Annotated in this window: 54 protein-coding genes, 1 tRNA gene and 2 pseudogenes (1 of these 57 running past the window's edge); 18 read left to right on the forward strand and 39 right to left on the reverse strand. The window is 56.3% G+C overall.

Translation table 11 applies throughout. The features are described 5' to 3' along the window. Positions 1–111: 111 nt before the first annotated feature. Positions 112–429: pseudogene (gene tnpA, locus D1841_RS04590) on the forward strand (IS200/IS605 family transposase); the annotation flags it as partial. A gap of 57 nt (positions 430–486) precedes the next feature. On the opposite strand, the gene D1841_RS04595 reads toward tnpA, so the two are convergent. After that, positions 487–1872, reverse strand: coding sequence for a sodium-dependent transporter (locus tag D1841_RS04595; RefSeq protein ID WP_160641486.1), 1386 nt, complete (start codon positions 1870–1872; stop codon positions 487–489). A 230-nt stretch (positions 1873–2102) separates the two neighbouring features. Between D1841_RS04595 and D1841_RS04600 the strand changes: the two genes are divergently transcribed. The 3 genes from D1841_RS04600 (at position 2103) to D1841_RS04610 (ending at position 4819) form a co-directional block, all read left to right on the forward strand. Beyond that, positions 2103–2360 (forward strand): IreB family regulatory phosphoprotein, encoded by a 258-nt coding sequence (locus tag D1841_RS04600; RefSeq protein ID WP_160641487.1) that lies wholly within the window; start codon positions 2103–2105, stop codon positions 2358–2360. A 59-nt stretch (positions 2361–2419) separates the two neighbouring features. Next, positions 2420–2710, forward strand: a complete 291-nt coding sequence (locus D1841_RS04605; RefSeq protein ID WP_160641488.1) for a hypothetical protein — start codon at positions 2420–2422, stop codon at positions 2708–2710. 309 nt (positions 2711–3019) lie between these two features. Beyond that, positions 3020–4819 carry an S-layer homology domain-containing protein gene (locus tag D1841_RS04610; RefSeq protein WP_160641489.1) on the forward strand — a complete coding sequence of 600 codons (1800 nt, stop codon included), beginning with the start codon at positions 3020–3022 and terminating at the stop codon, positions 4817–4819. Between the two features lie 204 nt (positions 4820–5023). Here D1841_RS04610 and D1841_RS04615 read toward each other — a convergent pair whose 3' ends face one another. The 6 genes from D1841_RS04615 to D1841_RS04640 all read right to left on the reverse strand — a co-directional run bounded on the left by D1841_RS04615 (position 5024) and on the right by D1841_RS04640 (position 12475). After that, the gene (locus D1841_RS04615) at positions 5024–6232 is read right to left on the reverse strand and encodes an aspartate kinase (RefSeq protein ID WP_160641490.1); all 1209 of its coding nucleotides are present in this window, start codon (positions 6230–6232) and stop codon (positions 5024–5026) included. 93 nt (positions 6233–6325) lie between these two features. Next, a complete protein-coding gene (locus D1841_RS04620; RefSeq protein ID WP_160641491.1) occupies positions 6326–7003 on the reverse strand; it encodes a hypothetical protein in 678 nt (225 codons plus the stop codon). A gap of 96 nt (positions 7004–7099) precedes the next feature. Then, positions 7100–7996 (reverse strand): homoserine kinase, encoded by an 897-nt coding sequence (gene thrB / locus D1841_RS04625; protein WP_160641492.1) that lies wholly within the window; start codon positions 7994–7996, stop codon positions 7100–7102. A 16-nt stretch (positions 7997–8012) separates the two neighbouring features. Next, the gene (locus tag D1841_RS04630) at positions 8013–9260 is read right to left on the reverse strand and encodes a homoserine dehydrogenase (protein WP_160641493.1); all 1248 of its coding nucleotides are present in this window, start codon (positions 9258–9260) and stop codon (positions 8013–8015) included. Between the two features lie 99 nt (positions 9261–9359). Continuing rightward, positions 9360–9800 carry an ACT domain-containing protein gene (locus D1841_RS04635; RefSeq protein WP_160641494.1) on the reverse strand — a complete coding sequence of 147 codons (441 nt, stop codon included), beginning with the start codon at positions 9798–9800 and terminating at the stop codon, positions 9360–9362. Positions 9801–9946: 146 nt separating this feature from the next. Continuing rightward, positions 9947–12475 (reverse strand): transglycosylase domain-containing protein, encoded by a 2529-nt coding sequence (locus D1841_RS04640; RefSeq protein ID WP_160641495.1) that lies wholly within the window; start codon positions 12473–12475, stop codon positions 9947–9949. A gap of 88 nt (positions 12476–12563) precedes the next feature. Here D1841_RS04640 and D1841_RS04645 point away from each other — a divergent pair, with 88 nt between their 5' ends. Next, on the forward strand, positions 12564–12983 hold the full coding sequence (locus D1841_RS04645; protein WP_166554231.1) for a hypothetical protein: 420 nt from the start codon (positions 12564–12566) through the stop codon (positions 12981–12983). Positions 12984–13037: 54 nt separating this feature from the next. Here the strand turns inward: D1841_RS04645 and pyk are convergent, their stop codons facing one another. Together pyk and D1841_RS04655 are read right to left on the reverse strand one after the other, a co-directional pair. Beyond that, entirely contained in the window at positions 13038–14786 is a 1749-nt protein-coding gene (gene pyk, locus D1841_RS04650; RefSeq protein WP_201751172.1) for a pyruvate kinase, read from the reverse strand. 474 nt (positions 14787–15260) lie between these two features. Continuing rightward, entirely contained in the window at positions 15261–15485 is a 225-nt protein-coding gene (locus D1841_RS04655) for a DUF378 domain-containing protein (protein WP_334464276.1), read from the reverse strand. Between the two features lie 414 nt (positions 15486–15899). Here D1841_RS04655 and D1841_RS04660 point away from each other — a divergent pair, with 414 nt between their 5' ends. Together D1841_RS04660 and D1841_RS04665 are read left to right on the forward strand one after the other, a co-directional pair. Beyond that, on the forward strand, positions 15900–16346 hold the full coding sequence (locus D1841_RS04660) for a hypothetical protein (RefSeq protein ID WP_160641497.1): 447 nt from the start codon (positions 15900–15902) through the stop codon (positions 16344–16346). 25 nt (positions 16347–16371) lie between these two features. Then, positions 16372–17001: a CpXC domain-containing protein gene (locus tag D1841_RS04665; protein ID WP_160641498.1), complete on the forward strand. Its 630-nt coding sequence runs from the start codon at positions 16372–16374 to the stop codon at positions 16999–17001. Between the two features lie 70 nt (positions 17002–17071). On the opposite strand, the gene D1841_RS04670 is transcribed toward D1841_RS04665, so the two are convergent. Further along, a complete protein-coding gene (locus D1841_RS04670) occupies positions 17072–17983 on the reverse strand; it encodes a sugar phosphate isomerase/epimerase (protein WP_160641499.1) in 912 nt (303 codons plus the stop codon). A 62-nt stretch (positions 17984–18045) separates the two neighbouring features. Next, the gene (locus tag D1841_RS04675; protein WP_160641500.1) at positions 18046–18522 is read right to left on the reverse strand and encodes a GNAT family N-acetyltransferase; all 477 of its coding nucleotides are present in this window, start codon (positions 18520–18522) and stop codon (positions 18046–18048) included. 284 nt (positions 18523–18806) lie between these two features. Here D1841_RS04675 and rd point away from each other — a divergent pair, with 284 nt between their 5' ends. After that, a complete protein-coding gene (gene rd / locus D1841_RS18965) occupies positions 18807–18962 on the forward strand; it encodes a rubredoxin (RefSeq protein ID WP_334464272.1) in 156 nt (51 codons plus the stop codon). 52 nt (positions 18963–19014) lie between these two features. Here the strand turns inward: rd and sigE are convergent, their stop codons facing one another. Together sigE and D1841_RS04690 are read right to left on the reverse strand one after the other, a co-directional pair. After that, positions 19015–19707, reverse strand: a complete 693-nt coding sequence (sigE, locus tag D1841_RS04685; RefSeq protein ID WP_160641521.1) for an RNA polymerase sporulation sigma factor SigE — start codon at positions 19705–19707, stop codon at positions 19015–19017. 67 nt (positions 19708–19774) lie between these two features. Further along, entirely contained in the window at positions 19775–20614 is an 840-nt protein-coding gene (locus tag D1841_RS04690; RefSeq protein ID WP_160641502.1) for a sigma-E processing peptidase SpoIIGA, read from the reverse strand. A 460-nt stretch (positions 20615–21074) separates the two neighbouring features. On the opposite strand from D1841_RS04690, the gene spo0A reads away from it, so the two are divergent. Next, positions 21075–21839 carry a sporulation transcription factor Spo0A gene (gene spo0A / locus D1841_RS04695; protein WP_160641503.1) on the forward strand — a complete coding sequence of 255 codons (765 nt, stop codon included), beginning with the start codon at positions 21075–21077 and terminating at the stop codon, positions 21837–21839. A 373-nt stretch (positions 21840–22212) separates the two neighbouring features. On the opposite strand, the gene D1841_RS04700 is transcribed toward spo0A, so the two are convergent. Continuing rightward, positions 22213–22737, reverse strand: a complete 525-nt coding sequence (locus tag D1841_RS04700; RefSeq protein ID WP_160641504.1) for a peptidylprolyl isomerase — start codon at positions 22735–22737, stop codon at positions 22213–22215. Between the two features lie 394 nt (positions 22738–23131). Between D1841_RS04700 and D1841_RS04705 the strand changes: the two genes are divergently transcribed. Further along, the gene (locus tag D1841_RS04705; RefSeq protein ID WP_160641522.1) at positions 23132–23890 is read left to right on the forward strand and encodes an exodeoxyribonuclease III; all 759 of its coding nucleotides are present in this window, start codon (positions 23132–23134) and stop codon (positions 23888–23890) included. A 92-nt stretch (positions 23891–23982) separates the two neighbouring features. Here the strand turns inward: D1841_RS04705 and D1841_RS04710 are convergent, their stop codons facing one another. The 13 genes and pseudogenes from D1841_RS04710 to D1841_RS04770 form a co-directional block, all read right to left on the reverse strand. Continuing rightward, positions 23983–24825 (reverse strand): deoxyribonuclease IV, encoded by an 843-nt coding sequence (locus D1841_RS04710; RefSeq protein ID WP_160641505.1) that lies wholly within the window; start codon positions 24823–24825, stop codon positions 23983–23985. Continuing rightward, the gene (locus D1841_RS04715; RefSeq protein ID WP_160641506.1) at positions 24819–25172 is read right to left on the reverse strand and encodes an MmcQ/YjbR family DNA-binding protein; all 354 of its coding nucleotides are present in this window, start codon (positions 25170–25172) and stop codon (positions 24819–24821) included. The genes D1841_RS04710 and D1841_RS04715 overlap by 7 nt, the downstream gene beginning before the upstream one ends. After that, positions 25169–25699 carry an NUDIX hydrolase gene (locus tag D1841_RS04720; protein WP_160641507.1) on the reverse strand — a complete coding sequence of 177 codons (531 nt, stop codon included), beginning with the start codon at positions 25697–25699 and terminating at the stop codon, positions 25169–25171. Before D1841_RS04720 ends, D1841_RS04715 begins: the two co-directional genes overlap by 4 nt. 9 nt (positions 25700–25708) lie before the next feature. Next, positions 25709–26224 carry an NUDIX domain-containing protein gene (locus tag D1841_RS04725; protein WP_160641508.1) on the reverse strand — a complete coding sequence of 172 codons (516 nt, stop codon included), beginning with the start codon at positions 26222–26224 and terminating at the stop codon, positions 25709–25711. Between the two features lie 5 nt (positions 26225–26229). Beyond that, complete coding sequence (locus D1841_RS04730; protein ID WP_161879892.1) at positions 26230–27288, reverse strand: Gfo/Idh/MocA family protein; 1059 nt, start codon at positions 27286–27288, stop codon at positions 26230–26232. A gap of 41 nt (positions 27289–27329) precedes the next feature. Continuing rightward, positions 27330–28538, reverse strand: a complete 1209-nt coding sequence (pepT, locus tag D1841_RS04735; protein ID WP_166554232.1) for a peptidase T — start codon at positions 28536–28538, stop codon at positions 27330–27332. Positions 28539–28586: 48 nt separating this feature from the next. Next, positions 28587–29045 (reverse strand): annotated as a pseudogene (locus D1841_RS19735) (GNAT family N-acetyltransferase); the annotation flags it as partial. Continuing rightward, a complete protein-coding gene (locus D1841_RS04745; RefSeq protein WP_160641511.1) occupies positions 29042–29908 on the reverse strand; it encodes a sugar phosphate isomerase/epimerase in 867 nt (288 codons plus the stop codon). The pseudogene D1841_RS19735 and the gene D1841_RS04745, both read right to left, overlap by 4 nt. Before the next feature lie 96 nt (positions 29909–30004). Further along, positions 30005–30481: a hypothetical protein gene (locus tag D1841_RS04750; protein ID WP_160641512.1), complete on the reverse strand. Its 477-nt coding sequence runs from the start codon at positions 30479–30481 to the stop codon at positions 30005–30007. A 12-nt stretch (positions 30482–30493) separates the two neighbouring features. Next, the gene (locus tag D1841_RS04755) at positions 30494–31570 is read right to left on the reverse strand and encodes a 6-phosphofructokinase (protein WP_160641513.1); all 1077 of its coding nucleotides are present in this window, start codon (positions 31568–31570) and stop codon (positions 30494–30496) included. A gap of 25 nt (positions 31571–31595) precedes the next feature. Beyond that, positions 31596–32117, reverse strand: coding sequence for a hypothetical protein (locus D1841_RS04760; RefSeq protein ID WP_160641514.1), 522 nt, complete (start codon positions 32115–32117; stop codon positions 31596–31598). Positions 32118–32241: 124 nt separating this feature from the next. Continuing rightward, positions 32242–34362: an RNA degradosome polyphosphate kinase gene (locus D1841_RS04765; RefSeq protein ID WP_160641515.1), complete on the reverse strand. Its 2121-nt coding sequence runs from the start codon at positions 34360–34362 to the stop codon at positions 32242–32244. A 41-nt stretch (positions 34363–34403) separates the two neighbouring features. Beyond that, positions 34404–35948, reverse strand: a complete 1545-nt coding sequence (locus D1841_RS04770; protein WP_160641516.1) for a hypothetical protein — start codon at positions 35946–35948, stop codon at positions 34404–34406. Positions 35949–36162: 214 nt separating this feature from the next. Here D1841_RS04770 and D1841_RS04775 point away from each other — a divergent pair. The 7 genes from D1841_RS04775 (at position 36163) to mgtE (ending at position 41259) form a co-directional block, all read left to right on the forward strand. Further along, positions 36163–36249, forward strand: a tRNA-Ser gene (locus tag D1841_RS04775). A gap of 62 nt (positions 36250–36311) precedes the next feature. Beyond that, complete coding sequence (locus D1841_RS04780; RefSeq protein WP_161879891.1) at positions 36312–36794, forward strand: 8-oxo-dGTP diphosphatase; 483 nt, start codon at positions 36312–36314, stop codon at positions 36792–36794. A gap of 12 nt (positions 36795–36806) precedes the next feature. Then, positions 36807–37268 carry an 8-oxo-dGTP diphosphatase gene (locus D1841_RS04785; RefSeq protein ID WP_161879890.1) on the forward strand — a complete coding sequence of 154 codons (462 nt, stop codon included), beginning with the start codon at positions 36807–36809 and terminating at the stop codon, positions 37266–37268. A 10-nt stretch (positions 37269–37278) separates the two neighbouring features. Beyond that, a complete protein-coding gene (locus tag D1841_RS04790; protein WP_160641524.1) occupies positions 37279–37731 on the forward strand; it encodes an 8-oxo-dGTP diphosphatase in 453 nt (150 codons plus the stop codon). 13 nt (positions 37732–37744) lie between these two features. Further along, positions 37745–38197 carry an 8-oxo-dGTP diphosphatase gene (locus tag D1841_RS04795; protein ID WP_160641525.1) on the forward strand — a complete coding sequence of 151 codons (453 nt, stop codon included), beginning with the start codon at positions 37745–37747 and terminating at the stop codon, positions 38195–38197. A 25-nt stretch (positions 38198–38222) separates the two neighbouring features. Beyond that, positions 38223–39614, forward strand: a complete 1392-nt coding sequence (gene asnS, locus D1841_RS04800; protein WP_160641526.1) for an asparagine--tRNA ligase — start codon at positions 38223–38225, stop codon at positions 39612–39614. A 310-nt stretch (positions 39615–39924) separates the two neighbouring features. Beyond that, entirely contained in the window at positions 39925–41259 is a 1335-nt protein-coding gene (mgtE, locus tag D1841_RS04805) for a magnesium transporter (protein WP_160641527.1), read from the forward strand. Positions 41260–41322: 63 nt separating this feature from the next. On the opposite strand, the gene D1841_RS04810 is transcribed toward mgtE, so the two are convergent. The 10 genes from D1841_RS04810 to D1841_RS04855 all read right to left on the reverse strand — a co-directional run bounded on the left by D1841_RS04810 (position 41323) and on the right by D1841_RS04855 (position 55416). Then, entirely contained in the window at positions 41323–43941 is a 2619-nt protein-coding gene (locus D1841_RS04810; RefSeq protein WP_160641528.1) for a response regulator, read from the reverse strand. Next, a complete protein-coding gene (locus D1841_RS04815) occupies positions 43938–44300 on the reverse strand; it encodes an Hpt domain-containing protein (RefSeq protein WP_160641529.1) in 363 nt (120 codons plus the stop codon). The genes D1841_RS04810 and D1841_RS04815 overlap by 4 nt, the downstream gene beginning before the upstream one ends. 119 nt (positions 44301–44419) lie before the next feature. Then, complete coding sequence (locus tag D1841_RS04820) at positions 44420–46531, reverse strand: diguanylate cyclase (protein WP_160641530.1); 2112 nt, start codon at positions 46529–46531, stop codon at positions 44420–44422. 389 nt (positions 46532–46920) lie between these two features. After that, positions 46921–47754, reverse strand: a complete 834-nt coding sequence (gene rhaD / locus D1841_RS04825; RefSeq protein ID WP_160641531.1) for a rhamnulose-1-phosphate aldolase — start codon at positions 47752–47754, stop codon at positions 46921–46923. An 8-nt stretch (positions 47755–47762) separates the two neighbouring features. Then, complete coding sequence (locus tag D1841_RS04830; protein WP_160641532.1) at positions 47763–49010, reverse strand: L-rhamnose isomerase; 1248 nt, start codon at positions 49008–49010, stop codon at positions 47763–47765. Then, a complete protein-coding gene (gene rhaB / locus D1841_RS04835) occupies positions 49007–50428 on the reverse strand; it encodes a rhamnulokinase (RefSeq protein WP_160641533.1) in 1422 nt (473 codons plus the stop codon). Before rhaB ends, D1841_RS04830 begins: the two co-directional genes overlap by 4 nt. Before the next feature lie 70 nt (positions 50429–50498). Next, the gene (locus tag D1841_RS04840; protein ID WP_160641534.1) at positions 50499–51473 is read right to left on the reverse strand and encodes an AraC family transcriptional regulator; all 975 of its coding nucleotides are present in this window, start codon (positions 51471–51473) and stop codon (positions 50499–50501) included. Between the two features lie 223 nt (positions 51474–51696). Next, positions 51697–52869, reverse strand: a complete 1173-nt coding sequence (locus D1841_RS04845) for a toxic anion resistance protein (protein WP_160641535.1) — start codon at positions 52867–52869, stop codon at positions 51697–51699. 131 nt (positions 52870–53000) lie between these two features. After that, positions 53001–54131, reverse strand: coding sequence for a 5-bromo-4-chloroindolyl phosphate hydrolysis family protein (locus tag D1841_RS04850; RefSeq protein WP_160641536.1), 1131 nt, complete (start codon positions 54129–54131; stop codon positions 53001–53003). A 361-nt stretch (positions 54132–54492) separates the two neighbouring features. Next, positions 54493–55416 (reverse strand): 1-phosphofructokinase family hexose kinase, encoded by a 924-nt coding sequence (locus D1841_RS04855; protein ID WP_160641537.1) that lies wholly within the window; start codon positions 55414–55416, stop codon positions 54493–54495. Positions 55417–55566: 150 nt separating this feature from the next. Between D1841_RS04855 and D1841_RS04860 the strand changes: the two genes are divergently transcribed. Continuing rightward, positions 55567–55824, forward strand: coding sequence for a hypothetical protein (locus D1841_RS04860; RefSeq protein WP_160641538.1), 258 nt, complete (start codon positions 55567–55569; stop codon positions 55822–55824). Positions 55825–55928: 104 nt separating this feature from the next. Here D1841_RS04860 and D1841_RS04865 read toward each other — a convergent pair whose 3' ends face one another. Together D1841_RS04865 and D1841_RS04870 are read right to left on the reverse strand one after the other, a co-directional pair. Beyond that, a complete protein-coding gene (locus D1841_RS04865; protein WP_160641539.1) occupies positions 55929–56651 on the reverse strand; it encodes a DNA alkylation repair protein in 723 nt (240 codons plus the stop codon). Positions 56652–56663: 12 nt separating this feature from the next. Further along, positions 56664–56783, reverse strand: partial view of a glycosyltransferase gene (locus D1841_RS04870; RefSeq protein WP_160641540.1) — the final stretch only. 1008 nt of this gene lie beyond the right edge of the window; 120 of the gene's 1128 nt are visible here — the last part of the coding sequence; its start codon lies off the right edge, out of view — the gene reads right to left on this strand; its stop codon occupies positions 56664–56666.

Genomic DNA, 56783 nt, shown 5'->3' on the forward strand with positions numbered 1-56783 from the left:
TTGGATACCCCCACAACAAACAGGCGCTATGCCCCTTGCCGGGAGCATAGCGCCTGTTTGTTGTCAGCAGCCCGTTTTACGGTCTGCGTGTAGTTCCTTGTAAAATGACCTAAATGGAATTGCAAATACCACATAGTATTTGCACCAAAGTACCGCAGGAAAGTATTCTACAAGGAGAAGAGAGGAGAGGTAGGAAAAATATTGAGAACCCTCTGTGAGTGGAAAAAGATAAAGATCGTAGAAGCGGAGGTGTGCCCGGATCACGTACATATGCTGGTGGAGATACCGCCGAAAGTATCGGTATCGAGCTTCATGGGGTACCTAAAGGGAAAGAGCAGCCTGATGATCTATGAGAAGTACCCGGAGTTGAAGTACAAGTATCGGAACCGGGAGTTCTGGTGCCGTGGGTACTACGTAGGTATCATAGGGCTTTGCCCGCATATGAAATACCCCCGGCGGAGCCGGGGGTATTTCATATGCGGGCTGTTATTTTTTACCGAACTGGTTCCAATATCCCATGATAAAGATGAACAGGACGATGACAGGCAGGATATACGTGACATAGAACCGCACGGCCCGGGGGAAGCGCATGCCTGTCCCTTCGTTGGCCTCGCGGAGGAAGTTTTCCCAGCCCCAGCCTCTTCTGGTGGTGCAGAACAGGACATAGAGCAGGGAACCTAGAGGCAGCAGGTTTTGGGACACCAGGAAATCTTCCAGGCCGGATATATCCATCCCCAGCACCGTAACGCCTGACCAGGCGTTGAAGCCCAGCACGCAGGGCATGGAAAGCAGCAGCACCCCGGCAAAGTTTATCAGCACAGCCTTGTCCCGGGACAGCTTCCAGCGATCCATGGTGAAGGAGATGATGTTCTCAAAAACGGCGATGACAGTGGATAGGGCGGCAAAGGACAAAAACAGGAAGAAGGCCCCGCCCCACAGCCTGCCTAAGGGCATGTGGTTAAAGATATTGGGCAGGGTGACGAAAACCAGGGAAGGCCCTTCCCCGGTGGATACGCCGAAAGCGGAACAGGCGGGGAAGATGATAAGCCCGGCGGTGAAGGCCACGCAGGTGTCTAAAAGGCTGATGCGCAGGGCTTCCCCGGTGAGGCGGTGCTCCTTGCCGATATAGCTGCCAAAGATGGCGATGGATCCCATGCCCAAAGACAGGGTGAAGAAAGCCTGCCCCATAGCGGCGAACACGGTTTCCCCCAGAATCCAGTTGCCCTCTGCGTCATAGACCAGGTTGTGGAAATTGGGCTGGAGATAGAACCGCAGGCCCTCTCCCGCGCCCTCCAGCAGGATGGAGTTGCCGGCCAGCACCACCATCAACGCCAGCAGGCATAACATCATAATTTTGTTTACCCGCTCCACGCCGTTGCGCAGGCCCTGCAGGCAGACGCCCATGCCGATGCATACCACTATCGCCATGTACAGCGTCATGATGACGGGCCGGCCCGTCAAGGCGGAGAACTGCTCTGCCACCCCTTGGGCGTCCAGGCCCGTGAAGCTGCCCTGCAGCATGCGGACAAAATATTGCAGAAGCCATCCGGCAATAACCGTATAAAACATCATCAGCAGGTAGTTCCCGGCAAAGCCGATATAGCTGTACCAGTGCCATTTTGTCCCCTTTGGCTCCAGCTTCTGGAAGGACAAAGCGATGCTCCGCTGGCTGGCCCGGCCTACAGAAAGCTCCATGACCATAACGGGCAGGCCCAGTATAGCCAAAAACACCAGGTACAGCAGGACAAAGGCCCCGCCGCCGTATTTGCCCGTGATATACGGGAACCGCCACACATTTCCCAGACCAATGGCACACCCCGCTGAGATGAGCACAAACCCAAGACGCGAGGAAAACGTTTCTCTTTTTTCCATCCTGACATACCCCTTTACCTTTTTTAGAAGCTGTTCCTGTCGGTACAGGTTCTTAAACTCCATGCTGCAATTAAATTGTAGCATATGAATTGTAGCATATTTCAAGCGCTTTGCCAAGAGGAAAACAGGGCTGGGCAGGGCTTTGGCGCAAAAAAAGCTTGCAATTGGGGGCAAAGTCCTGTACAATAAAGGAGAATATGAATTTGAGCCTTTGATTTGGAGGTGCTACCATGCCGGATGAGTTTTCCAACAATACCATCACCTTCTCCCTGGATCCTGTGCGGGAGGCGGACATGAAGCGCATTTTGCTTACGGTTTATGACGCCCTGAAAGAAAAGGGGTACAATCCCGTCAGCCAAATCGTGGGGTATCTGCTCAGCGAAGATCCCACTTACATCACCACCCACAACAACGCCCGCAGCCTTGTGCGCCGCATTGACCGCGACGAGCTTTTAAAGGCCATGGTGCGCTCGTATCTGGGAGAATGATCAGGGCTGCAGAACATCTGATATCATGTTAACTTTTATTTTGAGAAGGCGGTGATTATTTGAGCCAGCAGAAGCAAGGCTTCCCCACCTATAAGGGCAAGCCCCTGGTGCGCAGCGGCGACACCATTTATTACGGGAGTATGCGGGACAAATATGTGATTAAGATGGACGTGAAGTCCAAGAAAAAGGTGGGGGATCTGGAGGTGGCTGACAAGGTTATAGTACAGCTAATGTACACAGACCCTGAGATCCGCACCCGCAAGCAGATTGTGAAAACCAGCGAAAAGGACGGGCTGTATCTGGCGCTGGACATTGCAGACGCATGGCTTGCCCGCGCCCTGGCGGACTGAACCGCTATGGAACGGGCACAGGCGCAAAGGGAAGCTTAGTATGGCGGTTTGGCCTCGCTTAGCCGGGGCAGGCCGCCGTTTTTCTTTGCAGGTTTCTTTAATGGCGTTTGGGGAAAAAGCTTCCAAAAAAGTGAATACTCTGTGAATTCTTTCCTTTTCCCTTGCAAAACCATTGCAAATATGTTACAATGTAACCGTTTTGTAACTATTGTTTTCTCCTTATGCGGCGCTTGAGGAGTTCAAACAGAAAAACCGCGGGCGGGGCTTCCTGCTCCTCACCCCGCCTTTCATGATTGAGAGGGATCCTTTATGACAGGAATCAAACAAAAAGCAAATATTTTCCAGAAGCTTCTGTGCCTTCTGCTGGCAGCGGCAATGCTTGTTTCCCCGGCCTTTGTCCCAAAGGCCCGGGCCGCAGGTGCTGCCACAGGCATTGGCCTTGCGGAGCATGGCATTAAGGCCCATGCGGAGGGCTGGAAATATCAGTATGGCGGCAAGGGGGAGTATGTGGGCGGCACCCGGGTTTCTGACTGCGCCGGGCTTATTTACGCGTACTTTTCCGATATGGGTATGCGGGATCCGGCGGGCAACTGCACTGGCCACGTGAACCTCAGCAAGTTCCACGGCACCATCAGCGAGTGCCTGCCTAACATCCATGGCCTTTTGCTGACCATGCCGGAGTATAACGCGCCGGAAACCGGGATTTACTCCCACATCGGCATTTATATCGGCGGGGGCATGGCGACAGATAACAGCGATTATACCTATAACATGCGCAGGCTGCCGGTCAATGCCCCCGGGCGGGACTGGAACGCCTGGCACCTGCTGGACAACGGCCTGCTGTATCCCAGCAACGGCTGGTATGAGATGGATCAGAAAATGACCCACTATACAAGTTACCAGTATGACACAGATACGGTGATTGACGGCCTCACCATTAACAGCGAGGGCTACGCGGTAGACGAGGCAGGGGAATACCTGCCTGTGGATGAAACCATGCTGAGCAATGACTTTGTGCCTGCCTCTGTTGTGGCGGATCATCTGGCTACCCTTTACAGCGGCAAAGACAACACCCATGATCTGGTGTACGGCGTGCAGCCCGACCCGGATGACCCCGCCTATAACGGCATTATCACCGGGACAGGGGTAAACCTGCGGGCCGGGCCTACCACCCAGTCTTCTGCTGTGCGGGTGCTGCACAAGGGGGATCTGCTGAAGATAACCGGAGAAGTGGAGGGCATGGAAATCACAAGCGGCGGGAAAACCTCCTCCCTGTGGTATGCTGTTACCACTGCCACCGGAAAGAGCGGCTATGTTTGCAGCCTGTTTGTCTCCAAACGGAATGTTTCCGGCGGAGAGCTGGAGGCCCCTGTCATTGAAAGCGACGGCTATTCTGTTACAATCACCAGCAAAGACGAGGACGCCGACATCTATTACACCACTGACGGCACAGAGCCTACAGAGGACAGCACCCCTTACGTGGGGCCGGTCTATATGACAGGCTGCACCTATAAGGCTGTTGCCATAAAGGACGGGGCCGCAAGCCCTGCGGCCGTATCCACAGTGCTTTCCAACGGTACGGTTTTCACAGATTTCACCTATGCCGACTGGTATGCCGGGAACATCGACCAGGCTGTGACCTACGGGCTTTTCAAGGGCGTGGGGGAGAACAAATTTGAGCCGAACAGCAGGGTGCAGCGGGGGCAGTTTGTGCTGGTGCTGGCAAACCTTGCCGGGGTGAATTTGGATGCCTACAGCGGTGTTACCTCCTTTGCCGATGTAAGCCCCAGCGCATATTATGCTAAGGCTGTGCAGTGGGCCAGCGAGACAGGTATTACCAATGGGGACGGCACTGGGTTCCGCCCCACAGATTCTATCAGCCGACAGGAAATGTGCGTGTTGATTTACCGCTTCCTGGGCCTGCGGCCTGTGGACATATACGCCTCCTTTGCAGATGATGGAAAGATAGCCTCCTGGGCAAAAGACGCGGTTTATACCTGCCGGGGGGCCGGCATTATCAACGGCGTGGGGGATAACCAGTTTGACCCCTTAGGCACTGCCACCCGCGCCCAGGCCTGCGTGGTTGCGGTGAACTGCTATAACCAGTAAAGGGCATATGCTCCGGGTTTTAATAGAGATTTTTACATACAGAAAGGACGGGCGCTTTATGCGCCCGTCCTTTTGTGCTGTTTCAGGAATATCTAAGAACCTGTATTCACAGGAAAGCATAAAACACGAAAGTTTCGTCAACCTATTCAAAGGTTGCAGGGTTCTTAGGGACAGAGTCCCTAAGCCGCCAGAGGCATTGCGGCCTTAGCTTTCAAAGAATTTCTGGTGGATAGCCTCCACAGCCCGGTCGCTGTCGGATTTGTGAACCAGTACGGAAATCTTGATTTCGCTGGTGGAAATCATCTGAATGTTCACGCTGCGGCTGAAAAGGGCCTCGAACATTTCCGCCGCCACGCCGGGATGGCTTTCCATGCCCGCGCCCACAATGGACACCTTGGATACGTTGTCGTCCGCCACAATGCTGGAAGCGCCCCAGCGCTCGGTGTAGTCCTGCAGGAGGGTGAGGGTGTCCTCCATTTTGTTTTTCTCCACAGTAAAGCTGATGTCCTTGGTGCCGTTTCTGCCGATGGACTGCAGGATAATGTCTACATTTACGCCTTTTGAAGCCAGCTTGGAGAAGATTTTAAAGGCTAGGCCCGGCTTATCCGGCACGCCGATAATGGAGATGCGGGCAATGTTGTCATCCTTTGCCACACCGCTGATGAGCATTTTTTCCACGTTGCTTTCCTCCTTCACGATGGTGCCCCGGCTGCGTGTCAGGCTGGAAAGCACCTCAAGCTCAATATTGTATTTCTTCGCCATTTCCACAGAACGGTTGTGGAGCACCTGTGCCCCCAGGGTGGCAAGCTCCAGCATTTCGTCGTAGGAGATGCTGGGAAGCTTTACGGCGCCGGGAATTTTCCGGGGGTCAGCGGTATACACGCCGTCCACGTCTGTGAAAATCTGGCACAGGTCGGCGTGCATGGTGGCCGCAATAGCCACAGCGCTGGTGTCAGAGCCGCCCCGGCCCAGGGTGGTCATGTCCCCATAGCGGTTTATGCCCTGGAAGCCTGTCACCACCACAATGCGCCGCTTGTCGATTTCCTTCTTGATGCGGGCGGCGTCCACCTTCTTAATGCGGGCGTTGCCGTAATCGGAGGTGGTGTCGAACCCTGCCTGCCAGCCCAGAAGGGACACCACTGGGTATCCCATGCGCTCGATAGCCATGGCTAAAAGGGAAGCGGAAATCTGTTCCCCGGCGGAAAGGAGCATATCCATCTCCCGCTTGGAGGGCTTCTCGTTTATCTCCGCCGCCTTCTCGATGAAATCGTCGGTGGTGTCCCCCTGGGCAGAGACTACCACCACCACATCGTTGCCCTCTTTGTAGGCTGAGGTTACGATGTCCGCCACGTTGTTGATGCGTTCGGCGTCCCGGACGGAGGTGCCGCCGAACTTCTGCACGATGAGTGACATAGTCACACGCTCCTTCTTTCCTTATTGGGCTGCCGCCCAAACCTGCTTTAAGAAACTTTTTGAAAAAAGTTTCTTAAAAAACTTCAAAAACTTTTACGGCTCCGTCTGCAAATTCCCGGAGGAAGCGATGGGGTAATCCGGAACAGACTGCAAGTCCCCTGAAGAGGCTGTATAGTATTCATCCGGCAGCATCTCCAGGTTGCCGTCTGTTGCTGTTGGCGGGTTGAACCATGCGTCTGTATTGGTGGATTCGTATAAATCTGCCACCTGCTGCCGCAGCGCTGCTATAGCTTCCATCACGTCTTCCTCGCCCAGGGCGTGAACCCGGTCAAGGCACTGCTTTGGAGTGGTGTCCTCCTCCCATACGAAGGCCTTTTCATAATAGGGCTTTAGCTGTTCAAACAGCTCCCGGCAGGCCGCTTCCTCCGGGTGGGCGATATTGATCTGCGCCAGCATAGAGTAAGTCCCCATCAGCGTGGCAAGCTTGTTTTTTCCCGGTATTTCCCTGGTGTCATCCAGCATTTTATCTATGTTGCTCATGCCGGCCTGTTCATGCCACGCTTCCCAGTCAGCCTGGGTTTGGGGCAGCTTGTTAAAGTCCGGGGGAAAATAAGATGCTGTTTTCATATAGCTGCTGGTCCAAGCTTCTTCCCGTTGCTGCCTATCCAGGGCCTGCTTGCCCACAATGATGCCTGCTATCAGGCCTATGCAGGCCAGTACAATCACCCAGGGGAGCCATTTCTTCTTTTTTGTGTTTTCAGTTTTTTCCATTTCGTACCTCCTTTTGGCGTTTTTCGGATTCTGCTGTATCCTTCCGCCTAAACGGGAGCAGGCGCTTCCCGCGTCTTGGATGCAACGTTACGCTGCCTATTCAATGACAATTTTTGCTCCTTCCTTGGCGGCGCTGAGGATTTCCACCCGCCAGCCCTGGATGCCTTTATCCTCCAGGTGTTTTTTGCAGCTTTCCCCGAAGGCCGCGGCCTCCTGGGAATCCACCATGGCGATGATGGTAGGCCCGGCGCCGCTGACATAGGTGCCCAGGGAGCCTAATTCGTAGCTCATGCGGAACACGTTGTCGTAATTTTCAATAAGCCCGGAGCGGTAGGGCTGGTGGAGCCGATCCTGCACCGCCACTCTCAGGTTATGCAGTTCGCCGGAGAAAAGGGAGGCCGTCATCAGGCCGGAGCGGGAAAGGTTATACACCGCGTCCTCCCGGCTGTATTCCCTGGGCAGGGCGGCCCGGGCCTTTTCCGTTTTCAGCTCGAAGGGGGGGATCATCACCGCAAAGCGGATTTTGTCGGAAACGGGCACGCTTACGCTGTACACCCGCTCCCCTTCCATGGCAGAGGCCACCAGGCCGCCGGAAAGGGCAGGGCTGGTGTTGTCCGGGTGGCCTTCGATTTTAGCGGCCAGGTGGATTAAGTCGTTGTGGGACATGGGGTTGCCCATAAAGCGGTTGGCCCCTAAAATCCCGGCCACAATGCAGGCAGAGCTGCTGCCCAGGCCCCGGGCCAGGGGGATGTTGTTTTCCTGGATGATTTTCAGCCCCGGCAGCTTTTTGCCGCAAATTTCATACAGGTGCTTTGCTGCCCAGAAAATCAGGTTGGTGTCGTCGGTGGGCACCCTTACCCCGTCGGTGCAGGTGATGGAAAGCTCGTCAGATTCCTCCATCCACATCCGGTTCTGCATGGTCAGGGCAATGCCCAGGGAGTCGAAGCCTGCGCCCAGGTTGGCGCTGGTGGCGGGTACGTCAATGCGGATCACAAGAAGCCCTCCTTTTTTAATATGCAGAAAGTACAATGCGGCCCAGGAGGGACACGCCCTTTTGAGACAGGGCTTCTGCCTTCTGGTCAAAGTCCCGCTGGCTGAGGGCCTGCACTGTAAACCCGGCCTCGCCCTCGGCTTCCCCTTTGCGGATCAGGCGCTTAATATCCCCGAAAGCAGCCTCGGCGCAGGCAAAGGCGGCGTCGGACGTGCCCGGCCCCTGAATGTGGACAAAGAAATTCTGCCGCAGCTCCTCATAAGGCTCTACATAGCCGGGCTTTGCGTCCTCCCAGTACAGGTATTTGCGGGCCTTCATGTGCTTCACGCAGTCGATAACGTCTGCTACCACGGCGCTGGCAGTGGGGAGCTTGCCGGCCCCTTTGCCGTAAAACACCACGTCGCCTGTGGCGTCTCCCCGCACCAGGATGCCGTTAAACACATCGTCCACCCCGGAAAGCTGGCTTTCCCGGCTGATAAACATGGGGGCCACCTGGATGTGGATTCTGCCGTTTTCCAGGGCTTTCACTTCCCCAATCAGCTTGATAACCCCGCCCCAGGCCTCGGCATAGGCCACGTCCTCCAGGGTGACCTGGGAGATGCCCTCTGTATGTACCTGCTCCGGGTATACGTGGGAGCCAAAGGAAAGGGAAGCGAGAATGCAGATTTTCCGGCAGGCGTCTGCCCCTTCAATGTCGGCGGAGGGATCCCGCTCCGCGTAGCCCAGCTCTTGGGCCATGCGCAGGGCGTCTGCAAAGGCCATGCGCTCCCGGATCATTTTCGTCAGGATGAAGTTTGTGGTGCCGTTTAAAATGCCCGCGATTTCCGTTACCTCGTTTGCCGCCAGGCACTGGCTGATGGGCCGGATAATAGGGATGCCCCCGCCAACGCTTGCCTCAAACAGGAAGTTGAGGTTTTTCTCCTGGGCCAGCGCCAGCAGTTCCGCACCCTTTGCGGCCACCAGCTCTTTATTGGAGGTCACCACGCTTTTGCCATTTTCCAGGCAGGCCTTTACATAGGAGAAGGCTGGCTCCAGGCCACCCATCACCTCCACCACAATGCTTACCTCCGGATCTGCCAGGATGGCGCTGAAATCCTTTGTGAAAAGCTGGGAATAGGGCAGGCCGGGAAATTCCCGCAAATCCAGGATGTGCTTGAGTTCCACAGCCTCCTTGGCCCGGCGGGCAATGCTCTCCTCGTGGGTGCGCAGCACCTCCACTACGCCTGAACCTACCACGCCGTGCCCTAGTACCGCTATTTTCGCCATGTTGTTTCCCTTCCCTTTTCTATGTATTAGACGCGGCAGCCGCCCTTTTGGTAAGTGCTTTTTGAAAAAAAGCGGCTGCCGCTGAAAAAATGTTGCTTTTTATTGATCCAGCATACTGTCCAGGCGCACCACGCCTTCCACCTGCTTGAGGTTTTCCAGCAGCCGGGGGACAGCGCGATCCATCTGATCCGTATAAGCGGAGACGGAAACGAAAGCCCGCCCCTTTACCGGGATGTTCTGGTTCACTGTGAGAATATTGGCCCCTGACTCGTAAAACACCGTGAGAAAGCGCACCAGCACCCCAGGGCGGTCGCTTAAAAGGGCCTGCACTGTCAGGATGCCTGTGGCGCCCTGCCGGGTGTAGGGGAACACTGCGTCACGGTATTTATAATATACGCTGCGGGAAATGCCCGCCATGCGTACCGCCTCAGAGGTGCTGCCTGCCTTGCCGCTTTTCAGAAGGTCGTTTGCCTGCACCACCTTCTGGTATATTTCGGGCAGGGCTTTTTCTTCCACTACGAGATAAGAATCCTTTTCCATTGTTCACCTATAAAATACGATTGTCTTTTGTACATGAACAGTTTACCATAGCCAGAGAAAAATTGCAACCATTGTGTAAGCAAAAAAACTGCCGAAAGGCGCTGTGCCCTCCGGCAGTTTTTTGTTGTATTTTACGTGCCCTGGCTTTACGCGGCAGGCACGTTCGGCTCAAAGTCTGGAATAGAGGTGACCGGTGGCGGCTCGGGCGGGCTGGGCGGCTCCGAGGGGATAGGAGGCTCTGAGGGGAAGGACACAAAGGGATCGGAAGAAACAGGAGGCTCCGTATCGCTGCTGAAGGGAGGCTCTAAGCCGCTGCTGGACTCTCCGCCGCTGCTTTCTCCCGGCGAGGGGGAAACAGAAGGATCTGCCGAAGGAGATGTGCTGGGGCTGGCAGAGGGGGAGGCGCTTGGCCCGGCCGAGGGGGAAGCCGACGGCGAGGGAGAAGCCGCTTTGCCTGCAATGTGGTCAGAGCCGCCGTTGCAGGTGCGGGGGATGTTGTCTGGGGAATAATATCCCAGGGCTGTGTCGTAACAGCTTCCTCCGGCAATCAGCCCGCTGCTGCGGCAGAAGGTGCGCTGCACCACGTTTTCGCTGAGGACATACTGTTTGCCGGACCAGTCGTAATTGTCCAGCAGGTGCTGGATGACCGCCCGCCACAGCACCTTGGTGGTGGTGTCGTCCTCTAGCTGCACGCTGTATTCATAGCCGTTCCACACGCCTGCCACGCAGAAGGGGGTGCCGCCTACAAAGTACAGATCCTTAAAGCTGTCGGTGGTGCCGGTTTTGCCGAAAATATCTGTGGGCAGGCCGGAAAGGTAGTCGTAGGCTGTGCCGATGGAGGCATTGTAAATAGGCTCGTGGAGGAGCTTGTTCATAACAGTGGCGTTCTCCGGGGTCATCACCTGCTCGCCGGGGTTGTCCCGGTTATCCAGAATTACGTTGCCGTCATGATCTTTCACATAATAATACGTCATGGGCTTGCGGTATACGCCGCCGTTTGCGAACATGCAGAAGGCGGACGTCATGTCCCGCACGGTGACGCCATAGGTCTGGCCGCCGATAGCGCAAGCCACGCTGTTGCGGTCTTCCTCCACCAGGGTGGAGAAGTGCAGCTTGTCCACCAGCCATTCATAGCCCGCCTGGGGGGTGATGTCATAGGCAAGCCAGGCTGCCGGGGCGTTCTGGGACATGGCAATGGCCCTGTCCACGCACATATATTTCTGGTAGGTTTCGCTGAAGTTCTGGGGCCAGCCCCGGTTCCCGCTGCTGAACTCCGGGATGGGCTGATCCTTCAGCACGCTGCCATAGGTGATGGCCCCGCTTTCAATGCCCATGGCATAGGGCCACACTGCCTTGATGGCAGAGCCGGACTGCCGGGCGCTCTGGGTGGCGTTATTGAACAGGAGCAGGCCGTTTCTGGCCTCCCGGGCGCCGATAACCGCCATGACCTTGCCGGTGTAGGGATCCATCATAAAGAAGCCAAGCTGTACGGCAGGGTCGGCGGGGAGCATGTCTGTGTTTGTCAGGAACAGGTGCTCCATGTCCTGCTGCAGCTTCAAGTCCATGGCGCAGTGGATTTCCAGGCCAGAGTTATACATCATGCTCACAGCGTTTTCCCGGCTGTAGCCGTATTTCTCCATCAGGTCTGCCACCACATCTTCAAACATGACGTCAATATACCAGTTCCATTTCATCTGATCCTGGCTGGCCTCGTGTTCTTCGCTGGTGTCTGCCTGCTGGCCCCCGTCAAAGGTCATGGTTTCCAGCTCGGCTATAGCCTGATCATACTCGGCCTGGGTAATTTTCACCAGGCGGGGATCGGTAATTTCCCCCTTTTGCGAAAGCTCCAGCATACGGTCCAGCACGTCAACGCAGCGCTTTTTGGAGTCCTCCGGGAATATCTGGGGATTATACTGCCAGGGATACTGGGTGATGCCCGCTATCAGGGCGCACTCCGCCAGGGAGCAGTCCCCAATGGTTTTGCCGAAATAGGACAGGGCGGCGGCCTCCACGCCCTGGTTGGTTCCGCCATAGTTTACCAGGTTCAGATAGGCCTCCAGGATTTCTTCCTTAGTATACAGGTCGTCCTCCATGTTGAGGGCTGTGAAGATTTCCTTCACCTTCCGCAGGATGCTCACCTGCTTTTCGCCTGTGATGTTTTTAATAAGCTGCTGGGTCAGGGTGGAGCCGCCGCGGCCCGCGCCGCCGCCCACGCCCATCAGGCCCGCCACAGCGCCCAGGGTGCCCCGCCAGTCCACGCCCTTGTGCTCGTAGAAGCGGTGATCCTCAATGCATATCTGGGCGGTCTGCATAATGGGGGGGATATCCTTTAAAGGCATCCACACGCGGTTTTCATCCCGGTGCAACTCCTGATATTCATATTCTGTGCCGTCATCGTTTTGCAGGTAGATGTGGCTGGAATATTTCAGCGCCATGGCGGAGATGTTGGGAGGCTCCACGTCCTTGAAGCTGAGAATAAAGGAGGCCACAGACAGGAACACCAGAAGCCCTGTGATGAAGGCCACCCAGAAGATAGTTTTAATGGTTTTCCACACCATGCCGCCCATGGTGCGCACAGTGGCCCCGGCAGTTTGGGAAAACTCCCCCTCCACCCGCTGGGAGGGCGCTGGGACGATAGGGGTATTGTATTTGTTCAGGTCTTGGTTTTTTCGCACGATGTACCTCCTTTATGCCCCGGTATAAGGAAAGGGAAAACAGCCCATACTACATATAAGAATTTTTCCAGAACCGAGGTGACAAGTGATGGATGAAAGGCAGCTTAAAAACTATAAAAGATATACCCTTGTGCTGCTTCTGGTAACGACAGGCGCATTAGTAGTGTGCGCCGCCGCCTTTTCATTTAAACGGGCTGCCCAGGGGCAAAACGTGAAGCCCCAGGCAGTGGTTACAGAACATTATACCCCAAAGCAGGCGGCAAGTCAAGAAACCCCTGCCCCGGAAAAAGCCGCCGCGGCAGAGGAGGGCGCTCCCCGCATCCAGGAATACCATGTGGGCATCTATAAAGGCCGGGTGGGCGTGTTCCAGGCAGGGAAGGGAACCCCTGTCCTGCTAAGCGAAACCCTGGCCCACCGTCTGCCCCAGGGGGACATCGACCTGCTGCAAAAGGGCATTCCTGCCGACAGCCTGGCAGAGGCCCGGGCCATTTTGGAGGATTACGAATAGGCCAGGGCCACGCGGAAAGCGCAGGAGGGGGCATGCAAAAGCATGCCCCCTTACTTATGTGGCGGAGGAAACCCGCCCTGTTTTGGCGTCCAGGGTTACCACAGTGCCGCTTTTCAGGATGCGTGCGGCGTGCTCTGCCCCGGTGATGACAGGCTTATCCATGGCAAGGCCCGCGATGGCGGCATGGGTGTTCAGCCCCGGCTGCTCGGTGATGATGCCGGAGGCCCGGCGGAGGTATTCCACCATGGCATTGTCTGTGTAGGGAGCCACGATGATATCCCCGTCCCGGAAAGTGGTTTTCAGCTCGTCAAGGTTTTTGCACACGCACAGGCGGGCGGAAACAGATTTTTCCGTAATGCCGGCACCGGTTAAAAGCACGTGGCCCACCATGTGTACCTTCATCATGTTGGTGGTGCCGGACACCCCTAAGGGCACCCCGGCGGTTATCACCACCAAGTCGCCCCCCTGCACCATGCCTGTGTGCTCGGCAGCGTCTACGGCGTGGTCGAAAAGGGCGTCGGTATCGCTTTCCTCCTCAATCAGCAGGGGATATACGCCCCAGGAAAGGCTGAGCTGCCGGTAGACGTTTTCCTCGGTGGTGCAGCCGATAATGGGGTAGAGGGGGCGGAATTTGGAGAGCTGGCGGGCGGTGATGCCGGACTTGGTGACTGTGATGATGGCGCTGGCCCCCAGATCGTGGGCCGTGGTGCAGGTGGCGTGGGAGATGGCGTTGGTCACGTCAAAGGCCACGTCGCTGTTGTCCCGGGAGTTGAAGCGTTTGATATAGTTGATGCTCTGCTCCGCCTTCTCCGCAATGCGCACCATGGTTTCCAGGGCCTCCACCGGGTATTTGCCTGCGGCCGTCTCGCCGGAAAGCATAATGCAGCTTGTGCCGTCGTAGATGGCGTTTGCCACATCGGTGGCTTCGGCCCGGGTGGGGCGGGGGTTTTTCATCATGGAGTCCAGCATCTGGGTGGCAGTGACCACCTGCTTGCCTGCCAGATAGGATTTCTGAATTAACTGCTTTTGCAGCACAGGCACGTCCTCGAAGGGGATTTCCACCCCCATGTCTCCCCGGGCCACCATGATGCCGTCTGCCACCCGGAGGATTTCGTCGATATTCTCCACGCCCTCCATGTTTTCGATTTTGGCGATGATGTTGACGGTGTGGCAGTTATATTCCTTTAAAATCCGGCGGATTTCCAGGATGTCCGCCGCGCAGCGCACAAAGGAGGCGGCGATGAAATCGAAGCCGTTCTGGATGCCGAAAATAATATCTGCCCGGTCCCGGGGGCTGATGAAAGGCATGGTGAGGCGGGTGCCCGGCACATTAATGCCCTTATTGTTGGAAACGCGGCCGCCGTTTACTACCGTACACATAATGTCCGTCTCCGACACATGCTCCGCCCGCAGTTCAATGAGGCCGTCGTCAATAAGCACCCTGGCCCCTGGCTGCAAATCCTTGGGCAGATCCTGGTAGGTAATGGACACCACCTTGCTGTCGCCGGGAGTGTCCCGGGTGGTGAGGGTGAAATTGTCTCCGGCCTGCAGCTCCACCGGGCCGTTCTCAAAGGTTTTCACCCGGATTTCCGGCCCCTTGGTGTCCAGGATGGTGGCAATGGGCAGGCCCAGTTCTTCCCGCAGGCGGGTGACCGCCTCCAGCTTGTGGGCCGCGTCCTCATGGGTGCAGTGGGAGAAGTTAAACCGGGCGGCGTTCATGCCGCCCAGCATCAGCCGGCGCAAGATGCCTTCGTCCTCTGTGGCGGGGCCTAAAGTGCAAATGATTTTTGTTTTTCTGAGCATAATATACCTGCCTTTCCGGTGAAAATAGGGTTTTCTCTGGGATTTTCCAGAGGCGAAAAATCGGTTTTTCCGTTTTTGATTTTAGAAAAATGGCTCTGGAAAGCCATTTTTTGGCGGCTTAGGAGGGCGGTTTTGCAAATTTTGCATTTTTGATTTTGGTGTTTTTGAAATTATACAGATAGTATAATAGCGGCTATTTTATGCATATAGAAAAACTATACGCTTTTAGTTTCAGGCTTCCTCCAGCCCTGGCTAGTGCCTGCACGCCGCAAAAAAGAGCGCCCGCGGTATACGGGGAAGCCCTGGGACATGTGCCCCTTTTCTGGTTCTATTTTACTATATCCTGCCGGCTTTCGCAAGATGCCTCATATGTTTTGCGCGCCCTCGCGCGGCAGGGGTGCCGGAGCGCGCAAAAAAGAAGGATCCGGCGCCTGCAAAGGCACTGGATCCTTCTTGCCTGCCTGGAAAGGCAGCTTACCCCCGGACGCTTTCTTCCCGGAATTCCTCCCGGTCCCGGAAGATGAGGGCCATGCACCACAAAGCGCAGACAGCCACCAGCGTGTAAATCACCCGGGCCAGTATGGTGGCCTGACCGCCGCACAGCCAGGCTACCAGGTCGAAACGGAAAATACCTACCAGGCCCCAGTTCACGCCTCCCACTACCGTGAGGATCAAAGCGATTCGGTCCATCATGTTCATGGTCGTTCCCCCTCTTGCTTTTTGCAGCGCCTTTTTACAGGCGCCGGCTTTTGCAAGCCGGCCCTTTGTTTCCGCCTTAGAAAACAAAAAGGCTCGCTTAGCTGGCACACCTGGCGTTTTTGCATCTTTTCAGGTGTGCTGACCATAGTATTGCCCTCTGAAAAGCCGTCCATGCAAAAGAGGGGGTTGTCATATTTTTGAAAACGGCGCAGAACAAACGCCTTTCAAAATGGAGGCACACCGATTTCCCCAGCAGGGCGGCCTTGCCGCCGAATCAAAGGAGCTGATTTTTGGATAAAACCGGGGGCTGGAGAAAAAAAGGGCTGTTATTTTAGAGGGAAATGCGGTATACTATTAAGGTATAAGGGGCATGACCCGAAGCGGCAGGGCGCCCGGAGAAAGGATGGCGTTTTTATGGACGTGATAAAAAACATTGGCAGGGCAGTGGGCTATGCGGCTGCGGCCCTGGGGCATAAGCACAAGAAAACCGCGGTGCTCAACCGCATCCGCACAGTTATCCGCTGCGAGGAGCGGGCGGCCCAGAAGGAATATCTGGCCTTAGGCCGGTATTACTATCATGCCCTGCGGGACAAGGAAAATCTGGTGACAGAGCCTCACTGCGCCCAACTGGATGAAATTGAGGCCCGGCTGGAAAAGGCCCTGGAACTGATGCAGGCCTGTGCGGATGAAAGCTTTGCGGGGCTGGAGGGGGACGCCTGTCCCTGCGGCGAGGACTGCGAGGAAATCACCCTGGAGGATGTGGCCTGCTATGATGAGGATCCCGGCCTGGAACTGGAGGTGCCGGCAGAAGAGGAAAAGAATGAACCGGAGGAGAGCGCTGGCCTGCCCTTTGAGGGCTGAAAGGCCCTGGGAGGGAATTTAGGGAATGTCAACTGAAATTTTAAAGGATATCATCTGCCCCCAGTGCGGGGAGGCCCAGAAATACCGGCTGTTTGCCAGCATCAATGCCCAGGAAAATCCCGAGCTGAAGCAGCAGGCGCTGGAGGAAACTGTTTTTGACTGGCGGTGCCAGCGGTGCAATTATTTTGCCGCCATGGCTTACCCCTTCCTGTATATGGATCCCCAGGCCCGCTATGTAATCTGCGTGACCCCCGGGGGCGGCGGGCAGGCGGCAGAGCCTACTGAAGCAGTGGAGGATTTCGTGAAGCGCCGGGTGAAAAACCTGGCGGAACTGAAGGAGAAAATCCTCATATTTGACAGCGGCCTGGATGACGTGGCGGTTGAGGTGGTGAAAAACGCCCTGTGTACCATCATCAAGAACAAGTATACCGCCAACCGTGTACATGCCTATTTCAGCCGGGTGCAGGAGGGGAACATGGAGTTTGCCATCTTTGTCCCCGGCCAGCCGGAGCCGGCGTACCACTCCACCCGCATGGAGGTGTACCAGCAGTCCCAGGAGGTGCTTCGCACCCTGGACTTCCTGGATCCCCCTGGCTTTGCCACCATTGACGCCCGCTTGGCAAGAGGGATTATCGAGCAGTATCAGGCCACGTGAGCCAAACCTTTTCACGAAAAAATCCCGGAAACCGCAAAAGGTTTCCGGGATTTTTCTATGCAGTCAAAAATCAGTCGAGAATCATCAGATCCCGCATGTACTTGATGGTGTACTTCACACCCTTCTCGCCCTTTTCGCCGCGCCAGGTGGGGCTGTGAGGCTCGATGGCAAGGTAGCCGTCATACCCGTACTTATAGAGGATGGCAAAGAAGGCCCGCCAGTTGATAACGTCGATGCCGGCAGGGGGGTTGTCATACCAGTCGTTGTCCACATGGCTGGTGGCGGAGGCAAGCTCGTCCTTCAGCTCCGGGAACTTCTCCACCAGGGCGCGCTTTGCCCACATGTCAGGCTCTTGGGACTCGCCCCGCTGGATAACGCCTTTGATGTGGCAATACTTGAAGTGCTTGCCCCACTCCAGGCCCTCGGTGAGGTAAGCGCCGTTCTGGCCGCCGTGTACAAAGCTGTGGGAGGGATCGTACTTGATGCCCAGGCCCGGCACCTCGCTGAGAATCAGCTTCCACTGCTCAGGGGTGCGGATATAGTTATCGCCCATAATGCAGTTGACAATGGCGCACTCCATGCCCTTTTCCTTGGCATAGGCCACAATGTCGTTTAAGACTTTAATGGCGCAGGTGATATTTTGATAATAGGAAATCTCCTTCACATAGGCGCAGGAGCACAGGTAATACTTGGCGCCCAGATATGCGCCGAAGTCGATAACAGACTTGACAGCCTCCCACTCTTCCGGGATAACCTGGCCCTTCTCGTCCAGGATGCGGCTGGCCCAGCGGCCCACCGCGCCCACCTCTACCCCGGTGCGCTGGCTGGCAGCCTTTAAATCGGCCTTCACAGCGTGAAGCTCCTCTACAGGCCTGCCGAAAAAGGCGGTGGGGTTGCAGTCAAATTCCACGAAGTCCAGGCCCAGCTCTTTGGCGTGGTCAAAGCTTTGGACTTCGGGTTGGGAGATGATACCGAGTTTCATAAAACTTTCCTCCAAAAGAATATTTGAATAAAAGCCCTAATACATCACAGTGACTTTGTGTATTACAGCTTTGCTTCCAAAGTGACGGAACGGGTGGCAAATCCTAGTTTTTCATAAAAATGCAAGGCATCTGAATTAAAAGGCCATACCATCAGGGTGATGCGCCCGGCGCCTTTTTCCCCTGCCGCTCGTCTTACAGACTCTATCAGCGCCCTGCCCACCCCGGCTCTGCGGTATTCCTCTGCCACATACAGATCGCCGATATGGGCAGCCTTTACGGGATGGAGGAAAGGCGCGGCGGGCGGTTCTTTTATGGTGGCCATGCAGATGCCGGCGGGCCTGTCCCCAACCTCGGCGATGAGGGCGATTTCATTAGGAGAGGCCAGCAGCTTTTCAAAATCCGCCTGAGTAAAGAGATGCCCGCAGGGGGCAAACAAATCAGGACGGGCCTGCTGGTGCATGGCGTGCAGGGCACCATCGAACCTATCGAAAGCGGGATAATCTGCCAGAACCATGGAGCGGATGGTAAACAGAACCATCGGAGACACCTCCTTTCTATGCAGCCCCAAAAACGGCCTGCTGCTTTAATGTTTAGATGATCGTAACACAAATTACCCATGCTTGCAATAGAAATTGGGAAATTGGAGAAAGAAGTGAAAAAAGAATGGAGGATTTTGATAGTTTTTTTGCCTGGGAGGGAAGGGGAGAAGGTGGGCTGCGTAAATTTTTATGGGGCTGCTGGACTATATTTCTGAATTGGAATAAAAAACCTGCGCCCAGGGCATATTATAATACAATAGATTTTTGCAAAGGAGGCGTTCTTGTGGTATACGTTTGCGAAGCCTGCGGCTACCGGTACGATCCCGCCCTGGGCGATCCGGATAACGGCATTGCCCCTGGCACCAAGTTTGAGGACATCCCTGAGGATTGGGTTTGCCCCCTGTGCGGCCTGGGAAAGGATCAGTTCGTGGAAGAGTAAAGCAAAAAGCGGCACAGCGCAAAGCTGTGCCGCTTTTTTGCCCTGCAGGCGCTTACCCCGCCTTCTCCAAATCCCGCCGCAGCCGGGTGATAATCCGCTTTTCCAGCCGGGAGATGTAAGACTGGGAGATGCCCAGCTCGTCTGCCACTTCCTTCTGGGTGTGCTCTTTTTTAGAGGCAAGCCCGAAGCGCAGCTCCATAATGGTCTTTTCCCGGGGCGGCAGGCGGCTGACTGCGCTGAGGAGCAGTTCCTTTTCCGCTTCCTGCTCCACGCCCCGGTTCACCGCGTCCGGGTCGCTGCCCAGCAGGTCGGAAAGCAGCAGCTCGTTCCCGTCCCAGTCCACGTTTAAGGGATCGTCGATGGAAATTTCGTTGCGCAGTTGAGAGCTTTTCCGCAGGTACATGAGGATTTCATTTTCAATGCACCGGGAGGCATAAGTGGCCAGCTTGATGTTTTTCTCCACCCGGAAGGTGTTCACTGCCTTAATAAGCCCGATGGTGCCGATGGAGATGAGATCCTCCACCCCGGCGCCAGGGCTTTCAAACTTTTTGGCAATATACACCACCAACCGCAGGTTGTGGGTGATAAGCGGCTCCCTGGCGCCGGGCACGCCTTTTTGCACCTCTTCCAGCACCTGGGCCTCCTGGGCCTTGGTGAGGGGAGGGGGCAGGGTGTCCGGGCCGTTTATGTAGTGGCAGTCCAAGGGGAAAAGCCGCCGCCAGATACGGGCGGCATGGAAGCGCATAATGGAGAACAGCGTATGGAACATGGGAAAAACCTCCGTTTCTATAGGGAAAATCGTATGCCCTGCCTCATTCGGGAAAGAGATCCGGGTTGAACAGGGCGGAAAACTGCCCGGCTGAAAGAGGGCTGCGGCATACGGCCAGATAACAGGGCAGCTTTTGCCCGGTGCCCTTGATGGAAACGCAGTCCGGGCGGAAGGCAGGCAGCAGGCCAGAGCCTCCTACGCTGGAAAAGGGCACCAGGCGCATGTGGTGGGCGGCGGCCTCTGGGCAGGGGCTGGTTAGGAAGTCCTGCACAGGCTGGGGCACAGCAGCTTTCAGCGCTTTCTCTTCGCAGATGATGACAGGCAGGCCGGAGAAAGGCTCCCGCAGGGCGTTGCCTGTGTCCGCCTTGGCGGCAAGCTCTACAGCCGCGCCCTGGTGGCAAACCCGCAGGGTACACAGCCGCAAGGCGGAGGCGTCCCGGGGAAAAAGCCGCTGGATGGCCCAGAAAAGGCCATAGGCCAGGCAGGTGAAGAAAAAGAGCAGGGGCAGGGAGATATCCAGATAAAGGGCGCTGCCCAGCACAGCCATGTTCCGAGGGGCCAGGAACCGGATGAGAAAAAGGAAAAAACCTGCCAGTAAAAAAGAGCACAGCCACATGCACAGCCAGGCCCGGGCCAGCCTCCGCCAGGGTAGGGGCCAGAAAGCGCCCCATACAGCGACCAAGGCCCCTGCGCCCCCGGCGGGTAATGCTGCCCAGGCAGGCAGGGGGACAAGGCTTATAAGGCCGCACAAGGCCCCGAAAAGGCCTCCCAGCACCAGCCGCCCCCCCTTGGCTTCCAGGTGCAGGAAAGCCCGGACACACCACAGCAGGAAAAAGTCTATGTACAGGTTTACAATGATGAATACGTCTGCGTATACTACCAATGGCATCCCCCCAGTCCATATATGATTATAAGCCTGGCGGGAGGCTTGATTCTGTCGCATTGTGGACAGGGGCGGAAAAAAGGCTGTGCAGGAAACAGAAAGTGAAAAAGTGCTACATGACATTTTTCTGAAAAGGCAATATTTGTCCAAAGAAATTATATTATAAAAAAACTGTAGTTTATACAGAGGGGATAAACCTGTCAGGCTTCGACGGCAATGTGCGACATGTGTTTACAAAATTTGAGCATACATGATATTGTGGCTATGCAAAATATCACCATCGAATATTGTAGTTTTTTGCATGTCTGAATTTGTAGAAAAATTTGTTTTCCCTGAAAAAGGAAAATATCCCGCCAGATTCGACAGGATATTTTTTTGCTTTTTTATGTGAAAACACTTGCAGGAAAACAGGTTATGTGGTAAGATCTATTCACTTCAAAATATTACCGGGAGGTTCGGCATGGAAAAGCAAATAAAGATACTGATATGTGCGGATGACGGCGAATGGGGCCGTGAACCGCTGGAAAAGCTGAGACAGCGGGGAGGCCTGGCAGTGTTCGCCCCGAAAGACGGGCAGAAGGCTGTGCAGAGGATTAAAGAGGAGAAGCCTGCGGTGGTGCTGATGGATCTCTTTATGCCCGGCCTCGACGCTATCGGCGTGATACATGCAGCGGCCCAGGAGCTGGCGGCAGACCGGCCCATGTACATAGTAACCGCTTCTTACACCACGCCGATTTTAGAGCGCGAGGTCATTGGGGCGGGGGCGGCATACTTTGCCCTCTCGCCCTACGACAAGGAGGAAATGGTGGAACGCATTTTCTCCCTGAACGCCCTGCGGGGCCGGCATTTTGACTCGGAGCCTGTAAGCCCTGGCCTGCGGGTGCAGGTGACTGAAATCCTGCACCAGATTGGGGTTCCCGCGCATATTAAAGGCTACCATTACCTGCGGGATTCCATTATGATGGCCATTGAGGATCCGGAGGTCATCAATGCTGTCACCAAACAGCTATATCCCAGCGTAGCCAAGCGCTATGGCACCACCAGCTCCCGTGTGGAGCGGGCCATCCGCCATGCCATAGAGGTGGCATGGGATCGGGGAGACGTGGATGTGCTGAACTCCTATTTCGGCTATACCATCCACAACACCCGGGGCAAGCCCACCAACAGCGAGTTTATTGCCATGATTTCCGACAAGCTCTGCCTGCAAATGGCCAGTGCATCCTGACCTGCCCGTGCATTCCCCCGTCCCCTCAGACGGGGGGATACGTGCTTCTACAGGCATTCAACGCCTTTTGTTGGTTTTTGAGCTCCGCTCCATACTGTTTCCGGCGCGATAATAGTATAACAAAGAACATGGGTGGAATTTGTCGAAATCTGACGCTGTTACACATTTTCTTGTAAAAAAAGAATGAACAAGCGCTATATATGGTATAAGAAAACAAGACAAGAAAGATTTAAGACAGCAGATTTTTAAGACACTTTGGGTGATAGATCGCCTCCCTGCCCCGTTTAGAAAGGAAAAAGGAAAGGCTCCCTGCCGTATGGCGGCGGGGGAAGCCTTTCCTTTTTTGCAGTATCTTGCTTGTCCGTATGAAGATTTACCGTTCCGGCAGCGTGTCCGGTTCGGGATACTCGATGCCAAAGGTTTCTACCGTAACTTTCTCCATCACCTGATCCTCATCGGGACGGTCGGCCCGGCTGCGGGGGACGGAAACAATGGCCTGGGCAGCCTCCATGCCTTCAAATACCTTGCCAAAGGCGGCATACTGCCCGTCCAAATAGGGTGCGTCATCCACCATAATGAAGAACTGGGAGCCGGCGCTGTCGGGCATTTGGGCGCGGGCCATGGAGAGCACGCCGGTGGTGTGCTTCAAATCGTTCTTTACGCCGTTGGAAGCAAACTCCCCTTTAATGCCGTATCCCGGGCCGCCCATGCCGGAGCCTTCGGGGTCCCCGCCCTGAATCATAAAGCCGGGGATGACCCGGTGGAAGATGGTGCCGTCATAAAAGCCCTTTTTGACAAGGGAGATAAAGTTGTTGACCGTGTTGGGGGCAACGTCGGGGTAAAGCTCTGCCTTGATAACCCCCTGGCTGGTCTGGAACGTGACAACTGGATTTTGCATATGGGAAACCTCCGTTTTCAAATGTCTTTCTGTTCATTATACCCGCAAAGGGAATTGCTGTCAAATGGGTGCTAAGTTGCAAAGCTAAAAAAGAAGCCCACTGAATTTCTAAATGCTTAATTTTAGGGTCAACCCCTTTTAAAAAGGGGTTGCGGGGTGTGGGGTGGAACCCCACGACTTTGCGCTATCTGCATAAAACGCCCCGCAATGGGTATTTCCCCGCCAAATGCCCACCTTGCAAAGGGGGGCCGGATGTGGTATGATGGTAAAAACATAAGGGGATTAGGGCCTGTTTGAAAATAGAGAAAGTGCCAGATTTTTGAGACAAAACGCCCGTTTTGGGTAAAAGATGGTGTTTGCGGTTTTTCAAACAGGCCCCAGAGGGTGCGGTATGATGAAAAAGCTGGTTTCTTGGAACGTAAACGGCCTGCGGGCCTGTATGGGCAAGGGTTTTTCGGAGTTTCTGGAGCAGGAAGGGCCGGATGTTATCTGCCTGCAGGAGACGAAAATGCAGCGGGAGCAGGGGGATTTCGCTTTCCCCGGCTACCATGAATACTGGAACTCCTGCCAGGTGAAAAAGGGGTATTCCGGCACAGCCCTGTTCACAAAGGAGGAGCCGCTGAAGGTGTCCTTTGGCATTGGCGAGGAGGAATATGACGGGGAGGGCCGGGTGATCTGCGCCGAATTTGAAGGGTATTTCCTGGTGACAGTGTATACCCCCAATGCCCAGCGGGGCCTGGAGCGCCTCAGCTTCCGCATGGGCTTTGAGGACGCGTTCCGGGGGTATCTCCAGGCCCTGCAGCAGGAAAAGCCTGTAATTGTCTGCGGGGACATGAACGTGGCCCACAGGCCCGTTGACCTGAAAAACGCCAAAGCAAACATCGGCAACGCCGGGTTTTCCTATGAGGAGCGGGGGAAGTTTGCCGAGCTGCTGGCCTGCGGCTTTCTGGACACCTTCCGCCACTTTTACCCAGAACAGGAGGGGGCTTATTCCTGGTGGAGCTATATGTATAACTCCCGGCAGAACAACGTGGGCTGGCGCATCGACTATTTCCTGGCAGACCAGCGCCTTGCGCCCCAGCTTGCGGACAGCCGCATCCTCTCCCAGGTGCAGGGTTCGGATCACTGCCCGGTAGAGCTGGTTCTGCGTTAACTATATAGCCTGCCTGTGGAAAAGGGCGGCAGAAAAATCATAGTAAAATGCAGCGGGAAAGCATGAGAGAATGCTTTCCCGCTTTTATCGCTTTATTGGGGTTTGTCTTGGTACAGCCCCTTCATCAGGGCGATTTCCCGGCCATACCCCGCAAGATCGTTGGGGGTTTCCAGATAAAAGGGCAGTTCCCGCAGGGCCGGATGGTTTATGATGCGCTCCAGGGCCTCTAAACCCAACTCACCCTCGCCCAGCTTCTGGTGGCGGTCTTTGTGGCTGCCCAGAGGGTTCATGGTGTCGTTGAGGTGGACGGCCCGCAGCCTCCCAAGGCCAATCACCTTGTCAAATTCCTCCAGCACCCCGGTAAGGTTCCCGGCAATGTCATAGCCGCCGTCAAACACGTGGCAGGTGTCCAGGCACACTCCCAGCCTGTCTGAAAGGTTCACCCGGTCTAAAATGTCCCGCAGCTCCTGGAAGGTGCGGCCCACTTCAGAGCCTTTCCCAGCCATGGTTTCCAGCAGTACGGTGGTCTGCTGCCCTTCCCAGAGAATCTCATTGAGCTGGGCGGCGATAAGCCCGATGCCCCTTTCCGCCCCCTGCTTTACATGGCTGCCGGGATGGAAATTGTACATGCTGCCGGGGATGTGCTCCAGCCGCTGCAGGTCGTCCAGCATGGTTTCTTTGGCAAAGGTGCGCAGGCCCTCGTCAGCGGCGCAGGCGTTCAGGGTATAGGGGGCGTGGGCTAAGATGGGGAAGAAGCCCTGCTCCGCCGCCAAGGCCCGGAAGGCCGCCACGTCCTCCAAATCCAGGGCCTTGGCCTTGCCGCCCCGGGGATTGCGGGTGAAAAACTGGAAGGTGTTGGCCCCGATTTTCACCGCATCCCGGCCCATGGCCAGGAACCCCTTGGCGCTGGAAAGATGGCATCCGATTTTCAGCATTTTTTTCTCTCCTTTACAACTGGCCCCGTAAGGCGGAAGCTGTCTCCAATCATGTTTTTCACGTCCGCCTCCGGCACCAGCCCCAGCACAATGGTGTTCCAGTGGGATTTGTTCATGTGATAGCCGGGCAGCACGCCGCCGGGGTAAGCACCCCGCCAGAAAGCGGTGTCTGCCGGGGCGCACTTCACGTTTACCCGCATTTTCCCTTGATACTCATACACAAAGGCAAAGCTCTTTTTGTTGGACTTGTGCCGCAGCACTGTCCAGTTGTTATCGTGAAAGGGCGCGTCGGCATAGGCGTCCTGCCACTGGAGGCAGAAATCCACCACCTCCTGCCGGGTGGTCATGGCTGGCCCCCGTCTTTCAGCAGGCGCTCTATCACCATCCTGTCCCGGGTCACCCAGGGGATGGGGCTTTCGCCCCGGGCGCAGAGTTCCGCCTGCTCTTTTTCAGCCCGGCGGTTCTGCTCCAGGGCTTCCGGAAGCGCTGCCCACACAGGGCAAAACCCGTGTTCTTCTTCGTATTCGTCCAGCTTCTGTTTTGCGGCAGGGCCTTCCACCTGGCAGAAAAAGTAGTGGGATTCCATCTCCACCATGTCCGCGGACAGCCCCCGGCGGCGCTCTGTGACCACGCCCCATTTTTTCAGGGAACCTGCCGCCACGGTATACCCGGTTTCCTCCCGCACTTCCCGCAGAAGGGTTTCCTCCAGGGTTTTCCCTGGCTCCGCGCCGCCGCCGGGGAACTTGTAGTCCCCGTATTTTTCCCGCACCAGCAGATATTTGCCCTGGCGCTCTATGATGCCCCGCACAGCAGTGCGCCGGAAAACAGAGCCGCCCTCCGGGTAGTTGTGCAGGTCAACCGTAAATTCTGTCATGCTTCCTCCTTATACCGCGTTCCCTTCTTGCAGGAGCCGTTCCATCACTTTAATTTCCCGGAGAAGCCGGGCAGGCCAGGGCGCGGTGACGCCGCTTTCCTCCAGGCGGCGGTTTGCGGCCAGGGCTTCTTCCAGATCCATCCATACCGGGCGCAGCCCGTCTTCCGCTTCGCCCTCGTCCAAAAGCTGCTCCCCGCCGGCCCCGCTTATTTCGCACAGGAAATAGTAAGAATCCATTTCCAGGATGTCCGCAATCAGGCCCTTGCGCCGCTCCCGCACCACGGCCCATTCCCGCGCCGTCTCCGGCGCAACGGAGTAGCCGCTTTCTTCCTTTACCTCCCGGCACATGGCGTCTGCCAGGGATTCCCCTTTCTCCACGCCGCCGCCGGGGAACCGGAAAGCGCCGTTGTTCCCTGTTACCATCAGGTATTTGCCGTCCCTGCAGGCGATGCCCCGGGCCGCTACGCGTTTATCCGTTTTCCCGTCTGGGTTGTAGTTTTGTAAGTCAAACGCCAGTTCAATCAACCCGTTTACGCCTCCTTGTCGCTTTCAAACCGCACCCCCAACTGCCGGCGGGCCTCCTCCAAAAATTCCGCCACCCACAGGCTCAGCTCCACGCAGTGGGCATACTCTTCCCGGCTTTCCTCCGGCTCCTGGATATAACGGTAAAAATCTTTGGCTTCCCAGCCCATCAGCTTATACTTTTCGTCCTCGCCGTAAAGCTTTTCGGTTGTGCCGTCCTTATGCCACAGGGAGATGTTGGCAAGGCGGGAAACGGACTCCACATAGACAGTGCCCTCGTTCCCCTGGAAATCGGTGTTGGCCCCGGCCTGGCCCAGCTTGGAATAGGTGAGGGTTACCAGCTTGTCCGGGTATTTCATGGTGAGTATGCCTGCCCCGTCTGCCCCGGTGTGAAGCTTTATGCAGTCGGCCTGAAAGCTTTCCGGCCTGCCGAACAGGTGCAGGGCAGGATACACGCAGTATACCCCCAAATCCATCAAAGAGCCGGTTTCCAGCTTGGGGTTAAAGATATTGGGCACCTGCCCCTCCAGGAAGCTGTCCAGCTTGGAGGAGCGCTGGCAGAAGTCGATTTTTGCCATGGAGATGTTCCCAATCTTTCCCAGGGCCTCTTCCAGCACCGCCCGCTGGGGCAGGTGCATGAACATAATGGCCTCTAAGAAGATGACGCCCTTTTCTTCTGCCAGCTTCACCAGCTCTTTCACTTTTTCCGCCTGGGCGCACAGGGGCTTTTCGCAGATGACATGCTTGCCTGCTTCCAGCAGCACCCGGCACTGCTCATAGTGGGCGGCGTTGGGGCTGGCGATATACACTGCGTCCACCTCTTTGCAGCGGGCCAGTTCCTCCACATCTGTAAAGACCAGCTTTGCCCCATGCTTTTGAGCGTAGGCCTCTCCCCGCGCCCTGTCCCGGGAGTATACGGCCGTCAGCTCCCACAGGCCGCTGTCCTTGGCGCCGTGTATATATTCGTCGGTAATCCATCCGGATCCAATAGTTGCAAACCGCAGCATAGCGCTTTCCGTCCTTTCTTGGGGCGCTGCCCCAAACCCCGCCAGGGAAACTTTTTTCAAAAAAAGTTTCCCTGGACTCTTCAAAAAATTTTGATTTGTTTTTATTCCGCTATTTCCACCGCGGTCTTGATGATGTCCTTGATGGCCTCCATGTCCTCCGCCACAACATACTCCAGCTTGCCGTGGGCATTGGCGCCGCCTGTGCAGATGTTGGGGCAGGGCAGGCCCATGTAGGAAAGCCGCGCCCCGTCTGTGCCGCCCCGGATGGGGATGGCGAAAGGCTCCACGCCGTTTGCCCGCATGGCCTTCTCCATGGTTTCGATTACCTCCCAGTGGGGCAGGATCTGCTCTTTCATGTTCCGGTAGCTTTCCGTGATGGCAAGCTTTACAGGCTTTGAGGGATACTTGGCGTTCAGGTATGCTGCCGCGCCCTCCATCACCTTTTTCTTTGCCTCAAAGAGCGCCGCGTCATGGTCGCGGATGATAAACTCCATTTTGGTGTGCTCCACATCGCCCTGGATGCCGTCCAGATGGATGAAGCCCTCATAGCCTTCTGTATACTCGGGCTTCTGCTCCCGGGGCAGCATCCCTACAAACTCCATGGCAATCTCCATGGAGTTTACCATTTTCCCCTTGGCGCTGCCCGTATGGATGGAAAGCCCTGAAACCTCCGCCACAGCCGCGGCTGCGTTGAAGTTTTCATATTCCAGCTCTCCCAGATGGCCGCCGTCTACAGTATAGGCGAAGTCGCACCCAAAGCCCTGCACGTCAAAGTGGTCGGCCCCCTGGCCGATCTCCTCGTCCGGGGTGAAGCCCAGCTTTACTGTGCCATGAGGCTTTTTCTCCAGGAGTATCTCCCTGGCGGCGCAGAGAATCTCCGCCACGCCGGCCTTGTCATCCCCGCCTAACAGGGTGGTGCCGTCAGTGGTAATCAGGGTTTTGCCCTTCTGCTCTTTCAGGGAGGGGAAGTCTGCGGGGGAGAGGGTCAGCCCGCTTTCTCCCAGCTTGATGTCCCCGCCGTCATAGTTCTCAATCACCTGGGGCTTGATGTCCTCGCCTTTCACCCCGCCGTAAGTGTCCATGTGGGCGATAAAGCCTACAGTTTTCCGGCCCTCCGCTGTGGCGGGAATGGTGCCGTATACGTACCCTGTGTCAGACATATAGGCGTCCTCAATGCCCATTTCCTTCATCAGGTCTACAATGTGCGCACCTAAAACCTTCTGCCCAGGGGTGCTGGGGGTGACGCCAGTGGCGGGGTCGGAGTTGGTGGGATAGGAGATTAAATCTAAAAACGTTTCCTTTACAGACATAGTGTAAACCTCTTTCCTGTTTTGATTTTTCTGCACATCATACCGCATGGGGGTAAAGCGCACCCCGTTTTTTTCCTGCTCCTCCGACAGGGCTGTAAAGCCCAGATGGAGGTAAAAGGGCAGGCCGTAAGGGGTGGCGTTCAGGGTGATGGCCTGCAGGCCGGGGCTTTTCCGAAGTCTGTCCGCTAAAAGATACCGGAAAACAGCCGTACCCACGCCCTGGCGGTGGTATTCCTTTTTTACAAAGGCCTGGCAGATATGGGTTTTGTCGGGCCGCAGAATCATCACGCCGATGATTTCCTCCCCGTCAAAGGCACCGTAAACCGGGCAGATCCCCTGCCGGCAGGCCCGGATAAATTTAGGGTTTTCCGTGGTTTCCTGCCGGAAGGCTTCGGCTGCGCCCCCGCCTTCGGCGGGAGCGTCAAATTCCAGATACACCTGCCAAATCAGCGCCATGGCCGCCGGGATCTCATGGCTTTTCACCCGGCGTACTTCATAGCGGATCATACTTCATCCCAATACCGCTTTAAATTTGCAAGGCCAATGCGCACAGCCTCCACGCAAGGCTCCAGGCCCTCAAACTCAATGGCAATGGTATCGTCAAAGCCCGCGGCCTTTAAGGTGCGCAGGCACTGCTTCACAGGCACATTCCCCTGGCCGATGACGGTGCCCCGCAGGTAGTTCCCCGCCCGGGTCTGGAAAGCACCCTCCCCGGGATTTTCGGCATAGAAGCTTTTGCAGATAAAGTCTTTGGCGTGGACATAGGCCGTATAGGGGGCTACCCTGGCCACAGCCAGGGCCGGATTTTCATCGGCGCACAGGAAATTGCCCATATCGCACAGCAGCTTAAAGTTAGGGTGCCCCACTGCCGTATACAGCTTTTCCACCCGCTCCGAATCCTGGGAGAAAAAGCCATGGTTCTCCGTCATGGTGAGGACGCCCTTGGCTGCCGCATACTCAGTGATTTCCCGCACAGCCTCCGAGAGCCGGGGGAGCAGGCTGTCATAGCTTTGGGCAGGCTTTGTGCCCTGGGTGATGTCGTGGCGCATACGGGGCGCGCCCAGTACTGCGGCTAAGTCCACATATTTTTTCACCCGTTCTATTTCTTTGGCGGTGTCCCCGCCGCTGCCGTTTAGCAAATCTGCCGCCACTGCCAAAGAGGAAAAGCACAGCCCCTGCTTTTCAGCCTCGGCCCGGAGGGCCTGGGCCTGCTGGGCCATCTCCTCCTGTGGGCACTGGAAGTTTACAAAATCCACGGCCTCCACCGCGTCAAAGCCCAGTTCTTTGGCTTTTCCAATGCACTGCATGGGGGTCAGTTCCCCGGCCTTTATGGCGCTGTAGAAGCTATATAAGCTGACAGAAAATTTCATAAGAACCTCCATACGATACAGGATTCCTACTTGTGTCCGGTATCGTTCCTTTCTTTATAATTTTTTACATGAAGGGTTTTGTTATATATTTTATAGTTATATGTCTTTCAGCTTCACAGGGACAAACGCCTCCATCATCCCTTTCCCCAGGGCCTGGATGGCCTCTGGCGGGGTGATGATATGGCCCATGGAATAATGGCCGGGCCTTTCGTCCAGCTCGAAAATACCGCTGCCTTCAATATACTTCACAGCCTCCTGATAGAGCCTGCGGTTTTCCTCCTCGTCATGATCCCAGTAAAAATAGGTGAGATAGAAACCGCCGTCAAAGGCCGCCTTTTCATAGCCTCCGTCAGGCATACCTTCCTCTAAGGCATACCACCATTCCAGCCCGTTCTTTTCGCGGTTGAAGAACAGGAAATCCCGGGGCATAAAGCTGTCCCGGGGAGACGGCTTTATGCTGCTGAAATAGGCGTTGAATCTCCCCAGCACCCCTTCCGGGGAGAAGTCAAATGCCGGGCTTGGCCCGGAGGTGGCGGCGGTGAAGGGGGGCAGGGAGATAATACGGAAATCCATGGCAGCCCTCCTTTAATCGCCAAAGGATATGCCGATTTGGCGGGCAGCCTTGATTTCATCGCAGTCCACAGGGACAGCTTTCAGCTTCCCGGCCACGTCCTGGAGGGGCACAGGTGCCGTTTTGCCGTTTACCATGCCAATCATCACGCCAAACACTTTGTCCTTGATGCACTTAGCGGCAGTGGCCCCCAGGCGGGTACACAGCACCCGGTCGTAAGCGCAGGGGCTGCCGCCCCGCTGGAAGTGCCCGGGCACGCACACCCGGATTTCGTTGTCGATTTTGTCCGAAAGCTCCTCGGCAATGCGGTATACAATGGAGGGGTGCCGGAAGTCGGCCCGGGCCTTCTTCAGCTCCTTCTTGGAAAGCTTTGCCTCCTCTTTGGAGATGGCCCCCTCGGCTACTGCCAGGATGGAGAATTTCTTGCCGCTGTCAATGCGGCCCTGGAGGGTTTTCGCCACCTTGTTGATGTCGTAGGGGATTTCCGGCAGGAGTATCACGTCCGCGCCGCCTGCGATGCCTGCCGAAAGGGTGAGCCAGCCCACCTTGTGGCCCATTACCTCCACGATGAAAATGCGCCCATGGGAGGTGGCAGTGGTGTGGATGCAGTCGATGACATTGGTGGCGATTTCCACCGCGCTGTGAAAGCCAAAGGTGATGTCTGTGCCCCAGATGTCGTTGTCAATGGTTTTGGGCAGGTGGATAACATTGAGGCCCTCCTCCCGCAGGAGGTTGGCGGTTTTCTGGGTGCCGTTGCCCCCCAGAATCACCAGGCAGTCTAAATCCATTTTTTTGTAGTGCTTTTTCATGGCGGCAACCTTGTCCACGTTGTTCTCGTCAATGACCCGGATGGTTTTAAAGGGCTGGCGGGAGGTGCCCAGCAGCGTGCCGCCCAGGGTGAGGATGCCGGAAAAATCCCCTGGCTCCATCTTTTTATATTCCCCGAAAATCAGCCCGGTGTAGCCGTCTTTAATGCCGTAAATCTCCACGTCCTTGCCAAACTGCTCATACAGCCCCTTGGCAACGCCCCGGATAGCCGCGTTCAGGCCCTGGCAGTCGCCGCCGCTTGTTAAAATGCCTACTCTTTTCATTGAAAACACCCCTTCTATAATAGATTTATTCTCCATTGCCCGCAAATGCTTTTTTGTATGCGGGGTAAATGTATTTCAGGATGATACATATATTCACAACGCCGATGGCGCCGTAAACCAACTCCACCCCTATCTCCGGCAGGCCGAAAAGCAGGATGCCGTTCATGTCCCCGCCGCCCACAAAGCGGTAGAGCACAGACAGGTACAGGGGGTCGAGCACCAGCAGGGCTATGGTGGCATAATACCCCGCAGCCTTCAAAACCTTGCTGCCGCTTTTGGTGATGAACTTCGCCGCCCACACCAGCACATAAGCCCCTATAAGGGAAGCAATACTGCCCACCACACAAAAGACAGCCGTTTGAAGATCTGTTAAAAGCTCTGTTCTTGCGGCGATCTGCACGCCTATCCCCATAAAGCGGATTTGGTGGAACACATCGAAGCACAGGGCCGCAAGCAGGTGCGCCCCTTCGTGCAGGATATAATAGAGCAGAATAGCCACAAGCACGCCAAACCATTTCCGTGAATTCGTTGTAAGGCGCTCTTTCATGCGTTCCTCCTTTCACTCGTCCATGCCTTTGCCGCTCCTCGAAAGCCCTCCAGCAATGCAAGAGGGTGACACGCGGCAGCGCCAAAGGGGTTCTTAAGGGGGCAGAACCCCCAAGGCCTTGCCCTTACGTTGCCTCTTCCGCTGTGTGAATGGGAATCAGCGGGCTGTCATGCTCTACATGCTGGCGGGCTTTCAGGCGCTCCTGAGCATCTTTGTAGAAAGCCTGCTGGGCGCTTAAAGCTGCCCGGCCCCGATGGGTGACGTGCTGGTAAGCTTTGTCCGGCAGCATTTTCCGGGCATTGGTGTTGTCCTCCAGCAGGGTTTCCAGGATGTAGAAGGCCCGCTGCTTTAAATCCTCGTCCTCAATGGGGAACACCAGCTCCACCCGGCGGTCTAAATTCCGGGGCATCCAGTCGGCGCTGCCCATGTAGATTTTGGGGTTCCCGGCGTTTTCAAAGCGGAAAACCCGGCTGTGCTCCAAAAGCTGGCCCACAATGCTGATAACCTTGATGTTTTCGCTGACCTCCGGAAGGCCGGGAATCAGGCAGCAGATGCCCCGCACCACCAGGCGCACCGGCACCCCGGCGCAGCTTGCCTCATACAGCAGGCCGATAATCTCCGGATCCACCAGGGAGTTTACTTTGGCGGTGATGCCGCAGGGCAGGCCCTTTTTGGCATTCTCCGTCTCCAGTTGGATGCGCTGCCTGAAGAAGCTGCGCAGGCCATGAGGGGCCACAGCAAAGTGCTGATACTCCGGGGGCCGGGAATATCCGGTTATCACGTTGAAAAGGGAGGAGGCGTCCGCCCCATACTGGGGGTTGCAGGTGAAAAGGCCCACATCTGTGTAGATTTTCGCGGTGGAATCGTTGTAGTTGCCTGTGCCCAGGTGCAGGTAACGGCAGATGCCGTCCTCCTCCCGGCGCACCACCAGGGCAATTTTGCAGTGGGTTTTCAGGCCATACAGGCCGTAAATCACGTGGCACCCGGCCTTTTCCAGCTTCTGCGCCCAGTTGATGTTGTTTTCCTCGTCAAACCGGGCCTTCAGCTCCACCAGCACAGTTACCTGCTTGCCGTTTTCCGCCGCCTTAATCAGGGCCGCGATAATGGGGGAGTTGCCGCTGACCCGGTACAGGGTCTGCTTGATGGCCAGCACGTCCTCGTCCTCAGCGGCCTGCTCGATAAATTTCACCACGCAGTCGAAGCTTTCATAGGGATGGTGAACCATCCTGTCCTTGTCCCGGATGGCTGCAAAAATATCGTCATAGCCCCAGAAATCTGCCGGGGCCACCGGGGAGATGGGCTTGAAGCACAGGTTTTCGCAGCCCTTGATGCCAGCGAATTTGGAGAGGAAGGTCAGGTCTAAAGGCCCGGCCAGCTCGTAAATCTCATTCTTTTTGATTTTCAGCATGTCAATGAGAAAGCTTTTCAGGTTCTTGTCGCACTTTGCAGGCAGCTCCAGCCGCACAGGGCGGCCTCTTTTCCGGCGCTTGATGGACTTCTTCATCTCGCTCATGAAGTCCTCGCTCTCCTCGTCAATGGACATGTCCGAGTCCCGGGTGACCCGGAAGGGGCAGGCAGCCTTGATATCATGCAGCTCGAACAGCTCGTCAAGCTTATGCATGATGATGTCCTCCAGCAGGGTGAAGGCCCGGACCCCCTCACAGGGCAGCTCTAAAAACCGGGGAAGGATGCCCGGCACCTGCACAATGGCAAAGCACTTGTCGTCCCCTTTTTTCTCTTTTTCTTTGGACTTTAGGTATACCGCAAGGTTCAAAGACTTGTTGGCCAGCAGGGGGAAGGGCCGACTGTTGTCCACCGCCAGGGGGGTGAGCACCGGGAACAGCACTTCCTTAAAATATTGGGAGATATAGTCGAGCTGCTGGCTGTCCATCTCCTCGCAGGAGAGGAAGCAGATTCCCTGCTTTTCCAGGGCGGGCACAATGGAGCGGCTGAGGCAGGAATACTGCTTCTCCATGAAAACGTGGGTTTTTTCCTCCAGCTCCTTTAAAAGCTCCTGGGGGGTTAAGTCAAAGGTGTCTTTGGGCTTGTAGCCGGAGTTTACCTGGGCCTTCACCCCTGCCACCCGCACCATGAAAAATTCGTCCAGGTTGGAGCCTGTAATGGCCAAAAAGCGCAGCCGCTCCATTAGGGGGTTCTCCCGTTTGGTGGCCTCCTCCAGCACCCGGGCGTTAAAGTCCATCCAGCTTAATTCTCGGTTATAATAGGGCATTTTCTTGTCTGCCATAGGTCATTCCTCAATTCTCTATAAAGTGGGGGAAGGGGCTGTTACAGGGCTTCAAATTTCACTGCCAGCTCCGGCAAAAGCCCGAATACATTCTGGAAGAACTGGGAGGCTTCCTCAAAGGCCCAGCGCTCCAAAAGGGTGTTTTCCCGGGCTTTGGCCCGGAACAGCACCCGGTCGCCGTCTGTGCTGATTTTTAAATCCCGCAGTTTTTCCCGGTGGGATTTGTCCAGGGCGTTTGCCATGCGGAACATGGCCTCCAGCTTCATGGCCTCCAGACGCTCCTTGTCGGAAAGGAGCAGAAGTTCCGGATCCTCCTCTGTGGAGGGGTTCACGCTGCCTGCCACCAGGGCGATTTGCAGCACCTGGGCCTCTGAAAGCCCGAAAATGTCCATGCCTTTAATCATATCAAAGGTGCAGCGGCTGTGCTGGCGCACGCACACAAAGCTGCCGCAGCTATGGAGCGTGGCGGCAAGCTCCAGAATCAGCCGGCGGGAGGGGTCCAGCCCATGGACTTTTTTCAGCTTGTCAAAAATTTTGCAGCAAAATTCCCCGATGCGCTGGGAGTGCTCTAAATCGCACCCAAAGCTTCTGGCTGTGGCTTCGGCGCAGGCCAGGGCATTTTTCCGCAGGTAAGCCGCCCACTGGGCGTCTGCCCGGGGAGAGAGCATATACCGCATGACCCCCTGGGAAATGTCCGCTATGGGGGAAACAACCTCCTTGGCCCCTGGGCAGAAACGCAGAAGCCCTCTGTAAACAAACAGGGCTGTGTACAGCACAGCGGCTTTGTCCTCTGTCATGCCATAGCGCAGGCCAATGCTTTCCGCTGTCATGGAGCGAAGCTCATCATAAAGGGAAATCAGCTTTTTCACGTCCAGGCGCACCATTTCCCCTTCCTGCCGGGCGCCGCTGAGCCTTGCCACCCGCCCCATCTGAGAGCCGGTGACAATCAGGTTCTGCACCCGGAAGGCGGAAATATCCACCCGGCTTAAAAGCAGATCCATATATTCGTCTACAATGCAGTGGAAATCCTGGGCGCCTTTTCTCAGCTTGCTTAAGGCGTCGTGAAGCTTTAAAGGCCCAATGGGGATGTTCTGGGAGTATACGGCCTGCTGCCCGTCAAACACGGCAATGCCGATGCTGCCCGCCCCCACATAGGCGATAAGGGACGCGCCTCCCTTTACGGCTTGTTCCTGTTCCAGGCGCTCCATAATCTCCCCGTAAATATAGGCTTTTTCCTGGCTGTCATCCAAAACCTCCACGTCCAGGCCGTTGCGCACCTTTAGCTGGTCGATAACCAGGGCGCGGTTTTTGGCCTCCCGCAGGGCAGAGCAGGAAACCACCCGGGGCTTTTCGATATTGTAGGAAAGCAGGGCGGCGGAAAATTTGGATAAAGCGGCGGACAGCTCCCGCAGGCTGTCAAAGCTGACGCTGCCGTTTTCAAACACGTCGTGGCCCAGCCCGATGGGATATTCCAGCCTGTCCAGGGTCTGGATTTTGCCCTTTGACAACTGGGACACCCGCAGCTTCACATTGTTGGAACCAATCTCGATGACCGCCGCTATGGGGGCGGCGCTTTTCTTGTTCAAGGAAGATCCCTCCAGAGAGTATAAATTCATGATGTGTCATGCGGGCGGCGCCCGCATTCATCAATATTATACCAAACAGGGCGGGGGGAAGCAAATATTTTTTGAGAATTTTTGCCTGCAAAAAGGAAAGGGAAAAACCTTTTAAAAAAATTTTGAAAAAGGGGTTGATTTTTTCTGCAAAATTCGGTATACTTGTAAAGCCGATAGGGGATACGGAGAGGTATTCTAATTGGTAAGGAGCCACATTGGAAATGTGGTGTGCCGCAAGGCATTGTGCGTTCGAGTCGCATCCTCTCCGCCATAGCAGAGAGCGCCAGGTCATTTGCCCGGCGCTCTTTTCATTTTTTGCAGGAGGGTGGATGTATGGGCTATGAAGTGAACATAGAATTGACAAACATGTGCGTGGTGTGCGACGGCACAAGGGTGCTGGTGCAGGACCGGGCAAAGCCCGGCTGGTCGGGCATCACTTTCCCTGGCGGGCATGTGGAGCCGGGGGAGAGCATTACCGCTTCCGTTATCCGGGAGGTATGGGAAGAGACGGGCCTCACCATAGAAAACCCCAGGCTTTGCGGCATTAAAACCTGGGGCGGGCCAGAGGGCCTTTTGGAAGTGGCTTTCCTTTATAAAGCAGAAAAGTTTTCCGGGGAACTGAAGCCTTCGGAAGAGGGGGAGGTTTTTTGGGCAGAGCGGGACAGCCTTCCTGCCATGCAGCTTGCCAGCGGCATGGAGGAAACCTTCCGGGTTTTCTTTGAAGAAGATATCAGCGAATTATATTACGAGAAAAAGGATAAAAACGCGCCTGCAGGCCCGTGGCGCTATGAGGACTGGCAATATACCTTGCAGTAACGGGGGATGGAAATGTCCAGGGAAGTTGCAGTGGAACTGACAAACATGTGCGTGGTGTGCGACGGCACGAGGGTGCTGGTGCAGGACCGGGCAAAGCCCGGCTGGTCGGGCATCACTTTCCCTGGCGGGCATGTGGAGCCGGGGGAGAGCATTACCGCTTCCGTTATCCGGGAAGTGAAAGAGGAGACGGGCCTCACCATAGAAAGCCCCAAACTCTGCGGCGTAAAGGACTGGATGCGGGAGGACGGCAGCCGGTATATGGTTCTTTTGTTTAAGGCGGAGAAGTTTTCCGGCAGCCTTGCCCCTTCCAGGGAAGGAAACGTCTTTTGGGCGGAGCGGTCACAATTGCCGCACATGAACCTGGCCCGCTCTATGAGGGAAACCATCGAGGTGCTGCTGGACGATACATTAAGCGAGTTATATTACACAGTCTATTCCCAAATTACAGACGGCAGCCACTGGGTGCTGCAATAAGGGGGAGCGTATGATGAGGGAAGTAAGGGCGGAAATCGCCAACATGTGTGTGATACAGGACGGCACAAAAGTGCTGGTGGAGGACAGGAAAGATCCTAAGTGGCCGGGAATCGCGTTCCCGGGGGGCCATGTGGAGCCGGGGGAAAGCATTACGGCTTCTGTTATACGGGAAGTGAAGGAGGAAACGGGGCTTGCCATTGAACATCCTACCCTTTGCGGCATTAAGACATGGACAAAGGAAAACGGCGCCCGCTACCTGCTTTTCTTTTATAAAACAGACAAATTTTCCGGGGAGCTGCAATCCTCGGAAGAAGGGGAGGTCTTTTGGGCCGAGCTGGATGCTCTGCCCGGGATGAACCTGGCAAAGGATATGGAACTGCACCTCCGCTTGTTCCAAGAGGACAATCTCAGCGAACTATACTGTGTAAGGCAAGAGGGCGGCACGAAAAAGGTGCTGCTGTAAAGGAGGGGCTTTTATGTCTCGGGAAATAAAAGCGGAAATCACCAACCTGTGCATGATACAGGATGGCACAAAGGTGCTGGTGCAGAACAGGCTTGCCAAAAACTGGCCCGGCATCACCTTCCCGGGCGGGCATGTGGATCCGGGGGAGAGCGTTACCGATTCTGTCATCCGGGAAGTAAAGGAGGAGACAGGGCTTGCCATTGAACATCCCACCCTTTGCGGCATCAAGGACTGGACGCGGGACGATGGCTCCCGTTACCTGCTTTTCTTTTATAAAACAGACAAATTTTCCGGGGAGCTGCAATCTTCGGAAGAAGGGGAGGTCTTTTGGGCCGAGCTGGATGCTCTGCCCGGGATGAACCTGGCGGAGGACATGGAGGCAAACCTCCGGGTGTTCCTGGAAGATGATATCAGCGAGTTTTACTACGATAGGCAGAACGGCGGCTGGGAAAGCCAGTTGTTCTAAACCAACTTTTTAAGGAGTGAAGGACATGAAACGCGAGGAAATCGCAGCATTTTATAAAGACCTGGACAGCTACAAAGACAAGACGGTGACAGTGTGCGGCTGGGTGCGCTCTGTGCGGGACTCCAAGGCTTTGGGCTTTATCGACTTAAACGACGGATCCAGCTTCAAGGGCGTGCAGGTGGTGTTTGAGGACGGAAAGATTGAAAACTTCAAGGAGATTGCCGCCCAGAACGCCGGGGCAGCCCTGCGGGTGACAGGCACCCTGCTTGCCACTCCAGGCATGAAGCAGCCTTTTGAAATCCACGCGGAAAAGATTGTGGTGGAGGGTGCCTCCGCTCCCGAATACCCCCTGCAGAAGAAGCGCCATGGGGTGGAGTTTTTGCGCACCATTGCCCATCTGCGCCCCCGCACCAACCTCTACAGCGCTGCTTTCCGCATCCGTTCAGCGGCGGCCTTTGCCATGCATAAGTTCTTCCAGGAGAACGGCTTTGTGTATATCCACACCCCCATCATCACCGCCACCGACTGCGAGGGCGCGGAAATGTTCCAGGTGACCACCCTTGACCCGGCAAACCCGCCCCGCACCCAGGAGGGCGGCGTGGACTACCACGAGGATTTCTTTGGCAAGCGGGTGTTCCTTTCCGGCTCCGGGCAGCTTCAGGTGGAGTGCATGGCCCAGGCCTTCTCCAAGGTGTACACCTTTGGCCCAACCTTCCGGGCAGAGCGCTCCAATACCCCCCGCCATGCTTCGGAGTTCTGGCACATCGAGCCGGAAATCGCCTTTGCCGACTTAAACGACGACATGGATCTGATTGAGTCCACGGTAAAATATGTTATTAACTATGTGCTGGAAACCTGTTCCCAGGACGTAGAGTTCTGCAGCCAGTTTGTGGATAAGGGCCTTTTAGAGCGCCTGCGCCATGTGGCCGGCTCCGACTTTGCCCGGGTGAGCTACACCGACGCCGTTGAGATTTTGAAAGAGCACAACGGCGAGTTTGAGTTCAAGGTGGAGTGGGGCGCGGACATCCAAACCGAGCACGAGCGGTATCTGGCGGAGAAGCACTTCGGCAGGCCCGTATTTGTCACCGACTATCCCAAGGAGATCAAGTCCTTCTACATGCGCATGAACGACGACGGCAAAACCGTTGCCGCCACCGACCTGCTGGTGCCCGGCATTGGGGAGCTGGTGGGGGCCAGCCAGCGGGAGGAGCGCTACGACGTGCTGAAGGCCCGCATGGCAGAGCTGGGCATGAGCGAGGAGGATTTCTGGTGGTATCTGGATCTGCGCCGCTTTGGCACCACCGTGCATTCCGGCTTTGGCATCGGCTTTGACCGCTTGGTGATGTACCTCACCGGCATCCAGAACATCCGGGACGTGCTGCCCTTCCCCCGCACCACCGGCACAGCGGAGTTTTAATATAGCTTTAAGTCCCCTGGCTTAGCCGGGGGATTTTTATTCAGACACCCCCCTGCAAAAGAAAACCCTTGACAAATCCCCAGAAAAAAGCTACTCTTTAAGAGGAACGAAGTCAGACAGGAAAAGCGAGGTGGACATTGTGAGCGTTCCGCGAAGCAGCGACGGCATAGTACCGGATCGATTATGGTTGAGGCACTGCGGGGCGCGCCTTTGCCCTTTCCGCTGATTTTCAGTCGGGGAGGCTCTGCGGGCTGGCAGGCCTGTCCGGTTTTGTGCCGTATCTCTCAAATAGTAAAGGAGGTACGGGAATATGGAAGAAAAAATTTTGGAGCTTTTGGAGGGGCGCGGCTTTTCCCAGGCCGCCGCTCTCTTAAAGGACATGAACCCCGCCGACGTGGCCCAGGTGCTGGGGGAGCTGCCAGAGCAGAAAATGCCTGTGGCCTTCCGGCTTTGCCCCAAGGAGCTGGCGGCAGACGCCTTTGCCTACATGCCCCCGGACGCACAGGAAATCCTGGTGCGTGGCTTCTCCGACAAGGAGCTGGAGGAGGTTATGGAGCAGCTCTTTGTGGACGATGCGGTGGACATGCTGGAGGAAATGCCGGCAAATGTCATCAAGCGGGTGCTGCGCCATGTGGATGCGGATACCCGGAAGATGATAAACCAGATGCTCAATTACCCCAAGGACAGCGCGGGAAGCATCATGACCATGGAGTATGTGGATTTAAAGCGCAGCATGACCGTGGAACAGGCTTTCGAGCGCATCCGTCGCACAGGCGTGGAAAAAGAAACGGTGTATACCTGCTATGTGACGGACAGCCGGCGGAAGCTGGAGGGTATTATCACAGTAAAAGACCTGCTGCTGGCCCCAAAGGACGCGGTACTGCGGGATATTATGGAAACAAATATCAAATTTGTTTCCACCCACACAGACCAGGAGGAGGCCGCCCGGGCCTTGAGCAAGTATGACTTCCTGGCCCTGCCTGTAGTGGACGGGGAAGAGCGGCTGGTGGGCATTGTCACAGTGGATGACGCCATTGACGTTATCCAGGAGGAGGCTACAGAGGATATTGAAAAGATGGCGGCTATGGCCCCGTCTGACAAGCCTTATATGAAAACCAGCATTTTGGACACCTGGAAAAAGCGGGTGCCCTGGCTGCTGTTTCTGATGATTTCCGCCACCTTTACCAGCAGCATTATCAACTCCTTTGAGGATGCCTTGGCGGCCAGCGTGGTGCTTACAGGTTTTATCCCTATGCTGATGGACACTGGAGGCAATTCCGGCTCCCAGTCCTCTATCACTATTATCCGTGGCCTGTCCCTGGGGGAGATACGGTATGGGGACGTGCCCCGCATCCTTTTAAAGGAAGGCTCTGTGGCCCTTATGTGCGGCTGCACCCTGGCTGTGGCGAATTTTATCAAGCTTATGCTCATTGACCGGGTGACGCTTTTAGTGGCAGGAGTGGTGTGCCTCACTCTCTTAATGGTGGTGCTGGTGGCAAATATTGTGGGCAGCACCCTGCCCATCTTAGCCAAGCGCCTGGGCTTTGACCCCACTGTAATGGCAAGCCCCCTTATCACGACCATTGTGGACGCAGTGTCCCTGGTGATTTATTTCAACATTGCCAAGGCTGTGCTGCGGATCTGAAAAGGCAGAAGAATAGGAAAAGGCCGCCTGAGGATATCCTCAGGCGGCCTTTTCCAGGCTTTTTTAGTTTTCCATATACTTTTCCAGCAGCCGGGCCACTTCTCTTACGTCGATAGGCTTTGCCACATGGGCGTTCATGCCGCAGTCCAGGCAGTGCTTGATGTCCTCGGAGAAAGCGTCTGCCGTCATGGCGATGATGGGCAGGTTCGCGTCTGGGTGATCCAGCTTGCGGATGGCCACAGCAGCCTCATAGCCTGTCATCACCGGCATACGGATGTCCATGAGAACAGCGCTGTAATGGCCGGGCTGGGAGTTTTGCAGCATTTCCACGCAGATTTGCCCGTTCTCCGCGTGATCCAACTGGAGGCCCAAATCAGTGAGCAACTCCTCTGCGATTTCCCAGTTCAGTTCGTTGTCCTCAGCCAGCAGGACGTGCTTGCCGTTAAAATCTATCGCATGGTGAGGGGATTCTTCCTTTGGCTCCCCTTCTTCTTTGCCGTCGGCAAATTTTTTCAGGCCATAGAACAGGGTAGACTTGAATAGAGGCTTGGAGATAAAGCCTGTTATGCCCGCCTGGCGGGCCTCGTCCTCAATCTCGCCCCAGTCGTAGGCGGAAATAAGCAGGATGGGGATGTCGCTTTCCATACGGGCGTGTATGGCTTTGGCTGTAGAGATGCCATCCATACCAGGCAGCTTCCAGTCCAGCAGGATAACCTGGTAGTCCTCCCGGCGCTGGTGCTTCTTCACAACCATTTCCACAGCTTCCTCGCCGGAAAGAACCCAGTCCGCCTTTATGCCGATAGACTGCAAAGCGCTGGCTGTGCTCTCGCAAAGCTGCTGATCATCGTCCACCACCAGCATGTTCCAGGGAGGCAGCACCATGTCCACCTCAGCCACCTCCGCCTTTTCAAAGTCCAGGGTCACGTTGAATTCCGTACCCACGCCCTGTTGGCTTTCCACCTGGATGGTGCCGCCCATGGCGTCCACAATGTACTTGGTGATAGCCATCCCCAGGCCGGTGCCCTCTGTGCGGTGGATCCGTGTGTTGTCCTCCCGTGTGAAGGAGTCGAATATCTTTTCCTTAAATTCCTCCGACATGCCCATGCCCGTGTCCTTTACCTGCAAAAGGATGCGCACATATTCCGCCCCTTTGGGGGATTCCGTTTCCCGCAGGGTAATCTGAATGGTGCCGCCCTCCGGCGTAAACTTAATGGCGTTGGAAAGGAAATTCAGCAGCACCTGGTTTAAGCGTACGCTGTCGCAGCAGACGTTTTCAGAGGAAATATCGTAGATGCAGACATTGAAGTTCTGGTGCTTGGCTTTCACCTGGGGCTGGACAATGCTAACAATGCTGTCCATCACTTCCCGCAGGGAAACCTGGTCAATATTCAAGGTCATCTTGCCGCTTTCAATTTTAGACATGTCCAGCACGTCGTTGATAAGCCCTAACAGGTGCTGGCTGGAAAGGGAGATCTTCTTCAGGCAGTGCTGCACCTGCTGGCGGTTTTCTATATTGGCGGTGGCAATAGCCGTCATGCCTACAATGGCGTTCATGGGGGTGCGGATGTCGTGGCTCATGTTGGACAAAAATTCGCTCTTTGCCTTGTTGGCGTGTTCCGCCACCTGCTGGGCCTTTTCCGCGTCCCGGCGCGCGTCCACCGCCATGGTCAGGGATTTTTCCGCTGTCTTCCTGGCATTGTCCAGCTCTACCATCTGCTGCCGGGTCAGCCGGAAATAATATACAAAAATGGAACCCAGCACAATGAGAATCAGGGCGCAGCCCCCCAGCACAAGGCTTGTCCAGGTGTTGCCCATGCTGCTCACCACTTCGTCCAGTTGGCCGTAGGGCATGGCGGTAACCAGATACCACTCTGAATTGGGCAGGGAGGTGCAGTATAGGTGCCGGCGCTCTCCGGGCAGATGGTATACCACAGAGTAAGGCTCGTTTTTCTGCATGGCTTCATAGAGATCCGTAATATGCTTTTCCGCTTCTTCCAGGTTCTCCCCCTGATACAGGGCGCGCAGGCGGTCAAAGTAGTTGCCCCGGTAAGCGTCGGAGCTTTGGATTACAAAGGTGCCGTCCTTGCGGATCACGTGGGAATACACCAGGGAGTTGCTTTCATCAGAGTCCAGGGCCAGAATTTGCTTGAAATAGTCTGTCGGCAGGGCCACCACCAGCGCCAGGCTTTCCCTGCCGTCTGCCATCTCATAGGCTGCCGGCACGCCCAGCAGCACAATGCTGTCATCTGTCTCGTCTGTACCCACAGCCACTTTCTTTTCCTGGCTCTGCATGGAGCGGAAAAACGGCTCCGGATCCGTTACCTGGATCTGTTCGCCGCAGAGCATCTCAAAGGCCCCATCCTCCGCATACAGCGCAAGGCTGACAAAGCCCCGCTCCAGGGCATTGCTGCCCATGTTTTCAGCCAAGGTGCCGTAGTCAGCGCTGCGGGGCGGATAATTTTGGACAATGCTTTCAATCTGGTTCAGATTATAGTCGATAGTTGTCTCAAAGTGCATGGAGATGCGTTCATTGAGGCCAGCCATATAGATGGTGCCAATTTCGCTGATAGTAGCCGAACTTTGGTAGTTCATATAGTAGGCGAGGAAGGTAAAGACAACAACGCACAGCAGCACCACCAAGGCCAGGCTGACCTTCAGGAAGCGCATGGTGTTGTATTTCATGTGGACATCCCCTCCTGGAAGCTTCTGATAGCGGTGACCGTGCGTCCATAGTCCTCCTTCACCCGCTCGCACAGAGGCCCGGCCTCCGGAGTGAGGCCGGAACGCAGGGCCTCGGTAAGCTCTGCGCTGGAAGCAAGCAGGGTGTTGAAGCCCAGGTTCTGGCACATGCCTTTAATGGTATGGGCCGCCCGGAAGGCTTCCTCGCTGTTGCCCTGCTCCAGGGAGGAAATCAGCAGATCATAACTTTTGTCATCCAAAAATTTCAGCACGAATTTCTGTATGAATTTGTCGCTGGGCAGGCGCCCCCGGACCTCGCTGTAATCTCCGCCGATTTCTGTGTACAATTCCTGAAGGGTCATGGTAGGTTGCTCCTCTCTGTATGTGCCCTCTGTAGGGCAGGATAGATAATATACGTAATGCTGCCGGGCAGATACAGCCGGCACACGCCTGAAAGTGTTCTGTCATTTATAGTAAATATTCAGCTTTCGGCTTTCCCGTCCTCTTTGCTCTCAATGGGGCTTAAAGACTGATCCGCATAATTGCCCCTTGTGGGCTTCAGGCTTTGCAAGGTGCCGTCATAGAACTGGAACCGGCCCCGGCCCGACTGCTTTACCGCATACAGGGCCTGATCCGCCGCCTTCAGCAGATCTGTAAACACAGGCTCCACCATCTCCGTGGTGGCTACCCCCATGCTCATGGAAACTGTGAAGCCCTGGAAATCCCCGCCGCTGATAGAGCGGTAGATACGGCGTATAACAGCCTCCAGCTCCTGCTGGTATTCCAGGAAGATAATGAACTCGTCGCCGCCCACCCGGGCCGCAATATCCATGCCGCGCACATTCTGCCGGAGCAGCTCTGCCACGTGGGCCAGCACATGGTTGCCAAAAGCGTGGCCATAGGTGTTGTTGGCGTCCTTGAAATGATCCAGGTCAAAGAAAGCCAAGGCATAGTTTGAATCCGGGTGCGCCTTCATTCTGGCCTCAATCTGCTTGCGGGCGCTGTTCAGGTTCAGCAGATCCGTCAGGCCGTCATAGGAAGCCATGCGCTCCAGGGATTCCAGGTTGGTGCGCATATCGTGGATGTCCACAGCCTTGCCGATGCAGCCTGTCATCTGGGGCGGTTCTTCCCCTTCCCACACCGTCTGCATGATGAACCGGAACCACCGCCACTTGTCGTTGTGGCGCAGCCTGCATTCATAGGTAACATACGGGTGCTCTGGGGAGGTGTCCTCCAGCATTTCCATAATGGTCTGCCAGTCCTGTTCATCCAGCAGGCCCATCAGGTTCTTGTTCTCAAAAGGCTCCATAATGATTTCATCCACGCCCAGCCACTTGGCGCCCCAGGAATTCAGGGATACCATAGAGGGCAGGATGGTGTATTCAAACTGAACCTCCTTGCTCATGGCCGCAAAGAAGCTGTACTTCATGCGCTCGTGCTCCAGAAGCTGCAGGGTGCGGCTGGAGGCGCTCAGCTCTTTATGCTGCGAAAGATTCTGTATCATGTCGGAAAGCTCTGCCTGGCTGGGGCCTTCAAATTCCTTGGGTTCCATTTCCCTGGCAATGTCCCCGGAAATATCTTCCAGGCAGGAGAGCAGCAGGGGATTGAAGGTGCCGCATTCCCCGTTCACAATCATTTCCACAGCCTTTTCATGGGTGAAGGGGGGCTTATACACCCGCTTGCTGGTCAGGGCGTCATACACGTCTGCCAAAGCCACTGTCTGGGCGGAAATGGGGATTTCATCCCCCTTCAGGCCGTCGGGATATCCCCTGCCGTCATAGCGCTCGTGGTGCCAGCGGCAGATGTCATAGGCCATCTTGACCACCTTTTCCGCGTGGTACATGTTCAGGCTTTCCAGCATCTGGGCGCCTATGAGGGAGTGGGTTTTCATAACGGCGAATTCCTCAGCCGTCAGCTTGCCGGGCTTGTTGAGGATTTTTTCGTCGATGGAAATTTTTCCAATGTCGTGCAGGGCCGAGGCCATGCTCATGGCGGCAATATTGTCCTTGGAAATGTGGTACTGATCCGTTTTCTGCACCAGCCGGCGCAGCAGCAGCTCGGTAAGCGTGCGCACATGCAGCACGTGCAGGCCGCTTTCCCCGTTTCGGAACTCCACGATATGGCTTAAAATATCCACCATCAGGGCGCTGCTCTGCTGTTTTTCATAGATCTGCTCTGCCACCAGGGCCTCCAGATCCTTCTGCTTGGCATACAGCAGCAGGGTGTTTTTCACGCGCCGGTGGACTATCTGGGCGTCAAAGGGGCGGCTGATAAAATCTGTAATGCCCATTTCATAGGCCTGGTCAATGCGGGAGGTGTTGCTTTCCGCAGAAATCATCACCACAGGCACAGATTCAATCCAGTGCCTGCGGTTCATAACCTCCAGCACGCCGAAGCCGTCCATGTTGGGCATGACGATATCCAGAAGCATCAGGGCAATTTCCGTGCTGTGGTTTTGCAAAAGGCCCACAGCCTGCAGGCCGTCTCCGGCCTCCAGCATTTCATATTCCCCCTCCAGCATATCCACCAGGATGGAGCGGTTCATTTCCGAGTCATCTACAATCAATATGGTTTGTCTGTTCGAGCTGGACACAGTATGCACACCCTCTTTATCTTCTGGACGGCAGCCTGCCGGGACGCGCCGCCAACAGGGTAACGTCAGGTTTTCATTTGTAACAGAAATAGCGCGGCGGGCGCCGCCCGCCGGAGGAAGGGCCTGTTTTGCGCCTGCCTGGAAAGCCGCCTGTCCCTTACAGCAGGACAGCCAGAACCCATAGCGCAAAATTCCCTATAATTATTGTAATATAAAGTGATGAAAATAGCAATAGTTTTCGGCAGATTCAGGGGAAGAATTTAGCGGGAATTTTTCGCCCCTGTACAGGCTTTTTTTATCTATCCTTCCCATGCTGCAAAAAACACAGAAAAGGCGCTGTTTGCGCCTTTTCTGTGCCTTTTGCGGGCTTTATGGCAAAGGAGGATATTCTACTCTGCGTTTAAAAAAGCCTCGTTGATTGTCACCCCGAAATCCCTGGCAATGTCCCGGATGCCGCTGTCCGGGATGGTCTGCCCTGTCCGGCCGCCCCCGGCAGACTGCACCAGCATGTAAATCTCCGCAGCCTTTTCAATGGTGTGCATCAGCCCGAAGGCTGTGTCCAGATCCGGCCCGGACACAAACAGCCCATGGTGGGCCCACACCGCCGCGTCGTAGGTTTTCATCAGCCCGCTTGTCACATGGGCAATTTCCGCCCCGCCGGGCACCATCCAGGGGGCCACCCCCACGCCTTGGGGGAACACCACCGGGCACTCCGTTTCGCTTTTCCACAAGGCCCTGGTGAAGTCCCGGGCAGTCAGGGGCAGGATGTAGGTCATGGCCACAATGTTCACCGGGTGGGCATGGTAAATCACCCGGTTTTCCCCCTTTGTAACCTCCTTGCGCACGCTGTGGTTGAGAAAGTGGCTGGGGAACTCGCTGGTGGGCCTGCCGCCCTTTTCCAGCCCCCACACAATCCGCCAACTGTCCCCGGCATCGTTGATTTCCAGTATGCACAGGTTATCCTCCGGGGCAAGGGGCACGTTGCGGAAATATTTCCCGCTGCCTGTGGCAATAAAATACGTCCCCCGCAGGTTTTCCGCCTGCACCCCCATCTGCACCCACTCCCCGCAGGCTTCCCGGAAGAAAGGCTTCAGGGCTTCCGCCTCCTCAGCCTTCAGCAGATAGGTAAGGTTGCCGCCGTTGCGCTCGTGCCAGCCCTGGAGCCAGCCGTCCTCGCAGGTGCGGATAAAAGCTTGCAGTATCTCCGTGTCTGTTATTTTCATGCTTCCTCCTAAATCCGTTTCAGCAATACGTCACGCTCATAGGCTTCCACTTCTTTAAACCAGTCCCGGCCTCCGGGCACGCCCTGCATCTGGCAGTAATGCTCCCACACGTCTCCAAAAGGCAGGGTTTTCAGTTCCTCCCCGGTCATGAGAAGCTCTGTAAACCGCCCCTCTTCCTGCATGTTCTTCATGTCCTCCCAGGGCTGGAGCAAGGCGTACAGCAGGGCTTTTTCCATGCTCCGGGTGCCGATAACCCAAGCCGCCACCCGGTTGATGGAGGCGTCGAAGAAGTCTAGGCCGATAAGCACCTTCTCCAAAGCGCCGCTGCGCACAATTTCCTTGGCAATTTCCTGGATTTCTTCCTGGTACAGCACCACATGGTCGCTGTCCCACCGCACCGGGCGGCTGACGTGCAGGGGCACCTTGTCAAAAACCGTCAGCAGGCTGGAAATCTTGTCGCTGATATATTCTGTGGGGTGGTAGTGCCCGCTGTCCAGCAGGTTATAAACCCCGGGATGGGTGCAGGCATAGCCTAAATAGAACTCCGCTGAGCCAACGGTGTAGGACTCCAGCCCAATGCCGAACACCTTGCTTTCCACGCAGTCCAGGATCCCCGGCAGCTTTTCCGCGAAGATTTCGTCCAGGCTCTTTTGCAGCCGCAGCCGCGGCCCCAGCCTGTCGGCGGGGATGTCCTTCAGCCCGTCGGGAATCCACACGTTGCACAGCACAGGGGAGCCAAGCTCTCCCGCCATATAAGAGGCAATGCGCCTGCACTGGATGCCATGGCGCACCCAGAAGGCCCGCACCTCCTCTAGGGGGGAGGAGAGGGTAAGGCCGCCCTTCACCATGGGGTGGCTGAAAAAGGTGGGGTTAAAGTCTATCCCCAGGCCGTTTTCCTTGGCAAAGGCCACCCACTTTGCAAAATGCTCCGGCAGCAGCCCGTCCCGGTCTGCCCGCTGCCCCTCCTCAAAAACCGCGTAGCTTGCGTGGAGGTTCAGCCGCTTTTTCCCGGGGATAAGGGAGCAGGCCTTTAAAAAGTCAGCGCACAGTTCCTCAAAATTCCTGGCCCGTCCAGGATAATCCCCTGTGGCCTGTATGCCCCCGGAAAGGGCCTGTCCGCTGCCCTCCAGGCCGGTAACATCGTCACCCTGCCAGCAGTGGATGCTCACAGGCACCTCCCGCAAGGCTGCCAGGGCTTTTTCCACGTCTACCCCCCAGGCGGCATACTGCTCTTTTGCGCTTTCAAACCTTGTCATAACCCTTCCTCCTCTGTAAAATTGACTATCTCTATGGGAAAGCTTTCCCGGATGCAGGCCCGGGCCTCCAGAAGTCCTGAAAATTCCCCGCCGGCTTCCATCTGCACCAGCAGGTTCCCCAGGGCTGTGCCCTCTGTAGGCCCGGCGTACACAGGCAGGCCCGTTTCCCTTGCGGTCAGTTCGTTAAGCAGGCTGTCCCGGCTGCCCCCGCCCACAATGTGTATCCGGCGGTATCTTTTCCCTGTAAGGCTTTCCAGTTCCTGTATGGCGTCCCAGTAACAGGCCGCCAAGCTGTGGTACACACAGGCGGCAAGCTCTCCCAGGCTTTGGGGAACCTGCTGGCCTGTGGTTTCGCAGTAATCCCTCACAGCCCCCGCCATGCTTTCCGGGGCCAAAAAGCTTTGGTGGTTCACGTCCACCCGGGAGGGGAAAGCTTCGGCTGCCCGGGCGGCCTGCTCCAGCTCCCCAAAGGAAACCGGGGCAAATTCCCGCCGCAGGGACTGGAGCATCCAAAGCCCCATAATGTTTTTCAGGTACCGGAAGCGGTACTGATACCCGCCCTCGTTGGTGAAATTGGCCCTGCGGCTTGCCTCTGTGGTGACAGGCTCCCGGTTTTCGACGCCTAAAAGGCTCCAGGTGCCGCTGGAAAGGGTGACGCCCTCCTCGTCCAGGGCAGGGACAGCCAGAAAGGCGGAGCCTGTGTCATGGGTGGCGGGCAGCACCACCTGGCAGTTAAACCCCGCGGCCTGCTGTATCTCCGGCAGCAGCCCCCCTAAAACCGTCCCCGGCATGCGCGGCTCTCCGAAAATATGGGGAGGCAGGCCCAGCCTTTCCAGCAGTTCCCTGTCCCAGGTTTTCTCCCGGGCATTTATCAGGGACGTGGTGGTGGCGTTGGTATATTCGTTTTCCATCACCCCTGTCAGCCGGTAGTGGAGGTAGTCCGGCACCATCAGAAAGCGGCTGGCCTTTTGGAAAGTGCCCGGCTGTTCCTTTTGCAGGGCCGCAAGCTGGTAGATGGTGTTAATTTCCATGCGCTGTATCCCTGTCCGGGCATACAGCTCCTCCGGCGGGATAAGCCTGTCCAGCTCCTCCGGCAGCCCCCGGGTGCGGCTGTCCCGGTAGGCCACCGGGTCTGTTAAAGGCGCGCCGTCCCTGCCCACCAGCAGGAAATCCAGCGCCCAGGTGTCAATGCCCATGGCACAGGGGATTTTCCCCGCCTTGGCGCAGGCCCGCATCCCTTCTAAGACATGGGAGAACAGGGCCTCCATGTCCCAGCAGAGTCTGCCGCCCCTTTTGTGCAGCTTGTTTTCAAAGCGGTATACCTCCTCCAGCCGGATTTTCCCTTCCTCCAGCCATCCCAGGATATGCCTGCCCGAGGAAGCGCCGATGTCCACTGCCAGATAAAGCTTGTTTTCCATAGGCTATGGCTCCTTTCTGCCTATCACTATACCGCAAAAGGCATAAAAAAGTAAGGACGTGTTTTAAAACTTATACGTCCTTACTTTGCAGGGGCTTTTCCGCCCGGTATTCTTTGGGCGACATCCCATAGTCCTCCCGGAACCGCCTGTAAAAATAGCTGCTGTTTTCATAGCCCACCGCCGCGATGATATCCTCCACTGGCAGGGAGGTTTCCGCCAAAAGCTGGGCCGCCTTTTTCAGGCGCTTTTCCCGCAGCAGCTCTTTAAAGGTGCGCCCGGTTGCCTGCCGCACAGCGGAGCTTAAATAAGACAGGGACACATGGCGTTCCTGTGCCAGGCGGGTTAAATCCGCCTCCCGGTAGTTTTCCTCAATTTCCCGCAGGGCCGCCAGCACCATGCCCCCGGGCAGATCCCCCCGGGAGGAGAGGGTTTCCACATGGTTTAAAAGCTGCAAAAGCAGCAGGCCCATGGTGGCCTGGGTGATGCGGCCGGCGTTCTGCTGGGGACAGGCCAGACTCCACAAAAGGTTTTCCACCAGGTTCTGTACCTGGGGAGCCTTTGCCACCTTGAAGTGCAGGCAGCTTATTTCCCCGCCGCCCCGGCGCAGGCCCTCCAGCAGGAAGCGGGCCAGCACGTTGTCTGTGCCGATAAGCTCCAGGGCATAGTCGAAAAAAGGGGGGAGCACGATGAAGTTTACGCCCACGTCCTCCAGGCCTGCCCGGGCCACCTGGTGCCGGGCGTGCTGGTTGAGGAACAGAAGCTCTCCCGCCCCCAGGGTCAGGGAGGGGCCGCCGTTTACGGTGTGTACCGTCTGCCCGCTGCACATGTACATGATTTCAATGTAATTGTGGGCATGCTCCGGGAAAGCCGTAAACCGGGTGTGGGGCCGCACGGTGATAAGCCTGCCCCGGCTTAAAAGCTTCTCCCTGTCCACAGTGAATTCCCGCCGAGAGGTGTAAAGCTCCCGTTCCAGCGCCCCGCCTGCCAGCAGCCGCTCCTCCTCGGGGGTCACCCGGCGCAGTTGCTCCATCAATTCTTCACGCATAAGGTCGCCTCCGGCGGACAAGGGAACTTTTTTCAGGAAAAAGTTCCCTTGCAATCTTCAAAAACCTTACTGTCTCCTGCCTCCCTGGGTCAAGCCAGCGGGAGCAGGTAAAAATAAAAGAAAAATTAGAAAATTTGAAAACGCAAAAGTTTCGTCCACCTTTTCAAAGGTGGTGGGGTTCTTAGGGGTGAAACCCCTAAGCCGTCGGAGACATAAAGCACCCTTAGGTGTGGATGTCCAGCAGCTTCTGCTTCAGCTCGCCCTCCAGCCGGCCGATTTCCGCCTCGGCGGCCCGGCGCTTTGCCCGGCCCTCGTCCTGGATTTTCACCACCTCGTCCAGGGTCTGGATAAGGGACTGGTTTGTCATGCGCAGGGTTTCCATGTCCACAATGCCCCGCTCCGACTCCCGGGCTGTCTCGATGGTGCTGATTTTCAGCTTCTCCGCGTTCCGGCGCAGCAGCTCGTTCGTCATGTCCGTCACTTCCCGCTGGGCCTTCACCGCCTGCTCGGAGTGGGCCACGCCCAAGGCCAGCACCATCTGGCTCTTCCACAGGGGGATGGTGTTCACCAGGGTGGACTGGATTTTCTCCGTCATCAGCTTGTCGTTGTTCTGCACAAGCCGTATCTGGGGGGACATCTGCACGCTCACCATGCGGGTAAGCTCCAGATCGTGGAGCTTCTTTTCAAAGTTGTCGCACTGCTGGGCAAAGTCGTTGGCCGCCTGGGCGTCCTCCGCAAGGCCTGTGCGCTGGGCCTTGGCCTTTAATTCTTCCAGGGTGGTGGCCCGCTCCTTCTGCAGCTTCTTTTTGCCGGCAATGATGTACATGGAAAGCTCTTTGTGGTAGTTCAGGTTCATCTCATAAAGCTTGTCCAGCATCACAACGTCCTTCATAAGCTGCACCTGATGGGCCTCCAGGGCAGCAGCAATTTTATTCACGTTGGTTTCAGCGGAGTCATACCGGGCCTTCATGGCGGTTATTTTGTTGCTTGTGTTTTTAAAGAAGCCGAAAAAGCCTTTTTTCTCCTCCTCGTCAATGTCAAAGCCCTTCAGCTCCACCACCAGATGGGAAATCTGATCCCCCACCTCGCCCAGATCCTTGGTGCGCACGTTGTTCAGCGCCGTGTCGGAAAAGGACGCGATTTTCTTCTGGGCCGCGGAGCCGTATTGCAGCACCATGGTGCTGTTCTGCAAATCTATCTTTTCAGAAAACTCCTCCACCACCTTCTGCTCCTCCGGGGTGAGCGCGCTTTCGTCCAAAGTGGTGGCCTCCGGCTTCTTTTCCTCCAGCGGCGCTTCCTGCTCCAGGGTCAGGGCCGGGGGTTCCAGGCCCTCCAGAGTCAGGGCGGGTATGCCCGGGGCCTCCTGCTCCAGGGCCAGCTTCTGTTCGTTTTCCATGTGGCGTCCCTCCTCAAAAAATGTGTGCAAAAAGATATAAGAAATGCAGAAGCTGTACCGGGAAACTTTATGGGATAGCCTGCTGGTACAGCTTCATAAAAGCGCTGGGATCCGTTTGAAATCCTGCCGCCTTACAGGGAAGGCTTTGTTTTGTCCTCCACAAACCCCTCCTGCTCCAGCATGGACTCAAACACTGTAATGTCGGCGGAAATGTCCATGGCCTCGTCGGTGAAAAGGGAGTCGAGCTGCTTTTCAAAGGCGTCGGCTACCGTATGCATCATGCCCGCGATGTTGAACATGGTAGAGGTGATGTTTTCTCCCTTTACAGACTGCCGGGAAAGCCGCTCATAGCTGCCTAAAAGCTTCAGGGTGGTGGGCAGGTAATAGTTCATAAATTTGCGGATTTGCGGGGCTTTGCCTGGGTGGTCGGCAATATAGGCGAAAATATCGGCGGAAGCCCGTTCCATGCGGTCAATATCCTCAGACAAAGCCTCGTCGGGAATGGCGTCGTTTGCCGCCCGCAGCTTCCTGAGATACCCGTTGCCCTCGTCGATAATCTTATCCACCTCCGGGTTCCCGGTGCGGGAGGGCTTCGCCTCCTCCTGGGGCTTTTCCGGTTCTTTGGGCTTTACAGGCTCCGGCTCCACAGGCACAAATTCCTTTTTGCCCTTGAAAAGCGCGGCAGAACCCAGAAACACCAGCACCAGCACCAGGGCAAATATGCCGAAGTGAAACATGTTATACATGGGGAACATCTGGGAATAGAGCACTGCCGCCGCCCCTGTAATGTAGAACTTGGCGGGGCTGCCCCGGCGCACCACCTTCATAGGGGGCATTTTCGGCGCGGGGGCCGGGGTGACGCCTCCCGGGCGGCGGGCGGGCTGGGGGGCCGGCCTGGGAGCGGTCTGCCAGGTTTGGCCCTTTGGCTTCTGGTATGCCTGCTGCCGGTATCCTGGGGGCACCTTATTGGTAGGAGGCGGCGTTTGCTGGGGGGGCTGTTTATAGACGTGCTGCTGCCGGTATCCCGGCGGCACCTTGTTGGTGGGAGGAGGGGCCGGGCGGGGCTGGGCGCCTGGGTTTCCATAAGGATGGCGGGCGCCCCCCTTCATGCCGGCGGCAAAGCCGTTTATGGCCCCGTCAATGCCGGCGGCGGCGCGGCCCAGGCCCTCTGCCAGCTTGTCGGCCCCTGCCCCGGTGAGCTTTCTATACATCTGGGAGGCACGGTATTCCTCCTCCAACGGCCTGTTTCCATATTGGTTCATACGCATCGCCATGCGGTATAAGGGCCGCGCCCGTACCGCTCCTTTCTCTCATTCGTTATGTACCTGCCCGGGGCGCCCCGGGTTCCGTTCCTTTTTATTCAGAGTATCTAAATCCCCACTTTTATTTTACGTGGAAATCGACTTTCTGTCAACCTGGTATAGCCATTCCGTTTGAAAATATCTTTTCCAGGCAAAGGGATATCCTGCCGCTGGTTCCTTATTAGAATGATGAACAAACTGTGAATAATGGGAATTTGCGGCGAAAAACCCGCATTTTGTAAACTGTTTGTAATATTTTGTAACCTATTGTCATTTTTGCGGGAGAGCGGGCAAAGCGCCAGAGGCTGTTTGAAAACAGCCTCTAAAGGGAATAGGGGTTCCCCACCAGGGGATACAGCTTTTTCACCATATCCCCCTGGGCAATGCCTGCTGTAAAAGCTGTGGCGCAGCCTGCCGCCACGCCCCAGCGCAAAGCGCCCTCCCCGGTGCCATGGAGGCTCCAGCCGTACAGGAACCCTGCCACCAGGGAATCCCCGGCCCCTACGGCGGAAACAGCCTCTCCCCGGGCGGCCCGGCAGAAAAGCCGCCTGCCGGTGCTGTCTGCCAGCAGCGCCCCCTTTTCGCCCATAGACACCACCACGTTCTGGGCGCCCATTTCCCGCAGCATCCCGGCATATTCGGCGGCCTGGGAAACTGTGGCGATTTCCACCTGGAAAAGCTCCTCCAGCTCCTGCAGGTTGGGCTTTATCAGGAAGGGCCTGCGGCAGAGGACGGCTTTCAGGGCCTCCCCGGAGGCGTCCACCACTGTAAGAACGCCTTTCTCTGCGGCCTGCCCCAGCAGCCGGACATAGATATCCCTTGGCAGGGAGGCGGGCACGCTGCCCGCCAGCACCAGCCCGTCCCCAGGCCCCAGTGCCGCGCACTTCTCTTCCAGCTTTTCCAGAAAGGGCAGAGGGATTTCCGGGCCGTCCCCGTTCAGTTCGGTAACCCCGCCGTCCCCGCCCAGCAGCTTGAGGTTGATGCGGGTGCAGCCCGCGGGCAGGGGGAGGAAGTCTGTTTTGCAGCCCTGGGCCGCAAGCTGCCGCTCTACCTCCTGGCCGGTAAAGCCTCCCAGAAAGCCCAGGGCGCAGTTCTCCACCCCCAGGGAGGTGAGCAGCAGGGACACGTTGATCCCCTTGCCGCCGGCGATAAAGTCCCCCTGCCCATAGCGGGCCGCCCCACCGGAAGCCGGGGCGGCAGGGGCAGAGAGATCCAGGGCGGGGTTGAGGGTTACCGTATATACCATAATAAAGTCACGTCCTTACAACATTCTTAAAGGATTCTATCAATTTGTAAAAATTTTTTTCCTGCCCGCATAATCCCTGCCTGGCCGGGGCAGGCTATAGAGTGTTTCAAAACTCTATTTTGTACAGAAAGGGTCATGACCATGAAAGGTATGTGTAAAAAAATTCTGGGGGCGCTTGCGCTGTGCGCCCTTCTGGCCGTAAGCCTTACAGCCTGCGGCAACGGCAAGGTGGGCAGCGACGTTTCCAGCGCTGTGTCCAAGGCCGGCAGCGCTATCAGCAGCACTGCCAGCAAGGCAGGCTCCAAGCTGGAGGAAGCAGTGGATCCGGACAGCTCCAGCAGGGCGGACAGCAGCATGGAGTCCACAAAGGACATCAGCAGCCGCCCGGACAGCGAAGCTGCTGAATAAAACACTGGCTCTTGGCCCGGGGACACAAAATCCCCGGGCCTCTACATAACGATTCAGATAAAACTTTTTTAGAAAGCCTGTTGCCAAAGCCTGTCCTTCTGCGTCTAATGGACGGAAGGGGGGAGGGGCAGCTTATAGGCCAGCAGCATGTCCTTGTCCTCCCGGGGCACCCGGTAAGATTCCCGTATTTTCTGGATGCTTTTGTTCTGGGTGAAGGGGGGCAGGGTGCGGCGGGCCAAAAGGGGCAGGGTTTCGGCGGGGAACTTTACATAACACACCGACACTGCCCAGGCCACTGCCATGCGGACGTAATACTGGGGCTGGCCCATGCCCTCCAGCAGGGACAGGCCCTCCGCGATTTTGTCCTCTGCGGCAAAGTGGGAGAGGAACATCACCACAGCAAAGCGGGCGGAAAACTCCTCCTCCGACTGGAACAGGGGCAGCAGGAACTGCCACATGGCCTCCCGTTCCTCCGGCTTTTTCAGCTTAAAAGAGCTGCAGAAGCAGTCGCACACAGCCCAGTTGTCAATGAAGGGCAGGAAACCTTCCACCAGGGGCAGGCGCCCCTCCATGGGCAGCTTCATGCCCGCGATAACCATCCCCCGCACCATGCACTCTTCATAAGAGGCCGGAAGGCTTGCCGCTAAAAAGCCCAGGGGGTCGCCTTTGGTGATTTTTTTGGCAATGGCCCGCATGACGGGCACCCGCACCCCGTAAGTCATCTGTCTGCCAGGGATAAGGCCCTCGTGAAACGCTTTATACTGGGGGTCTGCCTGGGCGGCAAGCTCCTGCAGCACTTTCTGGTAGTCCTCCTGGGTGAAAGCCATAGCCTGTCCTCCTCACTGGCCTGTTTCCTGCCCTGCCAGGCGCTCTATCAGGGCCAGGAGGTTTGGGATGGACTGGGACTTGTCAAACTCCCGGCAGTTTTCCCGCATGGCGGAAAGCCGCTGCTTTTCCTG

The sequence above is a fragment of the Neglectibacter sp. X4 genome (genome assembly GCF_009917365.1).
Classification (GTDB): Bacteria; Bacillota; Clostridia; order Oscillospirales; family Acutalibacteraceae; genus Acutalibacter.

Excerpts from the sequence above, each read along its gene's own strand:
- D1841_RS04595 (WP_160641486.1), bottom strand. The coding sequence starts at position 1,872 with ATGGAAAAAAGAGAAACGTTTTCCTCGCGTCTTGGGTTTGTGCTCATC.
- D1841_RS04600 (WP_160641487.1), top strand. The coding sequence starts at position 2,103 with ATGCCGGATGAGTTTTCCAACAATACCATCACCTTCTCCCTGGATCCT.
- D1841_RS04610 (WP_160641489.1), top strand. The coding sequence starts at position 3,020 with ATGACAGGAATCAAACAAAAAGCAAATATTTTCCAGAAGCTTCTGTGC.
- D1841_RS04615 (WP_160641490.1), bottom strand. The coding sequence starts at position 6,232 with ATGTCACTCATCGTGCAGAAGTTCGGCGGCACCTCCGTCCGGGACGCC.
- D1841_RS04620 (WP_160641491.1), bottom strand. The coding sequence starts at position 7,003 with ATGGAAAAAACTGAAAACACAAAAAAGAAGAAATGGCTCCCCTGGGTG.
- D1841_RS04630 (WP_160641493.1), bottom strand. The coding sequence starts at position 9,260 with ATGGCGAAAATAGCGGTACTAGGGCACGGCGTGGTAGGTTCAGGCGTA.
- D1841_RS04635 (WP_160641494.1), bottom strand. The coding sequence starts at position 9,800 with ATGGAAAAGGATTCTTATCTCGTAGTGGAAGAAAAAGCCCTGCCCGAA.
- D1841_RS04645 (WP_166554231.1), top strand. The coding sequence starts at position 12,564 with ATGGATGAAAGGCAGCTTAAAAACTATAAAAGATATACCCTTGTGCTG.
- pyk (WP_201751172.1), bottom strand. The coding sequence starts at position 14,786 with ATGCTCAGAAAAACAAAAATCATTTGCACTTTAGGCCCCGCCACAGAG.
- D1841_RS04655 (WP_334464276.1), bottom strand. The coding sequence starts at position 15,485 with ATGAACATGATGGACCGAATCGCTTTGATCCTCACGGTAGTGGGAGGC.
- D1841_RS04660 (WP_160641497.1), top strand. The coding sequence starts at position 15,900 with ATGGACGTGATAAAAAACATTGGCAGGGCAGTGGGCTATGCGGCTGCG.
- D1841_RS04665 (WP_160641498.1), top strand. The coding sequence starts at position 16,372 with ATGTCAACTGAAATTTTAAAGGATATCATCTGCCCCCAGTGCGGGGAG.
- D1841_RS04670 (WP_160641499.1), bottom strand. The coding sequence starts at position 17,983 with ATGAAACTCGGTATCATCTCCCAACCCGAAGTCCAAAGCTTTGACCAC.
- D1841_RS04675 (WP_160641500.1), bottom strand. The coding sequence starts at position 18,522 with ATGGTTCTGTTTACCATCCGCTCCATGGTTCTGGCAGATTATCCCGCT.
- sigE (WP_160641521.1), bottom strand. The coding sequence starts at position 19,707 with ATGCGCTTCCATGCCGCCCGTATCTGGCGGCGGCTTTTCCCCTTGGAC.
- spo0A (WP_160641503.1), top strand. The coding sequence starts at position 21,075 with ATGGAAAAGCAAATAAAGATACTGATATGTGCGGATGACGGCGAATGG.
- D1841_RS04700 (WP_160641504.1), bottom strand. The coding sequence starts at position 22,737 with ATGCAAAATCCAGTTGTCACGTTCCAGACCAGCCAGGGGGTTATCAAG.
- D1841_RS04705 (WP_160641522.1), top strand. The coding sequence starts at position 23,132 with ATGAAAAAGCTGGTTTCTTGGAACGTAAACGGCCTGCGGGCCTGTATG.
- D1841_RS04710 (WP_160641505.1), bottom strand. The coding sequence starts at position 24,825 with ATGCTGAAAATCGGATGCCATCTTTCCAGCGCCAAGGGGTTCCTGGCC.
- D1841_RS04715 (WP_160641506.1), bottom strand. The coding sequence starts at position 25,172 with ATGACCACCCGGCAGGAGGTGGTGGATTTCTGCCTCCAGTGGCAGGAC.
- D1841_RS04720 (WP_160641507.1), bottom strand. The coding sequence starts at position 25,699 with ATGACAGAATTTACGGTTGACCTGCACAACTACCCGGAGGGCGGCTCT.
- pepT (WP_166554232.1), bottom strand. The coding sequence starts at position 28,538 with ATGTCTGTAAAGGAAACGTTTTTAGATTTAATCTCCTATCCCACCAAC.
- D1841_RS04745 (WP_160641511.1), bottom strand. The coding sequence starts at position 29,908 with ATGAAATTTTCTGTCAGCTTATATAGCTTCTACAGCGCCATAAAGGCC.
- D1841_RS04750 (WP_160641512.1), bottom strand. The coding sequence starts at position 30,481 with ATGGATTTCCGTATTATCTCCCTGCCCCCCTTCACCGCCGCCACCTCC.
- D1841_RS04755 (WP_160641513.1), bottom strand. The coding sequence starts at position 31,570 with ATGAAAAGAGTAGGCATTTTAACAAGCGGCGGCGACTGCCAGGGCCTG.
- D1841_RS04760 (WP_160641514.1), bottom strand. The coding sequence starts at position 32,117 with ATGAAAGAGCGCCTTACAACGAATTCACGGAAATGGTTTGGCGTGCTT.
- D1841_RS04765 (WP_160641515.1), bottom strand. The coding sequence starts at position 34,362 with ATGGCAGACAAGAAAATGCCCTATTATAACCGAGAATTAAGCTGGATG.
- D1841_RS04780 (WP_161879891.1), top strand. The coding sequence starts at position 36,312 with ATGGGCTATGAAGTGAACATAGAATTGACAAACATGTGCGTGGTGTGC.
- D1841_RS04785 (WP_161879890.1), top strand. The coding sequence starts at position 36,807 with ATGTCCAGGGAAGTTGCAGTGGAACTGACAAACATGTGCGTGGTGTGC.
- D1841_RS04790 (WP_160641524.1), top strand. The coding sequence starts at position 37,279 with ATGATGAGGGAAGTAAGGGCGGAAATCGCCAACATGTGTGTGATACAG.
- D1841_RS04795 (WP_160641525.1), top strand. The coding sequence starts at position 37,745 with ATGTCTCGGGAAATAAAAGCGGAAATCACCAACCTGTGCATGATACAG.
- asnS (WP_160641526.1), top strand. The coding sequence starts at position 38,223 with ATGAAACGCGAGGAAATCGCAGCATTTTATAAAGACCTGGACAGCTAC.
- mgtE (WP_160641527.1), top strand. The coding sequence starts at position 39,925 with ATGGAAGAAAAAATTTTGGAGCTTTTGGAGGGGCGCGGCTTTTCCCAG.
- D1841_RS04810 (WP_160641528.1), bottom strand. The coding sequence starts at position 43,941 with ATGAAATACAACACCATGCGCTTCCTGAAGGTCAGCCTGGCCTTGGTG.
- D1841_RS04815 (WP_160641529.1), bottom strand. The coding sequence starts at position 44,300 with ATGACCCTTCAGGAATTGTACACAGAAATCGGCGGAGATTACAGCGAG.
- rhaD (WP_160641531.1), bottom strand. The coding sequence starts at position 47,754 with ATGAAAATAACAGACACGGAGATACTGCAAGCTTTTATCCGCACCTGC.
- D1841_RS04830 (WP_160641532.1), bottom strand. The coding sequence starts at position 49,010 with ATGACAAGGTTTGAAAGCGCAAAAGAGCAGTATGCCGCCTGGGGGGTA.
- rhaB (WP_160641533.1), bottom strand. The coding sequence starts at position 50,428 with ATGGAAAACAAGCTTTATCTGGCAGTGGACATCGGCGCTTCCTCGGGC.
- D1841_RS04840 (WP_160641534.1), bottom strand. The coding sequence starts at position 51,473 with ATGCGTGAAGAATTGATGGAGCAACTGCGCCGGGTGACCCCCGAGGAG.
- D1841_RS04845 (WP_160641535.1), bottom strand. The coding sequence starts at position 52,869 with ATGGAAAACGAACAGAAGCTGGCCCTGGAGCAGGAGGCCCCGGGCATA.
- D1841_RS04850 (WP_160641536.1), bottom strand. The coding sequence starts at position 54,131 with ATGAACCAATATGGAAACAGGCCGTTGGAGGAGGAATACCGTGCCTCC.
- D1841_RS04855 (WP_160641537.1), bottom strand. The coding sequence starts at position 55,416 with ATGGTATATACGGTAACCCTCAACCCCGCCCTGGATCTCTCTGCCCCT.
- D1841_RS04860 (WP_160641538.1), top strand. The coding sequence starts at position 55,567 with ATGTGTAAAAAAATTCTGGGGGCGCTTGCGCTGTGCGCCCTTCTGGCC.
- D1841_RS04865 (WP_160641539.1), bottom strand. The coding sequence starts at position 56,651 with ATGGCTTTCACCCAGGAGGACTACCAGAAAGTGCTGCAGGAGCTTGCC.